This window comes from Mucilaginibacter sp., assembly GCF_039925265.1.
Classification (GTDB): domain Bacteria; phylum Bacteroidota; class Bacteroidia; order Sphingobacteriales; family Sphingobacteriaceae; genus Mucilaginibacter.
Genome location: NZ_JBDSZG010000050.1, coordinates 1 through 57,671, shown reverse-complemented (window position 1 = coordinate 57,671; position 57,671 = coordinate 1). Strand labels below are relative to the sequence as shown.

Genomic DNA, 57,671 nt, shown 5'->3' with positions numbered 1-57,671 from the left:
AGGGGTGAGTGTGCCAGGCGGTACGGGCACCCGGTTCAAAAGTAACCAATGCCATGGCCACGCGCGATGGCTCCGGCGGATTGATCAGCGGATCTATCCGTACTGTCCCGGTAAAGTATTCGGCGGGGCCTTTTGCTGAAGGCTGTGTGCCATTACGTTTTATTTCCATGTTGATCCGTTTAAATTATTCGTTTTATTGGCGGCAAATTACCTGCCAATTTACAGCAATACAAATATACCCCGGCCGTACGTACTAACAGCCATCAAACGAAAAAGTGTATAATTCAAACAGTTTAAACCGTGAAGAACGTTAATTATATTTAGCCTTATAATCTAAAGGGGATACGCCGGTTATCTTTTTAAAAACTTCCCTAAACGCTTTATCGTCCGAATATCCAACATCGTTCATCACCTCAAAGATGGTTTTCCTTCCTTTTTCTAACGTGCTTTTGGCAACCTCTACTTTTACACGCTGCAGGTATTCTACGGGGGTGTTGCCCGTGGCTCGTATAAAACGCCTGTCGAACGTTCGCCTGCTGATAGCTAGCTTTGACGCCAGCTCTTCAAACGAGATCTTCCCGCTTAAGTTTGCCTCAATAAAAGCCTGTGCCTGGCCAATCAATTCATCACCGTGGTTCTTTTGCGCCTGGAAGATAAAGAAAGGCGATTGCGAGTTCCTGTCCATATCAATCTGAAAAACTTTGGAGCAGAAGATGGCCGTTGGCCTGTCGAAATATTTTTCTACCAGGAAAAGCATCAGGTTTAAAAACGAGTAAGCCCCACCATTGGTGTAGATGCCTTGGTCGGCCGTTACTAATTTATCTGTATGGAGCTCAATATTCGGGAATAATCTTCTAAACTCACTCGCGGCATTCCAATGGGTAGAACATATTTTGCCATCTAACAAGCCGGTAGCGGCGAGTAAAAACGCACCCGTGCAAATGCTTGCAATCTCGGCACCTGTTTTATACTGCTCCTTTATCCAACTGATGAGCGCGGTGTTATGCTTAATTACATTTACATACTCGTGCGAAACAGAGGGGATGATCACCAGATCGGTTTTTGGGAGATCCTCAATATTTACGGGATGTATGGAGAAGAACCCGCCGTCCAGTTTTAGTTCGCTAATAAACCCGGCAATACGCACCTCCATTTTCGGCTTGTTTCCAAGCCCCAGCCAATAGCCGTTTGCACGGGCCAGGATCTGGAACGCGCCTGTTACACTGGCCAGGTTAGCGTATTCTTTCGGGACAATTATTACAACTTGTTTCATACCTCGGAATTTTAAACAAATATACATGCATGTTATGTCCAAATCAACCCGGTATAATGTCTGTTTCGCACCATGCTATTGTTAGATTAAGACACTAAATTTGTTTTATCAGTTCATCACAACAATTAAATAATGTATAACTATAAATTCATAAAAGGGGTGTTAATGGTGATACTCAGCGTATCCGCCATATCCTCTTTTGCTCAAAAACAACAAAACACAAATAAAATGAGTACAGCAGATTTTACAACCACCATCCTGGTAGCCCAAACTCCAAAACAAGCTTTCGACGCCATTAATAACGTACGCGGTTGGTGGTCCGAGGAAATAGAGGGCAATACAGCCAAACTCAACAGCGAGTTTAAGTATCATTACCAAAATGTGCACCGCTGCCAAATGAAAATAATAGAATCTGTGCCCGGCAAGAAGGTGGTTTGGCTGGTTATGGATAACTATTTTAATTTTATTAAGGATAACAGCGAATGGAAGGGGACGAAGGTGATCTTTGAGATCTCGGAAAAAGATGGCCAGACTGCTATCGTATTCACGCACGCGGGGCTGGTGCCTCAATATGAGTGTTACGAAGTATGCCGGGGTGCCTGGACAAACTACATCCAAAACAGTTTGCGCAACCTTATCACCACAGGTAAAGGTCAGCCCAACGGCAAGGACAAGCCGCAAACCGAAGATGAGAGAAAACTTGGGACAGTCCAATAATGCCGAGGTGAATTAATGATCTGTGAATAAAATAAAATTAAAAAACCATATGAATGATTACCAAAAAAGTATCAGCGTAAACAATTCGGCTGAAGAGGTATATAAAGCGCTAACCGAACACATACAAGATTGGTGGAGCGACGATTTTTCGGGTGCGGCCGCCCAAAACGGCGACCAGTATAATATAGCCTTCGGTGAAACAAAAAAAACCTTCGAGATAGCGGAAGCAATACCCGGCCAGCAAGTTGTGTGGGTGTGCCTGAAAGCGTATATTGATATGGAGGCCCTGAAAAAAAAGGATGAATGGGTTGGCACGAGAATAATTTGGACCATAGCAAGTGACGCAACCGGAACAACATTAACCGTACTGCACCAAGGATTGAACCAAACTATTGAGTGCTACGATGTATGTGAGCCCGGTTGGAATTATTTTATGCAGAGTTTGTACACCTTTTTAACCACCGGGACAGGAACACCTTACCGCAAGAAAGAAGGTACGCTGGAATGGGAAAACAAATAGCCTTCCTAAAACAATAAAACGCAAGTAGCCTTAATGACATCATTTAGGCTACTTACGTTTTATTGAACGGCTATTGTTTTAGCGCCGGGATAGTAATACCTAACCATTATTTTCCCCATTATCAGATTTTAACGACTTAAAGTCTTCAATTCTCGATTTATCAGTAATGGTTTTTATAGTTTCATCCAGCTCATTGGCCGAAATTAAAAGATAATCGAGTATCTCTTTCTGTTCCTCTGCAGTGTTGCTAAAATCATTCAGCATTGGTATCAGCCCCATCATTCGCGATAGTGGCGCGCGTACAATGTGAGATTGGATCCACGAAATTTCGCGTAAGCGTGTGTTTTGACTTTCAATTGCCTTGATGTAATTCTGTATTTCTGTTATGTCCGTGGCTATCGCAATGTTGGCTTTAATGCCCAAATACTTAATTGGTGCCACCTGGATTTCAACACTCATTAATTCACCGTTCTTTTTTTTATGGGTCAGGATCCTGCTGTAAATACCATCCTTATGATTGGCTCGTTCACTAACAGCACGCAGCATATCGGGGATTTCTTCAACTGGCCTGATCACATCTAAACTCATTGACAAAAACTCTTCACGCGTGTAGCCATAATGCTGTACCGCCGCATTATTAACATCCAGAAACCGGAAGTTATTAATGTCTGCAACCCATGCTGGTAAAGGGCTAAGATTAAAAAGTTCGCTATACATTTTTTTCGAGAGTTCCAGGTCGGCGTTAGAAACAGCCAGTTCCTCGGCTTGTTGTTGCAAATTCTTGTTCAACTGCTTCAACTGCTCAAGAGCATTTCTCCGTTCGGTAATATCGATGCCCGAAATACATAGCCCTATTACCTCTTTGCCATCATGAACAGGTTTTACGTTTGCGATAAAATAGTGAGAAACTCCATCTTTTGTATATGATATTTCATAATCTTCTGATTGGTTTGTTTGTATCACCCGGTCGTATCTTGCAAGCGCATTTTCTCGCCTGTCGGGTAAAAGTGAATCAGCTATATTACCTCCAGCCCGCAATTCCATACCAGCAGCATGTAAGTAAATATCTTTCATGTGTTTGTTAATAGCAATAATATTGTATTTAGTATCAAATAACATGTATGATACGTCCGTAGTTTCGAACATCGACTTTAGATTAGCTTCCGACCTTTTCAGTTCGTCATAAATAGCTTTTCGTTCGGTAATGTTTACCATTGTGCCAATAAGTGCAGGCACGCCGCGGTATAAAGTTGCTCCTCCTAATATTTCGAACCATATGGGCTGGCCATCCTTTTTAACCACCCGTGTTTCATACCTGCTGGTTGATGTGATCTCATTATCCACCCGTTGCTTAATGTTTTCTCTAACCACCCCGATATCATCCGGATAAATAAATTTTTCGAAAGCTTCGTCAATGATCTCTTCCTCGCTATACCCCATATCCTCAATAACCCTTGGATTGACGTACACGATCTTGTCGTTTTGAATGATATATACGCCGACGATAAAGTTCTCCACCAGGTTTTGAAACTTGTATTGGGACTCTATTTTCTCCGTGATGTTTTCTACCTGGGCAACAAGATATAGCGGACGCTTATCCATATCTGTTATGAGCGATACATTCAGGTTGATCCAAACAATGCTTCCATCTTTATGGATATACCTTTTTTCCAGACGATAGGTGTCTGATTTCTCTTGCAGAATACTATTCTGGGCAGCCAGGTCTTTTGCAAGATCGTCAGGATGGGTAACATCCATAAACGTGAGCGATAATAGCTCTTCCTCGGTATACCCCAGCATTTCGGATAACGACCGGTTTACTTTTATCCACCGCCCCATAGCGTTTTCTTCTATCGAAGTAATCCCCATGCCAATTGCCGAATCTTCAAAAGCCCCGCGGAACCTATTTTCCGACTCCACAAGCTCTGCCTGTTGGCTATCCTCATCAAAGTAAACCTCTATGGCTTCGGCTATGGAATTAATAAGGCTGCGCTCTTCCTTCAAGAATAGCCCTTCTGCCTCCGGTGGCATGTTCGCAGTATAAATTACTTCAATACTTCCTTTTCTGCCATCAAGTAAATTGAAATCGGCTTTCTGCTTGTTTATCGAATCCCGGTAACCTTGTGTTTTGTATTCTTTGCCATCAAACGATATTTTCGCCTCACACACTTCGGGGTATTGCCAACCCGGCGGCAATACTTCTGTTATTTGCTGTAGCAGCGCATCCGTATCAACATGTTCCTGCTGAAGTATTTGATTAACCTTGTAAATAGTGGTGAGTTCTTTTACCCGCTCCTGTAACTGGTGCTGGGAGTCCTCTTTTTCCTTGCGGATGTTGATGTTTTGGACTGCGATGGATAAGTTAGCTGCAAGGCGGTTAAGTGTCGACGCCTCATCTTCATCAAATGCGTTTGATTTGGCGGAATAAATTACTAACGCCCCGCTTTTATCGCCGCCGAGGCTAAGGTACAACGAGGCCGATGATTGGATACCAAAAAAAATTGCATCTTTTACAAACTGACCAAAATACGTCGAATGGGCCACGTCGTTATTAACGACAGTTTTACCGGTAAGTAAAGCCATTGCGGTTGGCCCGTTAGATCGCTCGGGGTCATCGAGCACTATCTTTGCATCCTTTAAATATTCGGTAGCGCCAATTGCAGCCAGCGGAACGACTGTTTGGTCTGTAGCGTTCACATCTGGTTTGTGGCAGATCCAGGCAAGTAAATACCCGCCCGATTCCACAATACAGCTACATACCCGGCTGTAAAGCTGATGAATATCTGGTTCGAAAAGGATAATATCGTTGATTTGATTAAGCAGATTCAGCTCCTTATTCATCTTATCAGCCTGGGAGGTTTTGATGTCTATTATTTCTTTAAGCTTGAAAGGTTCACGGGCTTTACGGTAAGCAAGCAAACCCGCAGCAAGCGATAGTAGGATGCCCATGCCCGATAATTCAAAGAGGAACCTATCGGCAACATAACCCTCACTGTAGCTGATGCGCAGCAGCCAGTCGCCCTCGGGTATTTCAATGTCAATATGTTCGCTTTCCCTGGCGGGTTTGGTATCAGATAAGGGGAAAGGCGCAATAACCTTGTTCTGGACCTTTAATAATTGGTATGCGAATTTTTTCTTGTCAACCCCTGCTTGCTCAAGCTCTTTTTGAATTACCGCCAGCCGCGTAAGTACCGTGGCAACAGCTTTTACTTTGTTGTTAATAATTATGGGCACCTTTCCCAATATCCCTGTATCGCCAAAGCGCAGGCGCCGTGGCCCGGCAAAGTAAATGCCCTTCCGGTCTACAGCGCGGGCTTCTTCGGCTCTTCGTACCGGATCGGCATTAACGTTGGTGCCGATGGTGCCTTTATAAACCGCATCGGGGTAAACATTTTTTACTATACCGTTTTCGGTTATCTGTAGGGCCTGCGCATAAGGGCTGTTGCTTAGTATTTGGCGGGCTATGCTGTCAAACCTGGCGGGAACCCCATATTGCTTGTATATAATTGCAAGCGTATTGGCTGCAGCCACATCACTAAACAAGATATTACGGAACCGGTCTTTTGTAGCGGTAGCCTCATGCTCTAATTCGTTCTTCTGTTTGGCTTTTGAGATTTTATACTGTTGATAAGTAAGAAACTGGGTAAGTACAACCATGCTCAAAAACACAATAGCAAAAACTAAAGATGGCAGCTTGTACATACTGGCGACAGAGGTTTATAAAGTATATGCAATGTAAACAAAAGTAATTGGCTATTTCAACGAACACGTGGAAAAAATGCTTTCAAAATATCATCAATCCCAAATTTAACTTCTTCCGCATTGCAGGAGCCTCACGCTCAAAATAGGAGAGAAGGCCATTATCGCTATTTCTCATTTCGGCTACAATTGTCCTCAATCAGGCTACAAATAGCGAATGAGGACTGCTGACCTTTGAGGTATCAATAACAAGAAAAGAAATCATGGAAAATAAGAATGAAACTTCGGGCGTTGGCTCTGCTCAAACGCCTGGTACCGATAACAAAGTTTGGTTTATCACCGGCGCTTCCAGGGGATTCGGTCACATTTGGGCCGATGCGGCGCTTAAGCGTGGAGATAAGGTTGCAGCCACTGCACGCAGATTGTCAAGCATTGCCGACCTCAACGACAAATACGGCGATAACGTCCTGACTTTAGAACTGGATGTAACCAACCCCGAGCAAGTGAAGAGCGCGGTTATCCAGGCACACGCGCATTTCGGGCGATTAGATATTGTACTTAACAATGCCGGTTATTCATTGGTAGGTACCATTGAGGAAGCAGGTGCAGACGATGTTAGAGCGATGTATGAAACCAATATTTTTGGCCCGCTTGCGGTGATCCAGGCGGCATTGCCATTGCTTAGGGCACAGGGCAGCGGCCACATACTGGGTACATCAAGCAACTTGGGGCATGTAACCTTGCCTGTAATTGGTTACTATTGCTCCTCAAAATGGGCTTTTGAGGCTATCCACGAAAGCTTAGCGGCAGAAGTAAAGGATTTCGGCATCAAAGTAACCATTATTGAACCGGGTGCTTATGCCACCGAATTTGGCAGCCAGGAATCGTTAAAATTTGTAGCAGGGCTTGATATTTACACCGACTATAAAGCACAGTTTTTTGATAGGATGAAATCTATGGAGCGCGGCGATCCCAACGCCACCCCACAAGCTCTTTTTAAAATGGTAGATTCGGAAAACCCTCCGTTGCGGTTCAATCTCGGTAGTCACAACTTAGAATGGACACGTTCTACCTACGCCGAACGGTTGGCAACATGGAAAGAGTGGGACGCTGTTTCCAGCTCGGCCCAAAGCTTATCAAAGTAATTATACTTGCTAACAGACCAATGATAACCGATATTTATAAAACTTATCGGTTATCATTTTATATAAGTGCTAAAGATGAAAAAAGAAGAAAACAGCCCTGTGCAAATTGCGTCGCTATCGCAAGCGCACCAGTTTTTTGGTTTACCTAAACCCATGCATCCATTGGTTAGCCTCATAAATGGCCGCCAGGTGCAGGCCGAAAACATGGCGCTGCCGCAACACCATGTACTGGGCTTTTATAAAATATCTTACAAGCCCAAATTGGGCGGTAAGCTACAGTATGGCCAGAGTTATTATGATTTTGATGAAGGTGGCTTGTTATTCATATCTCCCGGCCAGGTTATAGGTAACACTGATAGTGATGGCGCGGTGTGTTCGGAGTATACTTTGCTCATTCATCCCGATTTCTTTTTAGGTCATTCTTTGTCTAAAAGCATTAAGCAATATGGCTTCTTTTCTTATGCTACCAATGAAGGCTTGCATCTTTCGGAAGATGAAAAGGCAACCATTATGGAGATCTTTAAAATGATAGAAAAAGAGCTGAACAGCCGGATTGACGATTTTAGCCAGGACGTGGTCATTTCCCAGGTGGAGTTATTGCTCAATTATGCCAACCGGTTTTACAAACGTCAGTTTATAACCCGCAAAGCAGTGAGCAACGATCTGCTGGCAAAGCTGGATGACCTGTTAGCCGATTATTTTAATAACGAAAGATCGTTAACACAAGGCATCCCAACCGTTCAATTCCTTTCCGAAAACCTGAACATATCGCCAAGTTATTTAAGTGATATGCTGCGTTCGCTAACCGGTCAGAACGCACAGCAGCACATCCACAATAAACTCATAGAAAAAGCCAAGGAAAGGTTATCAACCACCAGCTTATCGGTAAGTGAGGTTGCCTACGCTTTGGGTTTTGAACACCCGCAATCGTTTAATAAGCTATTTAAAACAAAAACTAACCTTTCTCCTTTAGAATTTCGGCGATCATTTAATTAAGCGACTTCCAGATCACTGGCCATCATAAGCTCGCTGCAGGGCGGCTACGTCCGGTTTTTTCATGGTCATAAAAGCTTGCGTAATGCGTACAATTTGGTCAGGGCTGCCGTTTTTCAGTCCTTCTAACATAACCGTTGATGCAACCTGCCAGGATACGCCGTATTTATCCTTCAGCCAGCCGCATTGCCCGGGTGCACCATCAGCAGAAAGCGCTGCCCAATAGTAATCAATCTCATCTTGCGTTTCACAAGGTACCAACAGCGACACCGCGTCGTTAAAGCTAAAGCCGTGTGGATGCGCGCTGTCCATGGCAGCCATCCAGGTTTGGTCTATATAAAAATCACCAAACATCAAACTACCTGCCTTATCTGGTCCCATATCTTCCGTGCGCGGGGCCGTAGTACCGCGTTTACCGTCTTTAAACACGGAGCAGTAAAAGTCGATAGCTTCATTGGCTTTACCGGCCACCTGGCCGGTGTACATCAACGAAGGAACGATCACCGGCCTTTCTTCACCGTCGGGATTGGTAAGGATCAGTTGCCAGGACACACCGTATTTATCGCTTACCCAACCATAGCGCTCGCTGAAAGGGTAGCGGTCCAGCGGCATCATCACCGATCCGTTGTCTACCAATTTATTCCAAACTTCGTCAATACGACTTGCTGCGTCCGGGTCACGCGAGGGATCAAAATTGATCATAAAGGAAATAGCAGGGCTGATCTCTAATCCTTTCCCGGCGCTGATACCCAGGAACGACTGGCCTGCCATAGTAAATTCAACTATTTCGCATTCCCCGCCGGGCATAGGAAAATGGCTAACATAGTCTAAAGCCGAATTGGGCATTAACGACGCGTAAAATTCGGCAGCTTCTTTGGCTTTATTCTGGTCGAACCAGATGTGTGGTTTGATGGGTAACATAGGTAAATGATTTGGTGTTGATATATTAAAAATTGTACGCGCTATTTGTTTTGATAGATCATGTAACTATAACCTTTGCTGATGATCTATTTTATTTTAGCGGCTTAACTATCTCAAAATTAACTTCTTTTTAAATATTAGAAAAGGGGAAAAAGAGACATTTTAGGGGCGTATTGCGACAGCATTTAAGTTAAGATCAAACCATCAAACTAAATAAAGAACCCTTTATCTTATATTGCGTATTCATAAAGATCGCATGAAAAAACCAATGCCCTTTGACTTCTTGCTGGGCTACCTGCCCGCCGGTGTCATTGTAAAGCCGGCAATTGGGATGTTTTATATTTATTTCGATAAAAAGATAGTACTGATCTTTCGAAAGCTTAGAAAAAACTTACAGCATAACGGCATTTGGATCTCTACCCGGCGGGAAGATCACGCTAGCCTGAAGGCGGAGATCCCTGCCATCACCGATTTTGTATTAGACGAAAGCTTCGATACGGCCTGGCTGCTGCTGAGTGACAACCTGGATGATTTTGAAAGCGCGGCCATACAGCTTTGCGAACTTGTTTCGCGCAAGGATCAAAGGATAGGCAAAGTAACGGCCAAAAGCGAGGCTATGTTTAAGCACTAAACTGTTTGGTTGTAATGGCCAACTTCTTCCCAGGAAACAACCGTAAAAAGTAAGTGGGCGATCTTTTAGAAAACCTTGTGCTTGTATTTGGAGGCGATTATTAATACACCTCATCAACTTTTCGGACTGAGCCTTCATTTGCTCCAATGGGGATTTTCGAAAAGTTGCAAAAACTAAAAACGGCCTTAGCGATACCGCTAAGGTCGTTTGTGCGCCCACCTGGCTTATGTGGTTATCTCTATTTTCGGTTGATTGTCAATTACTTCGCCTAAACCGGATAAGAAAAAATAATATTTATTATGTGACTGGAATTCCCAATGAATATTTTTTATCTACCTCTCCGTGTGTCTCCGTTTTTTCTCATAATTAATGCCATCAGGTCAAACCCGATGGGGGAATTTACAAAATTTCTCTTCTATTAAATAAGCGATACCGCTTTCTAAAACCATGTAACTGTGCCGCTAATTTACCTGTAGTACGTTACTGCCACTGCTTTCTATGTTATCGGTATTCAAAGTTTTTAACTGATAAATATTTAACTGTCCGGGTTTGTAACTTAGTGTGGCAATTACATCTTTCCCTGCGGGGATGGTATCTGTAAGCACAAATGCTTTTCCGTTGTATTTATATAATCTATACTCTTTTACCGTTAAATGACCCCCGATAAGCCATTTAATAAACAATTGTTTATCAATGACAGCGGCTTTTAAATACTTAGGGCCAAAATTCTTTTCGAATGCGTTTTTGTAAGTAAATGGCAAGCTAAATACGCTTTGCGTGTCGCCATTAACGGCCTTTACTTGGTACTTATCGCCATCCTGAGGTTTGGGTAGGGCCACGTAATTTAAGGCAGCGCGCACAAGCCCATTAGGCAGGGGTTTAAATGTAGTTTCGTTTGCTTTTTTGTAGTAAACAGCATAGGCCGCCATTTCGGTCATACGAGCACTGTCAACACTCCATGCCAGGTTGTAGGTAGTATCGTTACTGATAATGCGCAGATCCTGTGGCGGTGACAGTGGAGTATGGGCCTTACTGTATAATACAGTGGCTGTATCTGTTGCTATACCTTTGTTAAATGAATTACTTTCGGGGATAACTACATACTGATACATTTGGTTATTAACCAGCGTGCTTGTACTATCTTTCCACAAATATTTACTGGTTTTAGACTTAGTGATTACCGTTGAGGCCACTACAAAGCTATCGCGATTGGCAGTGCGTTTTTTGATGTAAAAGCCACGGGTGTTTTCATCTTTGGTATCCCAGGTAACCGTAATTACGTTATCCTTTTGTGTTGCTTTTAAATTTGTTATGGCTAAAGGTAAAATAGCATAATCGGGCAATACAAATATCGATGCAGAACTCGAAATCTCGCCTGTAACCACATTAGTCATATCTAAACGGTAAAAAAAAGGCTCGTGGGCGTCGTTCACCTTATCAACATAAATGCTATCTGTATTGGTTACAGTGGTGATGGGGCTATAGTCTCTATCTTTTTTACGGCTGCGCATTAGCACCGCGCTACGCATAGCGTAATTGTTGGCAATGCTCCAACTAATAGCAATATTATTTGTGCCCTTTTTGTTAATAGCTTTAAGATCTGTAGCCAGCGGTTTGGCATCAGGTGCGAAAGCATAGCCCCAAACTTTTTTACTTTGCAGCAGTGTAGTGCGGCTGCGCACATTAACAAGGTATTGATAAACACCAGGTGCCCGGCGGGTGCTGGTATCAGCAAGTTGCGATAATTTGCCCGCCGGTATCCTGTAATTTGTTTTGATTTGCTTAGTACCGTCAGCGCCTTTACGTACGATATCAATATGCAAACTATCGCCGTTGAATACAGGCGGCACAAGGCCAATAATAATATCGCCACCCTGGTAAGTAGCCTTAAGCGAATCGTTAACCGCAACTGTTTTTTGTTGTGCTAAAAGCGTAGTGCCAAACAATAGCAGGCTTATAGTTATTAATATATTTTTCATAGCGTTAAGTGTTATTTTGTTAAGTGTACGTGGAATTTAAAATCTTCTGCTAATTCTTTTTTAAGTTCCAAATTAAGGCCAAGATCTAACTGCCCAACGCAATATATCAGGCTGGCTTTTACGCCAAAACCCACAACTCCCGCAAGGTTGGTGCCTGTATAAGTAAGATCGATATAAGCGTCGGCCCCACCGGCTAAGCCAAGCGAGCAGAGCTCAAAATTGTACAGACAACTTGCCTGTGCAAATGCTTTACCACCTATATTAACCTTTACACCATCTTTAATATTTAAAGAGGTATGCAAATCGATACCGGCCGAGAAATCGAAGTTTGGTGTAAATGCGTTTAATCCCGGTATATCCATTGGCATGCCTGGCAGTTGCGGCAAATCTTTTTTGCTTAGTGATTTCATCACGTTTACGTAAAAGCCTTTTAAACCATTATTTATCTGCGGCAGTTCGTTATATAGGGTTACACTCAGTAAATCGTTATACATGTACTGCGGCAGCGCTGCATCATAAAAGCCTAATGCTATGCCGCTTTTTATAACGCCTAAAATTGGTAATGGCGTAAGCTTGGCATTGGTAATGGCCCCGGCTATAATAAAACCTTTGCCATCAATCTGCATATTTATTAAACCATCGTTAATGGTAACCGGCCCTAAAACGATGTTAGCACCTTCAATTTTTAACGTTCCCTGTAATATCTTTTGCTCAAAATCAAGCGTAAGTGCAAGGTCGCCAAATGGTGTTGTTATGCCCTGCAGCTCTATTGCTTCACCTTTTACACTGGCAACCGCACCGTTAACCTCAAAGTCAATCAAATCGGCACCCGGCTTAAGCACGCTAACGCTTTTGCCAGTTGAATCTGCATTGTTAAAGCCTTCAGGTTTGGCGGTAAATTTCAGCAAATTCCATTTTGGGCCTTCCACCTTATTACCACCGGTGGTAATGTATAATTTTTTACTGGAGCCGCCCATGGCTATCAGTTGTCCTTCGGGGATAGCCATGCTTGTGGCGCCCGGGGTTTTGGTAATGATGCCCTGCACAGGTGGAATGGCATCGGCTATGGAGTTTTTGTAAATGAGCACCTCGCCGGTAACCTTTAAAAGATCTTTAGCCAATTCAAATTTTTGCCCGTTGTATTTTACTTTGCCCGGCATTTCAATGTCGGTTTGTAATTTATCAACAGCACATACAATGCCGGTGGCAGGGTCGGCTTTGGGATCGAAAAAGTTTTTGTAGAATCTGAATCTGCCGGTTACATTGCTATTGGCGCCAGGTATCATCAGGTCGGTATTACCTACCAGCGTAAAGTAATCCTTACCCACCTCAATACCGCTAATGGTTTGGGCAATTACGTTGTAATAGGTATGTTTTGCAGCATCTACCAGTACCTGCCTATGCTGCCCATCGCTGTAGGAGCTGAGCATATTGATGTCTATCTTATCGCCTGTGGCAAGGTTAGGCAGGTTGTTAATGCTGGCAACCGTTTTACTGGTATTGGTAAAGTTAATGCGGTAGTGCGGCTTTTGATCAAACGGTGCGGCAGCATCATAATTCAAGGTGATTTTTGTGCCCGGCGTTAAATTAAGCGGCGTTACGCCACCAAGACTTATGGCCTCCTTACCTGTTAAACTATTGGCACCAAGATCAATACTTGTTGGCATAATGATCAAATCCTTTAGCGGGACATTTGGCAGATCAGTTTGCAACGAGCCATTGGTTACCCTGAAACCGCCCTGGTTAACATCATAACGCAATCCGGTACCGTTAACTGCCCAGGTTTCCAGCGGCAGATTGATATTACCATCGTATTCCTGCCAAACAATATTATTTGGCGATACCCTGATGAAACCGGCTGGCAAGGTGCTGACGCCAACCAACGGAATCTGCAATTTGATATCAGAAGCCAGGTTAAAGCCTGCCTTCTCAAAATATGATCCACCCGGTGAAAGCGTAGCTGCAAAGTTATGAATAGAGAACCTGCTTTTCCCATAAAGCGGCGTTACACCAAACTTGGTTTTTGCCACATAACTATTGTTGGCTGCCATTATTGGTAATGGCCCCGGTACTTTGCCGGGCGTGCGTATGTAATCTTTCAGCTGGAATTTGCCTGTATAATTATAACTGAAGTTAAATGATCCCAGTTCGGATGTGAGGTAACCGTTTAACGTGCCCGAGCCATTATTGTTAGTGATTGTCAGCGGCTGGTATTGATATTGCACATCTGTACCCAATATCTCGCAAGCGTATTGGTCAAACGCTGTTACATTAAACGATGACCGCTGTAGCTGGATGGAACTTGCTACAGGTTTAATAGTTTGCTCTGTAGCAAGTAAGCCACCACCACTGTTAGCTATTTTAACTTCCAGGTCGGTAAATGGCAACCGCGCGTTTGCAATAGTGGTTTTAAAGTTCGCATTTGCCGGAAGCTTCACAAACGAGCCACTTATTTTTATGCTGCCCGCCGTTAAGTGTGGCGGTTCATTAAGCTCTACGTCAAGTCCCCATATTTTTGCGCTGGCATTTAGCGGTGCCAGGTAAAAGGTTGCCGTACCTGCGCCGTTAAGTCCCTGCACGTCCTGCATGTCGCGGATGTAGCCGGGAGCGCCACTTTTAACCGCGTAAATTTTAGATGGATATTGCAGGTAGGCATCATACATTTGCATGTAAGTGCCCGCGTTTATTACGCCTGGTAAATTGTAATGGCCGGTATTGTCGGTATAAGTTTCGTTTTGGATCTCGCCATCGCCGTTACTGCCGCTAACACTGTAAACCCGGGCGTTTGCTACCGGCTTTTTAGTAACCTTATCATAAACATAGCCGCTAAACACCTGGCCTTTCTTCATAGTAATAGGCACTACCGAAGCTGTTTTAGCTATTGGTATCTCTATGTAGTCATCGTAGCTAACAAAGCCGTTTGCCGTAATAATTACGTGAAACTCGTTATCTGGACTGGCAAGCGCCATGGCAGATGTTAAGCCCAATTGGTTGCTTGGGTAGGGCGTTTGGTTATTACTGGTTACAATGGTTGTGCTTTGCGGTACGGGTTTGCCGTACTCATCAACAATTTTAAACTGTACGCGGTGTAGCTTCTCTTTAACAATGGTTAGGCCTGTCCCGTCGCCGGCAACATTGCCAACCAGTGTGTACTCGTTGAATTTTATGTTCGCGTAAAATGCCTCTCTAAAATAATTGTCAACGGCGGGTTCTATTTGTACGTAAGCGTTGCTGCCTGCCTCGCAATTTTCAATGCTGTACCAGCCATTACTCGCCGTTTTTATGTAAGGGCCATTGCCAACACGCACGTTGCAGATTACAGGTTCACCTTTTTCGTTCACCACGTGCCCAACTATCTTGCCCGAACCTACCATTACCTGCTCAACTTGCGCGGGGTAGCGTTCGCCAAATAATATTTTTTGTTTGGTGGATACTATTTTATCAACATAACCCGGTTTGGATATTACAATGGTGCGCAGCGGGCCAGTTACTTTTACCTCGCTGCCTTGTAACTCGGTATTAACGGCCAGATCTTTCAAATGCACGTATCCATTCTCATCGGTGGGCACTGTAGTTACTTTAGCGAACAGCGATGCTATCCAACTATCATTTAAATATTCGGTAATGGTAACTTTTGCCCCAGCTATGCCTTTGCTTACACCATTTTGTACAGCCAAAGCGCGTAAGTATATTTCAGGTTTTTTAGGTGTTAGTATGATCTCTTTTTTGGACGTACCGACATAGCAGGTTGAATTTAGCTTATCGGTAGAAAAATTACCATCGTACTGGAAACCCATATCCTTCTTAACTCCTGAATCATCGTACAGTAAGGCATCCTGCAATTCGTACGCCAGGTTGCCTTCGTATTTCTGATCAAGCGCCTGTACGATTTTTTTAGCCGAACTAAGGTTGTAAAAGGTGATCTTTCCCATAGCATCGGTTTTACCAAGGTCTATTACTTTAGCAGGCTGGCCCTGTACGTCAGGCGTTAAAGCGATATAATCTTCTATTTTACCCTCGTACGGGTAACTGCTTGTTGATAATGGATAACTCCAGGACGTGGCATTTAACCGTACCGGGTAACCTGCTACAACCGTGCCTTTTTCCAGTGCCTGATCGGCTATTTTAGTTGTCGATCTTAATGTTATCTCCAGGTTATGCGACCAAACCAGGATCACCTCTTCGGGCAATACAGTTGTTTTACCGGGCTGCGGGAATAAGATTATATCCGAATTGCAAAACTCCTGCTCGGCAACGGCAATGCGCATTACCCCATAGGTAAACGTAGTAGTGCTGGTGCCGGTTGGGGTATATACCTCTTTAGCCTTACCATATTTATCATAGGATTTTGTCATTTTCTGATCCTCAACTTTGTTGGCATCCAGTAAACCCAACTTATAATCGTTAAGGAACGACATAGAAAAGTTGCCATTTTCATCAGTGGTAACGGTTTTAACCACCCTATCGGCCTTGGCCTGAAGTGTACCGAACAGTGCTGAAGTATTCGAGTAATTAAAGATCTCTTCGTCACTCATCGCGTGGAAATCCGAATATTTGGACGGCGCGCTTACGGTGGTAGTGAGCACGGTGTAAACTAATTTTAACCGGGCATTTTTTAGCGGCCTGTCCCCATTCTTCTTATTGTAAAAATTGGCGCAGATAAACTCCGGCATTAAGGCATCATAATTATACTCATTGGTGTAAGTCAACGTACTTGTATTTAATACCTTTTTACTTGTTTTTGGAAAACTGAAAGGTATGATATTAGGTTGTTCGTTACCGTCTTTATACCGGTAAGTATACTTACCCGTAATAGTGCTGTAGGTTGGCGTAGCTTCAACCACCGGTTTTGGCAGCGGAAGATATTTAAACAGGATAATTTCGCTTCGGCCTAAATTTGCAAATCTATCAAACGATCCTTTTGGGAGTTTAGCTGTAATTTGCACGGCATAAGTAGCGCCGGTATCCAGCTTTACCCTGTGCTCACCGTTTAATACGCCAAAGTTTTGTTTGCCAAAACTACTGTTTGATACCGGAGGCCCGGTTATATCATAAGTTGTCGCCGTAGTTGTATCGTTTAAAACTATCTGTACATTGTTATCTAAAAACTGTTGTGGAGGAGTAGTATCATTGGTTATTTTACCAATTTTTATACCGTATCTAACCAACCCTGCAGCCGGCGCCGCCCCATCCCATGCAAAACTGATGTTTGGCTGCGTAGGTGTAAGCAACCCTTTTAGTTGCATAAAACTGGCGTTTGCCAGTGGCGCGGTTATGTTTGGCGCAGGTAGCAATACCTCCGGCCCTTTATAAGTGAAGATGCTTGCAGGGCTTACGCCATTGTTTTTAAATACCACTTTGCCGGCTGCGTCAAATGCTTTTACACGCCAGGCGTAGCGTTTGTTCAGTTTAAGTGGTGGGTCCATGGCGCTAAGTATGTAGGTTTGGGTACTCAGTGTTTTGTTAATCAGCGGGAAAGAGGTAGCATTAAGCACCTGGTTGGGGTTGGTAGCCACATCCGGCATTTCGGCCACTTGTAAAATGTATTGCGTGGCGGGTGGGGCATATCCGGCGTTGGCCCACACAAATGGAATAACTTGCGGAGCGTTGGTAGCGTTTTGAAATATTTTATCGGGCATAGGGCCCAACAAAATAGGTGCTTCGGGGTAGGCAATGGCGATATTGGTACATCCCAGCGGCGCTGTGGATGACAGCACTTTGTTTGTTTTCATATCTACGGCCTGTATACAAAGGCTATAATTCCCTTCGGGTAAGCGTGATGTATAAACCAGGCGACTTTTATCAACGCCATAAACATTGAGCGTGTTGAGGTCGAAAATATCGGGTAAAGCCAGGCCGTTTAGTTGCTTGCTCTCATTTGGCCCAAGGTTGATAGGACTTAGCGGTACATAATTTGATTTGGTAGTTAAGCGGATACCATTGTCCCCTTCTAATTGACCAACCAATTTAATGCTAATGGGAGTGGTGGACAAGTTTTGCAGCATTAGCAATACTTTTGATGCGTTTGGCCCCGAATAATCAGAATAATAAGGTGAGTAGGGCGGCAATACGTTTAAAACAATATTAACGGTTTGGCCATATAGGCTTGCGCCGTGCAATAAAAAGAACACGACAAGTAAGATCAGTGCCCCTTTTAATTTTTTTATAGATAGATAAATACTTTTCATAACGGTAGCTATTAAAATTTAAAAGGAATGAACTAACCCCAGGTTGGTACGCACCTCGTTAAAAGAGGGTAGAGTGACATCATTCGAGTTGCTTTTTAAATAATTGAGTGTCAGGTTAGCAGCATCGCGTTTGCCAAAGCGGTAAGATGTGGTTGCGTTGGTATTGAAAATATTGCCGGCATCAATATTATTGTTGCGCTGCAACTGGTAACTTACCGAACCACTAAAGCCAAACCTCCCTTCTGTTTTATTTAACCCAAGCGTTGGGCCGTAAAATATGGTGCGGCCAAAAGCCACATCGGCAATAGTATAATTCATATTTGCGTTTATGCCAAAGGCCTTTTTTGGAAAGCTAAGCTGGTAAGAGAAATTCCCCGTTTTGCTGTTCGATTTACTGTTAGGCGCAGTAAATGAGTTAAGATCAACCAACGATTGCAGGTTACCTACCAGCACGAAGCCGTGGGTGATAGTTTCGCCGTTTACGTTATAACGTAGTATTGCACTTACATTATGGTTAGTGCGCGCAACCCTGAATTGATCTATAATTGGGTTAAGCCCCCTGTCCTGCGTAATGCCAAAGTTGCTGTACCTAAGATCAATACCATAATCAGGTTTGTTGTACGATATATTGAATGACCCTATTTTTCGGTTGGATTGATAGGCCTTATCTTTTAGTAAATTATCGTTTTGTAAACCAAAACTACCGCTTAACTGCATCTGCCCCTGTATTAACCTTAAGGCGCCCTCAACGGTATAGCTCTGCGCGTCTGTTTCAAAATAGTAAGCCCCCATACTTTTATAATCAGGATCTATCCGGCGGTATTTTAGTTTGATGTTATAGATTTTTTGGTTGTAAGCGATGCTGGTTTGTACGGCGGTCAACAGCTGAGTTGACGCATTCAGTGTGATCAGATCGCGAATAAAACCTATCCGGCCCAATTCAAGCTTACCTGCCGTGTCCGAGAGTAAGTTCCGGGTATAAATACTGCCCGAAGCATCGGCATCAAACACAAAATGCTTTAAAAAGCTAAAGCGGGTTGATATACCCAGCACCATATTTTCAGCCGGGTCAAGTATGCCTGAAATAGGTTTTACATTCAGGGAGTTGATATCATCTTTTGCTTTCAGATAAATGATATCAAAGTGGTTACGCTCGGTACCCAGGCCCAGTTTAATACTGTAGCCTGTCCGGCGGTATGATGGTTGCTGCGCCAGGGCCAGGGGCTGTAAAGGGTCTTCTTCAATAGCTTTGTTAAATTGGCCATACATAAAACCAAACCTTAGCTTGCCCGGGTTTAATTCAACGCCGCCGCCTAAAAAGTTATGCCCCGCAAGTGTAAAAGGCGAAAATTCTAAACTCCGCCAGCCGGCGTGCACCGTAGCCCATTTATAGGTGGGGCTAATGCCATATTGATTAAACGGCTGTGTGTAGCTGCGTTCCTGATCGCTCACCACAATGCTGAACGGGAAACTAACCCCATAAATAGATATAGCCGGCGCTCCATTAAAAATATACGAGAAGTTGCGCTGCCGTGCTGGAATACCCTGCACATTGTAACTACCCAACCCTAAGCCTATCGAGCCATTAATGAAAAAGGGTTTTTGAGCGGCCAAATCGCTAACATCCTGTGCAAATGCAACAGGGCACAGCAAACTTATAAGCAGCATCAACGGGATAAATAGTGATATACGTTTCATATTAATTGTTTTATAAAGTGATGGTAAAAAGCAGCAGGCGGTGCCTGCTACCAAAAATTAAGATCACTTTAATATGACGAAATCACTATCCTTTAACCGATACTGCTGCATCAGTTGCTCCATGCTTTGGCGGTTAGCTTGCCGGCCTGCGCTTAACGTTTGTAAGCTGCTTGCCGGTGCCACCACTATACGTACCTTGTCCACATTTAAAAATGCCGCCGCGCTTGGTCCGTATTGTACGTTAATACGCACTATGCCGTCGGTACCCGCTGTATTAAGTTGATAGGTGTAGTTTTGTTGCTTGTCGCCTGTGTTTGTGGTATATGCCAACTGATACCAGTTAGCTGATACGGGGTTATGTAAATACACCATTATCAGGCCGCTTTTATTTACTCCTAAAGCTGTGCCGGGTATAGTGTAAAGCGTTGTGGTATCATTAGGGGTGATGTTACGGTTCATCCGCAGGTAAGCGAACGAGGTACTTGTAAAATCATCAAACCCGCCATAAGCCCAGATAAATGTGCTTTGCGCACTGGTTTCAAATGATTTGATGTTTGCATTCCCATCTGCACCTTTTAATGATGTCGGGCTGCCCCAGTTGCTGCCTACTTTAGGGCCATATATTTCGTAGGTGTCGGTGTTAATATAGAAATCTCCCGGCTTCCCTGTTTCTTCAAACGTAGGCGGCGGTCCAAAACCACTCAATACGGTAGATCCGGACGTGCCGTTAGCACCATTGGCACCTACTAAACTTACGCCCATACCCCAACCCGTCGCTATTTTAGGCCCAAACATCATTTTAGCCATCTTGGCAAAGTAAAAATCGCCAATCTTACCTAATGCAGGTGCAGGGTCATAGTCGCCGCTATATATAACTGTGCCATCAGCACCTGCCGGGCCGGCCGGCCCCTGCGCACCATCCGCACCGCGAAGTAAAATTGGTACGCCCCATCCTGCAGCCACTTTAGGGCCGTAAAGCAGGTAGTTTTGTTTGTCTAAATAGTAATCGCCGTTGACGCCGATATTTGTTGCCGGGGCGCCGTTACCGCTAAGAGTTACGCTACCATTAGTGCCATTTATTCCGTTAGTGCCGTTTTGCCCATTTGTACCATCCTGTCCGTTAGATCCAACGGCGCCATCAGTGCCATCGGTGCCTTTCAGTACAATAGGTGTTCCCCAACCTGTATTGGTTTTGGGGCCATACAACTGGCCCGTGTTACGGTCAAGATAATAGTCGCCATTGCTGCCAATATTGGCTACAGGCGCACCGAAGCCGCTGTAAATTATACTGCCATCCTTACCGGCAGCGCCAGCCGGGCCCTGCGCACCATTAGCACCACGTAATAAGATCGGGATATCCCAACCTGTATTTGATTTGGGGCCGTACAGCATGTAGTTTGTTTTGTCGAGATAGTAATCGCCAATTATACCTATACCGGATGACGGTGCTCCACTGCCACTAAGCGTGGTGCTTCCGTTTTCACCATCGGTGCCGTCGGTTCCATTAGCGCCATTTGTTCCGTTAGTGCCATTTGTACCTATCAGGTTTATTGGATTACCCCAGCCGGCGGCAACTTTAGGGCCATACAATTGGCCGGTGCTGCGGTTTAAAAAGTAGTCGCCTGCTTTGCCGGTGGCAAGAGCAGGTGCGGTTGTTCCGCTATAAATAATACTGCCATCGGCACCGGCCGCGCCAACGGGGCCCGCGGCACCTGTTGCGCCATCGGGGCCGGCTGGCCCTTCAGGCCCAACAAGGCCGTCTTTTGAACAGGAATACATGAGGGTAATAAATGTTAATAATACAACAAGTAGGTGATGTTTTTTCATGGTAGTGGTAGGTTATGATTACTGAATGTAAATGGCTTAGTCGTGTTCCGCTTTTGTAACCGACTAACCACTGTATATAATTGTAGAAGAGAAGTTGAAAACTAAAACCCAGGATGCATGGAGTCAGGGTGATACACCACCCTGAACTTACCCGCCGTTAATTGAGATTTTTGTTGAGGATTAGTTTCGTACAGGGCGTGCAACACAGGCGAAAAAGTGCCTTCAATAATGTAGGCCTTCTTGTCTGTCTTATCTATTTTGATTATTTGCACGGTATTTCCCTGCACCGGATCATCGGCTGTGGTACTTGCCATCTCCCTGTCGGAGCTTTTGGCGGTGGGGTAATAAAATACGCCGCTTTGTATACCATTATCATTACGGGTTGATGGATAATTGCCGGGTTTTAGTCCTGTAGCAGAGTGGAAGGAGAGATCTATCCGTGAGCCGTCGTTAGCTTCAGTAAATATTAAAAGTTGCTTGCCAAGCTCGTGGTAACTTACATTATAGGTTTTGTATTCCTTATCCGGAAAAGCTTCCCATAATTTGCCGTCAATTTTGACGGAGAAATATTCGGTTGTTGAGTTTGCTGTTGCCGTACCCGTACCCGGATTGTTACCCGATGTTTGTTTTGGGGTATTACCACCGCAGGATAATAAAAAAAATAAGGCGGATAGACTCAGGCCGGGCAGTTGTGTGGTTTTTAATAAGTTTTTCATAACGGTGAGATTATGACTTAAACTTAGGTGTACCCTGTTTAACTATCGGTTAATAATCTATGAACGGATTAAAATAATCGGTGAACGGAAGAATTTACGCGAAAACGATTTGCATAATCGTGCCTTCGGCAGTACTGCTAATGTTTAAATTGGCGTTCAGCTTTTGCAATAACTCTTTCACTATCAGCAGGCCATAGCCCGAAGATTTGCTTTTGATGTTTACGGTATTAATCAGTTCTTCTATCCGTTCAATAGGGATAACATCTGCCTGGTTAGTTACCGATAGGTAAAATTTGCCATTTACGGTTTTGCCGGCGGTTAAAATTATCACAGTATTGGTGTAAGCATTATTAATTGCGTTTTGCAATAGGTTACGCAGTATAATTACCAGTAGGTTTTGGTCGCTTTTTAGCTGTAGGAAGCCAATGTCGCCTTTTTTAATTTCAAGCTGTTTATCGGCTGCCTGGCCTTTTACCATCAGCGTAGCTTCATTAAATAAGTCATTAATATCAATATTGTCTATATCCAGTTCAAAATTATCCATCTGACTTTTAGACCAGAGCAGCAAATCCTCCATCGTTTCCAATAAGTCGGATGATGATTGCATTAGTTTTTTTTGATGCAGGTCTTTTTGGTCGGGTGTAATGGCATCCGGTGTTACCTGTTGCAGCTTTAAAAAAGTAAATAACTGACTGATCGGGCTACGCAAATCGTGCGATATGATACTAAAGAGCTTGGCTTTGGTTTGGTTAGCGCCGGTAAGCTGCGCGTTTAAAGTATCTAACTCACCATTCTTTTGGTCAAGCAGCATATTGGCCTTTTGCTTGTTCCTGTAGTTAAGATAAATGGCCGTTAATGCAATTAATAGCAGCGTGGCTAAACCAACCAGCATCCATCGGGTGGTAATTTCCTGCTTCAATTGCAGGCTTTTTATATTATTCTCTTTGTTAAGCGAGCCAATCTGTTTTTGCTTCATTCCGTTTTGAAATACGGCTTCCATTTCTGCCAGGTTTAACGAGATCTTACGTTGATTCAAAGAGTCGGCAATAGTGATGTATTTTTTGAAATAACTGGCAGCATCCGCTGCCTTACCCACCTTCATTTCTGCATCGGTAAGCTTTTGTAGTAGATCGGCATATTGCTCCTTGTTGAAATGCATAGAGCCATATTCGGCCATTTTATAATATTTTTCGGCTGTAAGGATATTGTCGAGCTGCATGTAATAGTCGCCGTACAAAATACTCACTGCAGATACGATCATATCATTGTTTGTGCCCAGTTTGGCCTGCTTGTCAGCCTTATCTATAAAGGTTTTAGCCTGTTTAAAGTCTTTGTGCTTTAAGGCTAAATTAGCCATCTCCAGGTTAGATGATACCAGTTCAGACCATTTTCCGGGTGTTTTGCCTGCCGCCTCATGCAGCTTGTTATAATATTTTAGTGCATTTTTTTGATCGTTAAGTTGCGAGTAGGTCCGCACAAATTTACCGTACGCGCCTACATCGTATATAACCGAAAGGCCTAAAGTAGGGCGTGCTTCATCAAGATATTGCAAAGCTTTTTCGGGCTGTTTCAGGTATAAATATATCTCGGCCACCATAGCTAATTTTGCCCCCTGGTCCAGCTTCTTTTTGATAATGTGAGTGGTATCAGCAAAAGCTTTTGACAAGGCAATGCTCTTTAAGAAATTATTAAGCGCTATACCATAATAAAACTTTTGCTGCAGGTTATACATCCCCAGGTTATAATAAATATCGCCTTTGGTTTTAAGCGTATCTGTACTTTCGGCAATTTGCTTTAATTTTTGTGCGGCATTATCGGCTTTATCCCGCATGCCCAGGTAATGATAAATAAAGACCAGGTTACCTAACGGTTTCAGGCTTTGCTCAATAAACCCTGCCGCTACGCTTTCGCTAACGGCCAGTTCGAAGTGGTTTTTTGCTTCGTTAAAATTTTGCTTATAGTAATAACCAACACCAATAGACTGATTGAAAAAAAATCGAAACTGGTGATCACCTGGTTTTGTGAGTTTCAGGCCATCCTCGCCGGTTTTTATCAGTTCATCAAACGTTTCACTTTTACCGGTCGACGTAGCTATAATAGTTTCGCAAAGTTTCTTTTTTTGGTTCAAGGCTTCCATTCGTTTATCGGCCTGCCCAAGGCAAACAGATGTAAGCAAGATGAAAAAAGGTAATAGCAAACGTTTATGCATACGGTTTAACTTTAAAAGCGTGTTTTGCTTCCCGAAGATAAGTTTTGCCAACGGGTAGTATATCAATACCAATCCCTATGGTTTTTACATTGAAGCTATTCACTTTGTTCAATGCAATAACATAGCTACGGTGTATACGCATAAACTTACCCGTCGGTAGTGACTCCATGAAGTTAGATAGTGTGGTTAACGTTAGGTGTGATTTTTTTTCGGTTACTATTTTAGTATAATCGCCATAGGCTTCTAAATAAAGAATCTCATTAGCGTTTATGTTAACCAGGTTGTGGCCGTCTTTAAATATCACCTTTTCGTTCTCAAAAAGTACATCATAAGCCTGAGCTTTTTCTTTTAGTTGTAAAAAATCTTTTAAACGGCGTATCGTACTATCAAAGCGGCCGCTCTCTAAAGGCTTCAAAATAAAATCAAAAACTTTTAACTGAAAGCCCTGCAAAGCATATTCGGGATGCGAGGATATAATAACGTTGACAGAATTAAATTGGTTTATTGACCGTATAAAGTCGAGCCCGTTTACTTCCGGCATATCAATATCTACAAAAAGCACATCGGGCATGTGTACATCATAAAAGCTTAGGGCTTCCATACAATTATCAAAACTGCCGATCAATTTAAACCCGACATAATTCAGGATTTCTGTTTCTACAGCCAACCGATCAAGCGGGTCATCGTCGATAACGATACATGATAAGTGTTTTGTCATATTGTCGATGTATTTGACATCATAAAAATAACAAAAAACTGTGATGGATGATCTATTGGTCAAACAAATAACTAATCAGTTTAGCGTAACCATACAATCACTAAGACGTGATTTACGATATTAAACAAGAGTATCCGGTAAATGAATGGTCACGCTGGGAGAGAATTAGCAGCATTTTTAACCAGTACTTTAGCTAATGGTATTATTGATCAGTAAATATCCATTTTACTTAGACCATGTTTGAATTTTGTTCAATAACGATATTATGGCGGATATTTTACCCATATTTTTAGGTAAATCCCATCAGGAGTTCGTATTTCTGCATAGTCTTCTATCATTGTCTAACCAGGCAAATGTCTTTTGATCCCCCCATCTTTTATCGACGGATTTAAATCCGCGGCCTTCTCATCAGTTCGCATAAACACAGATAACGGTGATACGACTATTAAATCTACCGATAGGGGAAACAACTGGATTCTAGAATCAGATAGCAGAAATTATTATTAAAGACAAATGATACAAACACAGCTCCTAAATCTATTTTCTATCTTTGATAAACTCGTGTAAGTTGTTAAATGAAATTTAAAGTTGAAAATGGATCCAATCATATTTCAATTGGATTAAGTGATATAGGGAGTTATTTTAGGTTCGACTACCCTTTATCATTGGTATGGAATGATAATCGAGGTTCAGTTGGCAAATACTTCTGTCTTTTACCTTACAGTCAAGCTTATCGCGATGAGTTAAGAAATAAACTATTAGCAAATCTTAACGAAGATTTCTCTAATAATATTGAAGAATTGTACGACCTACTTGGGCCTTTGTTTTCTCTATTTAAAAACGGTGAATACAGTTTAAATTTTTCAAAAGAAAACATTTTTCAGTATCAAACTTCAAGAGATAATTATGCTGAAGTTCATTATTACCCGCTTGAATTGGCTTTTACAGATGCAATAAGCATAGATAAACTCGAAGATGTAAAACAAAAGCATCAAACTTTTTTGGAGGAAAATGCCATTACAAAGAAATTTTATGCCTCCGACATTTTAGATTATACAACTCATAATTTATACGATGCATCGCATTGTTTTTTTGCAACACAGCCTGATACTTGTATAGACCAGAACCGCGTCAACCATTTTGAACAACAAATTTCGGCGGGCGAACTTCCGTTTGTAATTATAATGCAAGCCTCTTGTTATCAATTAGATTTGCATTCATCCTATTTTATAATTGATGGACACCACAAATTACTGGCTTATCAAAAATTAGGGATATATCCATCGATGGCTTTAATAACCTATTTACCTGCATCGTCTGAAGAAATGGAGTTTGATGCTGAAAAATTAGCCACATTACTTTATCCTTGGCAAATTGCAGATCTCTTAGAAAATTGGGATGAAAAAGATACTTACGTTACTGAGAAGTTAAAAAATCCTAACAGCCCTTTGCACCAGTTCATTAAAAATGGCCTCGTCAGGGAATATTATGAAGATAGGAAGTTAAAACACGAGGCGTTTTATATAAATGATAGGATAGAGGGAAAATCGGCAGAATGGTATGAAAATGGGCAATTAAAATACGAACGTTTTTACAGCAATGGTAAAAATGCCGGCGTTTGGAGATATTACGACACTTCCGGGAACATCCACGCTTTACAACCTTATGGTGAAACTGGCCATATCGATGGCGAGTTGATATATTATCATAAAAACGGACAAAAACAATCCAGTCAGTTTTTCAGTAATGGAAAATATGTTGATGGCACCACATCATCGTCATGGTTTGAAAACGGCGATAAAGAAGGAGAAGTCCGTTATTTAAACGGGCAATTAGTTGAAAGAAAAAACTGGAACAGTCACAGGCAACTGGTAAACCATGATTTGTACGATGATGAACAAAAACAATGGGTGAAAAAACCGATAGCGGCGAATTGTCCTCCCCAAAACAAACAAAACCAACCACCCGGCATTTCGCCTAAAAACTTAAACATCATCAGGGAGCGACAATACCCCGAAACCAGCTACAAGTTTACCTGGCGAATATTCGCTGTGGTTTTGTTAATGCTTTTACAATTGATGCGGATGTGCCATTAATACTCGAAGCATTAGCGAATAGCTACCATAATTGTAGAGCCAATAAAGTTGGTAACTTATTGCAACTGGTAAATGAGACAAATAATTTTGTAACGTTCTAAAAGAATAGCCAGATACATATGTGTCTGGCTATATCTGCTCCCCTGACTGGGCTCGAACCATTAAGTTGGCAGGAATCGGGGAGAACCAATTTATAATGAATTTGAGATTGTGGGCTTTACCTATGAATCAATGGTCAATTTCAGCGGAATATCCAATGGAGGAAAGATATCATACGCTGGGATATAAGGATTACATACAGAAATGAGAAGTTAGGTGAAGGCCTGATCAGGATATCGATTAACGTCCTTTTTTAATGCTTTTATTAGTCCGGGGAGCTACGTTCGCAAGTACAGCGTTACTTGCGAACGTTTTTCTTTTTTTTTAGTGTAAAGGCTGCTTTCGATTGAAGATTCCCCAATTCCTGAACTTCTCACCAAAGCATATTTGGACCCCACAGCAAACCTACCCCGCCATTTATACCCGACCTTTGTTTCATATCAAAAACAAAGAAAATGAAAAAAGTAATATTGATAACGGGTGCCTCAGCTGGTATGGGCAAAGCATTTGCTGAAGAACTGTTAAAAGATGGTCACATTGTATACGGTGCCGCCCGCAGGGTTGATAAAATGCGTGATATTTAGCAACTTGGGGTAAAAGTTTTGGTAATGTCCTTATTAACAACGCCGGGTTTGGCTCATACGGACAATAGAAGATGTTCCGATAGCCGATGCAAGATACCAATTGGCAAAACACTGTTCCAATACGTTGGTAAAAAAATGTTTCATTGATTCGCCTATAAGGCCGTATATATCAAAGTCTTCACTAATTTCCCCGATCAGTCTATTCATACCTATCTGGTGTAGTCTTGTTACGGATACGTAAACGTTGGTCGTGCCATCTTTTGCCTTTTCTTTTTTGATGGTGAAGTGCACACCAAATGACTGCGATGTTTTCATCTTTTAACAGTTTTTAAATGAATAAATAATTTAATTACCGCCTGAAACCGTCATTTTTCAGGGCGCAAAAAGGGCGCAGGAAAGAATTTAATTACAGTCTATCTGAGTCTTTTTAATACTTTTTTAAAGATTTAATCACTGTTTAACAGTACATTAACCCCTAAAACAAAAAACAAATTTCAGGGTGCCGGATTGGTGTTCCAAAGTGTGTATTCGTAAGGATTGAAAAGGGTTGGAATAAAATAAAAAACCCTCTAAATCAGTGATTTAGAGGGTTTTCGGGGGTGGAGAATTTCCACTTGGGTGCGCCCACCTGGGCTACACTCTTATCTCTATTTCTAACTGATTTTCAATCGTTTACGAGGTTCACAAAAGGCTTGGTAGCCGCTTTGGGGTTTCACCTCTCTAACTTTAGTAAAAATACGGTTTTTGAGCTTTAAACGCAACTTTTTCAATTATGGTCCCTGGTTCGAGCCCTACTAGGCGCATTAAATTGTGTTTGACGCCAAATTAGTGGTACACCTTAAAATTATCTTATTTTAAGGTGATCAGTAAGTGGTAACATCTTTCGGTTTAGAAGTGTATTCCCCTGAACCTTCCCAGTAAATCTTTTATCCGATCAAATAATTGAACCGGCTCTAATGAGTCACCATAGATCATTTGCTCCCTCATTGTTTCATAGTCGCTTTGATATGCCGCCATCAGATCATCGGGTGGCGTAAAATCTATCGTTTGTGTCCCCAGGCTTGCGTAATCTAAGTCTTTCATCGTGTTATATTTTTCCCGATGCGATACGATGGTCAGGTACAGTTCTTTTGATTCCAGTGCCTTTTTACCGGTCGCGGTATCCATCATCCTTTCCAGATCATAGAAATGACGGGACATGCGACCAGTTCTGATCTTAGCGGGATCGGGCTTTTTAAACTCCTCATGTAAAAGAAAGGCCTTCTCTAAAAATGTTTTATGAGGTTCCACAGATTGCACCAGGAACGGTTCTTCAGCGTAGGCCTCATTAGGATATACCTCATTCAATATAGAATGAATGGCTACTTTGGAATAAGGTTCAAGTTTTGATCGGATACCCACCTCTATTTTTACCTCATCAGCGAGGTATGGATTCGGATCATACAAGGAGATGTATCTTACAAACAAAGTCTGAGGGTCTTTATCAGTCATCGTAGGCTCTACATCTTCCGGTATGATCGTCAAAGTACCTTCCGGAATACCAATTTTCTTGAATTGCTGCTCCAAAGCGTCTTTAAGCAGTGTGCTTGTAAACTTACAGCCCCGCTTTTTTAAGTTACCCAGGTAACCTCGACTTGGGTTATCAGCGTATTCCATGCCGACAACTTTGGGATCCAGCGCGATATCAATGTCTTCGGAAAAGCGCTCTATCAGCTTCCAGCACTTACTCAATGATGTACCCCCTTTGAATATAAGGGAATCGGCGTATTCCGTTGCAAATAATGCTTTTAGGGTCAGCGTTACCCACCAATCTTTTTCAATGGCCTTTGTGCCTATTCCGCTGGCCAGTGAAGCCTGGTCTATACTCGTTTTACGCTGGGCGTCCGTCAATTTTAACCAACCTATCATACACTTATATTAATTTGATCAAGTAATCATTTATTTTGCCTGTAGCTAATTTCAAATCTTCTTTGAGTATTTTAGGATCTTCCAGCAAAAGCAATTCTTTCAATCTTTTTTCCGTATTGGTGTCGATATTTTCAGCGCCTAACTCTCCAAGTGCTTGCACGATAAGGCTACTATATTTTCCCTGCATAGCCAGCTTTTTTTGAGTAGTCGCCTTGAACTTGATCGTTGTCTTCCCGATCTTGATCTCCTTGGAGGGGCCGTTGGTCAAATAAACCAACTTGGTTGGCACCTGCGTGGTTAAGCCCAGTTTATGTAAAGCATAGGCTCCGGCTGGTTTGATCTTTATTTTGTCCCTTTTTGCAATCGCATTTGCGATCTCCTCTGGCGCTGGAGAAATCTTCCCGAAAACCGGATCGGTTTTCGGAAGTAAATAAATTCCATGCCCTAAACGCTGTATAATACCTTCTTTGTTTAGCCTCGTTAATGCCATTTTTATGGCACCTTCAGTTCCGATGCCCCTAAAGTCTGTTGGAAAGATCAGATCACCTTTGCGTTTGTGTTTGATTTCCTGCTCAATTTGTAAGGATGCGCTGCTCATAGTTACCTATTTATAATATAAAGGTAACACTATTTTCTTTGATTTGTTACCTTTTTTTTAGGAAAAAGTAACAAATTATGATTGCCCTATATTGATTTTTTTAGCTAGTAAATAATTAATTAAGTAGATAAATGCCCTGTGGTTTATTATTAATATATTGATAGACAAGTAATTATGTCGGATAAAAATCAATGTTTGGTACCCTGTAGGACTACCTAAGAGTTAAAAATTTCTATTTAACTTAAAATCAATATAATATATAGACGGACACAAGCCCTACTAGGAGCATTCTCTTATTGGAAATCCTCTGTAAGTTAAAGAGCCGCATAAGCGAGAATTGAATTACCTGTCCGTCTGTAGTCAACTTTAACAAGAATTGTCTACGGTCAAATTTTCGAATCAACTTTTTCGACAATTCTTATTAATAGTTCTACTTAAATATTCCGTATACGGTCGTCAAATAGTTCTTTAAATTTACAGGACTTCTACCTATTAATTGTTTCACATCACTTTTACCAGTATCAAATTCACCGCCAGCAATAGCCCCACTGAACCGCGCAATGTACGCTGCATCATCTTTGGAAACGCCGTCCTGTATAAGCTGTTCCCGGTAAGATTGTTCGTTAGGCTGGTGATATATTAGGGCTTTTCCGGTGATGTCTGATATCATATTTGTAATCTCCGCGAACGAAAAGGCTGTTTCAGCAGCGATTGTATATTCCTTATTTTCATGACCCGGATCAATCAATACCACAGCATTCGCTTCAGCCATTTCTTTTATGGGCAAAAAAGGAGTCTTGCCGTCTTTGGCAGGAATGGAAATTCCATTATTCAAAATATCCTTTCCAATAAGAAAAGGAATCATATCTGCATACATGGTATTGTTCATTAAAGTATAGGCAATACCTGTTTGCTTCAAATAATCTCCCGTATAAGCATGATACCGTACCTCTTCACCCATGATACTTTGCCTCAGGTCAATTAAGTCAAAGCTCGTATAGATAACGTGGCCAACTCCCGCTTCCCTCGCGGCATCGATGGCATTTTTGTGCTGCTCAAAACGCTTGCTGATATCTGATGACGAAGACACCAGCAGCAATTTATCTGCACCCTTGAATGCACTTAATAAAGACTCATGATCCTGATAGTCGCCCAGTTTGATTTGCAGGCCTTTTGACCTTAATTCTGTCGACTTTGTTTCATCCCTTACCAACGCGATGATATGCTCCGGAGACACGCCCTTGGATAATAATGAATCAATTGTGGCTTTACCTAAATTTCCTGTTGCACCGGTTACTACGATCATATTTCTTGTTTTAAGATTAATTACTTTTGTGAGGTAAAGAAACATATATTGATCTTGAAAAATGATCAATCCTGTTGATAATAAAGCAAAAAGCGGTAACCTGAAAGTGACTAATGGGAATGGAATTAAATGATGACGACTGTCCGGTGACAGCAACCATAGCGCTTTTTGGAGGGCGATGGAAGCTGCCGATATTATATATACTCTCAAAAAACACCAGACGTTTTGGCGAGATCCAGGTAAGGATACCTACTATATCAAAAAAGGTATTAACTAACCAATTGAGGGAGCTTGAGGCTGATGGTCTGATCAGCAGGAAACAATATAAAGAGCTACCTCCGCGCGTAGAGTATAAACTTACTGATTTCGGAAAAACGCTTTGCCCTTTATTAATTGATATAGCTGCCTGGCAAAGAAAAAATATTGCAACCCTTAGCTAGGATAAATAGGCACACGTCCTCAACTTTGAAAGTATTTCCATTAATTACCCACTTAAAGGCTTCGACTCTCAAAAACATCAATACCTCAAACGTTAATTTAAAAAGCTTTGATAATGAATGGCCTGATTGATCATTCCCCAAATAAGGAGTTTGCCTTGCTGGTCGTAATAAACGGCCAGCGAAGTATTTGACGGATCAGAAGCTTTGGATAGTTTGACCAAAGACTTGATCGTCATTTCTAACGGCTTTTCAAATTTAATGCAGATCCATCGCTCTGCAACAATTTGCTTTGGTGGTTTTGGATCAGGGTTTTCCGGGTCGATCAGGGTAATGGTTATTTTGACCAGATCGCTTTCTTCGGTCCGCATACTGGTAAGAAAAGATATTCGAAAAGTTCTTCCAGTACGTTCAGCGGCGGCACAGACAGTGATAACTTGGTATGCTGAAGTTTCTCCAATACATGAAGTGCGATGTATTTTGGTTTAGCGTTCAACAATGCCATTGATCCAGTTTTAATATATGTTTTGGCACGTATTTGCTTCGAGATGGTTTTGAGTGCGAACAGGCTTTGCTAAATGCTTTAAATGTCGGTTACAAACTTATAGACACAGCTGCTGTATACAACAATGAGGAATCGGTGGGCAGAGCGATTAAAAAAAGTAATGTCAAAAGAGAAGAAATCTTTGTGACCACTAAATTTTTGCCAGCAGATATCGGATATGAAAAGACAAAGCTTGCCTTTGAGGGATCGTTAAAAAAATTAGGTCTTGACTATATTGATTTATACTTGATCCATCTTCCGCAGGGAGAAGTAAGTTCCTCCTGGACAGCAATGGAAGAATTATATAAAGAAGGTAAAGTAAGGGCGATAGGCGTAAGTAATTTTAATATGAATCAGATTCATAACTTACTTAAACAGCATAGTGTTATACCAGCAGTTAATCAAGTGGAAACACATCCATTTTCCCAAAAAACAGAAATGCAGAAAGCTTTGAAATCTCAAGGTATCCAGTTGGAGTCCTGGGCACCCTTTGCTCAGGGTAAAAACAATCTTTTTTTTCATTCACTTTTAAAAGTGCTTTCAAACAAATATAATAAGAGTATTGCCCAGTTGGTTCTAAGATGGTTAATTCAAAAAGAAGTCGTTGCTATTCCGAAATCAGCAAATAAGGAAAGGATCAATGAAAATTTCAATGTATTTGACTTTGAATTGTCTGTCGATGATATGGCAACTATCAAATCTTTAGACAAAGTCAGCGGACTAATTTATAGTGTTTAAGCAACGTTTGAAAATCTGACTACAACAATTACCAATCCGGCTACTTTTTATAGGACTGCAATCAAGAATTTTGTACTTGAAAAGTCACTCAGTTTAAAACAATTAAAAAGAGAATTATGCAAAAAAGAAAATTAGGAAATAGCGGATTAGAAGTTTCCGCGTTAGGCTTTGGCTGTATGGGTTTAAACTTTTTGGATGGCAAAGGTCTTGAAAAAAAAGATGCCATAACACTACTCCGTAACGCCGTTGAAATGGGTATCACATTTTTTGATACCGCGGAAGCCTACGGACCTTACACCAATGAAGAACTTGTTGGCGAAGGATTACAGCCTCATAGAAAAGAAGTTGTTATCGCAACAAAATTTGGTTGTAAAGATGCCCGGCCAATAACAGGTTTAGACAGCAGACCCGAAACGATCAGGGCAGTAACCGAAGCATCTTTAAAAAGATTAAAAACAGATTACATTGATCTGCTTTATCAGCACAGAGTTGACCCCAATATTCCAATAGAAGATGTTGCAGGAACAGTAAAAGACCTGATACAAGAGGGTAAAGTAAAATATTTCGGTTTATCGGAAGCAAGTGCAAAAACTATTCGCAAGGCACATTTGATCCAACCGGTATCGGCATTACAAAGTGAATATTCTTTGTTTTGGCGTGAACCCGAAAATGAGATCATACCAACATTAGAAGAGCTTGGAATTGGTTTTGTTCCGTTTAGTCCTTTAGGAAAAGGCTTCCTCACGGGTACAATCAATTCAAAATTAGCGGATATCGACCGCAGAAATGTCATTCCTCGTTTCAGCGAAGAAAACATCAAAGCCAATCTGGTATTAGTGGACGCACTTTCTGAAATTGCTAAAAAAAAGAATGTTACGACCGGACAATTAGCATTGGCCTGGATCTTAACTCAAAAGTCCTTTATAGCACCAATACCAGGAACTACAAAATTGCATCGTTTGGAGGAAAATATTGCCAGTACAAATGTGGTACTGACAGCCGATGAGCTTGCAAAAATTGATACAACAGTAAGTGGAATTACGCTTTTGGGTAACCGCTATCCCGAAGTTTTAGAAAAACAAATAGACAAATAAAAAACTAAACAACAATGCAAAATATTAAAGGAAAAGTAGTTGCCGTAACAGGTGCAAGTATTGGAATGGGTAAAGCCATCGCCATAGAATTAGCAAAAAACGGTGCAAAGGTTGTTTTGGGTGCAAGGCGAACAGAACAATTACAACAAATTGTTGAAGAAATTAAAAGCACAGGTGGTAAAGCCACCTGTGTTCAAATTGATGTAAAGAACAAAGCGGATTTAGTACGGCTGGTCAATACCGCGATTGAGCAATACGGAAAATTAGATGTCGTTGTCAACAACGCAGGTGTCAGTCAATTAAGCCGCGTTGACGAATTGGATATTGACGGATGGGAAGAAATGATCGACATTAACCTCAAAGGGGTTCTGTATGGGATGGCAGCGGCAATTCCGGTTTTCAAACAACAGCAATCGGGACATATCGTTAATATCATTTCAACGGCAGGAATAAAGATTGCACCCATGCAGGGCGTTTATGCAGGAACCAAAAATGCCATTCGCACGATTGCAGAAGCATTTCGTCAGGAGTCAGACGGAAACATACGCATTACGGGCATTTCGCCAGGATTTGTGAAAACAGATTTTGCAAACAACCTAAAAAATGAAGAAATGAAAACAGCTATACAAAATGGAATGGAACAAATTGCCATAGATCCTATTGCTATCGCCAATGCCGTAATTTATGCAATTAGCCAACCAAGCGATGTAGAGATTGGGGACATCGTTATTCGTCCGTCAAAACAAAATTGATTAAATTCGTAATTAAAAAAATGGAACAACAATCTAACATAAAGCATATTAAAAGCATATCGCAATTGATGCGGGAATTAGAACTTCCTGCACCTTTGCATCCATTGGTTGGGTTGGTTGATTACAATAATGCTTCGATCGAAAAGTTTCCAAAAGGACAAAAAATAAGTCTTGATTTTTATAAGATTTCCTTTAAGCCTACATTCAAGGGACAAATAAAATACGGACAAGGACATTACGATTTCGAAGAAGGCGGATTAGCATTTTTGAAGCCTAAACAAATCGTTTTTTCACCAGAAGATATAGAAAACTATGAAGGCTTTGCTTTATATTTTCATGCTGACTTTATACGAAATTATCCATTAGGACATACCATAAATCAGTATGGCTTTTTCTCTTACGATGTTTCAGAAGCTTTATTTCTCTCGGCAAAAGAAAAAGAGATTATAGCCAATTTATTTGTGACGATAGTCAATGAATTAGCCAATAATATTGACAGTTTCAGCCAAAATGTTCTGGTGTCGCAAATTGAATTGTTATTGAATTACAGCGATCGTTTTTACAATAGGCAATTTATTACGAGAAAAGCCATCAATCACGACATCATCACTTCTTTGGATAAACTTTTAAACAGCTATTTTGAAGATGAAAACAGTCTGAAAAGCGGTTTGCCGTCCGTAAAATATATCAGCACAGAATTACAGCTATCGCAACGCTATCTGAGTGACATGTTGCGTTCATTGACAGGGCTAAATACACAACAATACATTCAGAACGCAATCATAGAAAAAGCCAAAGAAAAATTATCAACTACAAATTTATCCGTTTCAGAAATTGCTTATGAGTTGGGCTTTGAACATTCACAGTCCTTCAACAAACTTTTCAAGACAAAGACCAATGTTTCGCCTTTGGAGTTCAGACACTCGTTTAATTAAAGATGGGGCAGATAGCGAATGAATAAAAACAACTTGCCACTAACATTGGTCTGACAATATGATCGCGGAATTGCTTCTGTAACCCCTCCTAAAAGTCGGACTGCTTAAAGGACGAAAAGTCTTAACTTTAACAGTCAAACGATGAAGAACTCAATTATTACCGAAGCACAGATTGTCAAGGCCATCAAAGAATACGAAGGAGGCCGTGAGCTTAATGATGTATGCCGTGAACTGGGCGTTCACAAATCCACTTTTTATAACTGGCGTAAAAAGTATGCCGGCATGGACAGCCAGGAGCTGAAACGGCTGAAAGAACTGGAGGAAGAGAACCGCAAACTAAAGCATATGTACGCGGAACTGGCCTTAGATCACAGTCTTTTAAAAGACGTGCTCTCAAAAAAGTTCTAAAGCCCTGCCAGCGCAAAGACATGGTTACTTATCTTTTGGAGTTCCACCAGGTAAGTATCAGCAGGGCTTGCCGGGTAGTAAAACTGCCCAAATCCATGTATTACTATAAGAATGTGCGGGATGATTCAGAGACGATCGACAAGTTACTTGAGTTATCTGAACGCCATCCCACCGAGGGCCAGGATCTGTATTATAGCAGAATTCGGCAACAGGGCTTGCGATGGAACTATAAGCGTGTAAGGCGAGTTTACCTGTTATTGGGCATGAATCGCCGCAGAAAGGTCCGCAGACGCGTGCCTGCACGCGTTAAAGTGCCATTAGTCGTACCTGAAAAGGCTGGAGATACCTGGTCTATGGACTTCATGTGTGATGTGCTGATGAACAAAAGAAGATTCAGAACACTGAATATCATTGATGATTTTAACCGGGAAGCTATTGTTGTAGAAGCATCTTATACGATGCCTGCCATGCGGGTAACGCAGATTCTGGAGCGAACCATTCATGAACAAGGTAGGCCAAGCTGCATAAGGGTAGATAATGGCCCTGAGTTTATCAGTAAGGAGTTCAAGGATTGGTGTGAAAGCAAGGGTATAAAAGTTCAGTACACACAGCCGGGCAAGCCTATGCAAAACGGCTATATCGAACGGTTCAATAGAACCTTCCGGGAAAACATACTGGATGCTTACTTATTTGAAGACATCAATCAGGTACAGGTTTTAGCCGATGAATGGATGGAAGATTACAATTATAGCAGGCCGCATGAAGCATTGGGAGGTATAACGCCAGACCTGTATAAGCGGCTAAACTGTGGAGATACCAGAAACTCTGCCGAGTTTCCAACATCTCCACAGTTACAACAACAATAATTATACTTTTGAATTAAATAAGTCTATAAAATACCAGTCCGAACTTAGGGAGGGTTACACTTCTATGAAACATTTGTTCAAGATTTAGCATTTTAAAAAGGAGTTTTGGTAGCATTCTAAATGTAAGTTACTAATCCATTTTTTTTGACAAACCGGCGATTAAAGCTAAATCAGATAGGAAATGGTTCGAGAAACGCCCAGTTAGGTCCATAAAATCGCGTTTAATGCCAAATTCAGGTTGCACCTTAAAATTATCTTATTTTAAGGTGATCTATAAGTGGCAACATGTTTCAGATTAAATGTGGGTTCCCCTGAACCGTTCCAGTAATTCTTTTATTCGATCAAATAATTGAACGGGATCTAATGAGTCACCGTAGATCATTTGCTCCCTCATGGTTGCATAGTCGCTTTGATATGCCGCCATTAGATCATCGGGTGGCATAAAATCTATCAACAATGTAGATTGCCGTTCGTTTGGTAAAATTACCGCTAACGGTTTCGGGCTCGTCTAAGTGGGGGAAATAGTATACCCAATTACATTTTAAAATAAATTCGGAATGCGCATCCGTTGCCCGCGTCACATTCCACTTCGATCTTACCACCCGACGCATTGACGATTTTCCGGATGAGGTACAGGCCAATGCCGGTTCCTTCCATAGCTTCATTGACCCGTTTATATTTTTTAAAGATATGGTTGACCTCTTCTTTTGTAATACCGATTCCGTTATCCCTTATCTTCAGTACGATAAACCCATCCTTTTTTTCGGTTTTGATGCTGATCTCTGGTATGCGGTCGGGAGAACTAAACTTAAGTGCATTCGTGACGAGGTTAAGTATCACACTTCTCAGATTTTTTTTTGCGAACCGAACCTCTTTTTCTTTGAACGTGGTATGAAAAATGGCTTTTGAAGTCTTTATCTTTTCAGACAGTATTTCTTGGATCTCTTCAAAAATCGCCGGAAAGTTTTCCATCTTGTCGTCTGTTTCTTCCGATTCGATATGTCCGACTCTGGCCAGATCACTGATGATGGCTTTAAAATTGGTTACCGCTTTATTCATCATGCCGGACAATTCCATAACCTCTGGATCTTTGGTATCCAGCTTGGCATTAAGGATCTCCAACAGCATTTCGATATTCACGATCGGCGCGTTTAGGTCATGTGATGCGCCGAAAACAAAGTTATTCAGGTCGGCATTGATTCTCAACAGGCTTTTATTGCTGCTATCCAAACTGACGTTACTGATGTCCAATCTTTTATTGCTGATATCCAGTTCCCCGAGCAGCGTTTTCAGTTCAGTAATGTCATAAAAACTAATGATCGCTCCATCAGCCTTTTTACTGTTTTTCTTAAGGTAAGGCATTGTCATCACCTGGTAGATCTTACCATCGGTGGCTTCCGCTTCCCGAGTAATGGAAATTTCTTCATGAATGACTTTTTGAATATCATTGATCAGGGTTTCAAACTTGATATTCGTCGTGATGTTGCTGAGTGGGCGGCCAATATCGCCCTCGCGGATATTGATATGTTTGACCGCTCCGGGCGAATATCTTTTCAGCAGCAGGCTCCGGTCAACAAACAATTGGCCGTTGGTATTGCTTCGGAAATAATTGTTCAGATCGTCGTTCAGGTCCGTTAACTCGTCAATAGTCTGCTGGTGATCCTTATTAACTGTTTGTAATTCCTCATTCACCGATTGCAACTCTTCGTTCGTACTTTGCATCTCTTCGTTAGCTGACTGCATTTCTTCGTTGGCTGACTGCAGCTCTTCATTAAAGGATGACATGTTTTCATTGGAAGAAGCAATACGTTCATAAGCCACACCCAACGTTTGTTTTAGCTCGGCAACCTCTTGTTCCAGGCTGATCACATGATCCCTGGTCACCTCATTAATATCTTCCACATGGATCACATTTTTATCCGTAATTTTTGTCTGCTTTTCGGTAAACAAAACCAGCAGCAATCTTTCTTCTGTTTCGTTTAAGTAAAAGGGACTGAGTACAATATTGACCAAGCCGTTCTTCACTTTACCTGAAGCTTCCAGATCAAGCCCATCGAGTACGACTCTTTCGTTCAGCTTCAGAGCCTTGTGCGCGGCGGCTTTAAATGCGGTAGAAATACGTTCCGGTAACAGATCGTTCAGGTTATGGTTAAAGTTGATATTTTTTAAATAAGCGCTTGTATTACCAAATGATTGAACCACCAATAAGTTTTCATCGGTACAAACTCCGTTAAAGTCCGATTCCCTTAATAGCGCCGAATTGATCTGGCCGGCAAGCTCGGATTTTGATACTGGTACGTGATGTTTTTTGCTTACTTCCACCGTTGTGGTCTTCATGTCACCGATAACATGGGACGAAAACGTGTCGAACCGGATGGCTTTGCCTGTTTTGTTGCTTTTCAGGATATTCCATTTACCGCTGATCTCGTTAAAACCATCTTTGATGACCGAGGCACTTTCACTCGGTCCCAAAAAAAGATAACCACCTTCTTTTAATCCGAAATGCAGCAAGGCAAACACCTTTTGCTGCAAAGCGGTATTGAGATAGATTAGCAGATTACGGCAGCTAATAAGGTCTATATTACAATAAGGTGGGTTTTTCGTCAGGTCATGTTGGGCGAAGATCAGCATTTTTCGAATCTCGTGCTTGATTTTATAGGCTGTGCCTTCCTTTGTAAAAAACTGTTGTAATCTTTCCTTTGACACCGTCTTGGTAATACTATCCGTATAGACTCCCTTAGAAGCGGTATCCAGCGCCGCTTTGCTAATATCGGAAGCGAAGATCTTAATTTCGATGTCTTTTGGATGCTTACTTAAATACTCTTTGATCAGAATCGCCATGGAATAAGCTTCCTCTCCAGTAGCGCAACCAGCGACCCATATTTTCAAAACTTCCGTTTTGTTCTTTTTGATAATATCTGGAATAACGGTCTCTTCGATGATCTTAAATGCTTCCGGGTCGCGGAAAAAGGAGGTCACACTGATCAGGAAATCATTAGCCAGGAATGTGATCTCAGTAGGATTGCCCTTTAAAAACTGATAGTACTTGTCCACCTTGTTCAAGTTGTGGTTCACCATCCTTCTTTTTATCCGCCGGATAATTGTCGGACGCTTATAGTCGGTAAAGTCCAACGGAAGCTGGACTTTGATCAGGTCAAATATCTTTTCAAGTTCCTCTTCGCTGATCTGGTCCGAAGGCTGATCGGTTAACAATTCCAGAATCCCATCCTTAACATAATCCTCAATGATCTGGGGCATCGCCTCGGGCGAAAGTACCCTATCGGCACACTCCGTCGCTATTGCGGCCAATGGCATACCGCTAAAACTCGCGGTGTCAGGATCTTGTACCAAAACGATCCCACCCGCATGTTTGATCGCCTCGATCCCTTTAGAACCATCATCGCCGGTACCGGATAAAATGACTCCAATGGCCTTGTTGCCTCGTTCCTTAGCAAGCGACGTGAAAAAATAGTCGATGGTCATGTGCGGGCGCGGCTGATCTTTTTTGTCCGAAAGGATCAATCTGTCTTTTTTAACGACCATGAATTTAGAACTGGGGATCAGGTAAACGGTATTGGCTTTGATATCCACATTTTCGACGGCCTCAACCACCTGCAGTTTACTATGTTGAGCCAGGATCTGCACCATCTGACTTTTGAAATCAGCAGAAAGATGTTGGATCAGGATATAAGATACGGAGTCGAGCGGTGTGTAATCAAAAAAGGCGGAGATTGCTTCCAAACCACCGGCAGATGCGCCGATAGCTATAATGTATTGTTGATCGACAATTTTAGCCATGGCTGATGAGGTTTATGGTGATACAACTCGAAGCTGTTGCCCGTAAATGTATTAATATTATTTCGCCTTAATTTATTTATTTTCAGGTATTTAAATACCCAGGGCTGGATGCTATTTTAAATATCGGTAACCTGCATCAGGTGATTCAACCCGTGAAACTGGTTTTACCGGGAACGTCATTGTGAATGTGGTACCTTCATTTACCCGGCTTTTAAACTTAATTTTACCATTCATTAGGGCGGTATACCGGGAAACTATGTTTAAACCCAATCCTGTTCCCGGAATATTTCCAGTATTGTGCGCACGGAAGAAAGCTTCAAATAAATGCTGCTGATCGTCTTCCGGTATACCAATGCCATTATCCCTGATAATGATGGTTAAATAACTTTTGGTGATTTTAGTAAAAAATTCAATAAGGGATGAGGGGCCTGAATATTTGATCGCATTGCTGATCAAATTGATGATGCTATTTTTGAGTAAAGAGGGATTGAGCATTGCCACCCGGCCCCGGCCGGTATGACGATATACGATCTGCTGCTCTTTTTTTGCCAGGGACTGCATATCTTCGTTTATATCTTTAGCAAATTTAACCACATCAAGCGCGCTCAGGATAGGGTCAATCTTTCCGGTTTCCAATAGTTCCAGCGATAAAAAATCGTTTAGTATATTAGTCAGGTTCTTGGACGCATTTTTGATGGTTTCCGTATACTTTTTAATGATAGGATGATCCAGATCCTGCGCTACCCTCCCGATCAACTCGACTGACAATTGAATAGATGTGAGTGGCGTTTTAAATTCATGCGAAGCCATAGACACAAAGCGGCTTTTCAACATATTCAGGTGCTTTTCCTTTTCGAGGGACTTGCTTATTATTTCACTGCTCAATTCAATAGCGGTAACAGAGTCGGTCAGGGTTTTATTGTTGATATTAAGCGCAGCCAGTAATTTATTCAGTTCGGTAATGTCATAAAAGCTGATGATGGCGCCGTCTGTTTTGCCGTTGTTTTGCCGGATGTATGGCATGGTCATGACCTGGTATGTTTTCCCTTCAGAAGATTCAGCCTCTCTGGTAATGATTTGATCGTTTAACATAACCTGCCGGATGTCAGCAACCAGTGTTTCAAATTTGATGTTTGTTGTGATATCTTCCAACGGCCGGCCAATGTCGCTCTCCCTGAGATTGATGTGTTTGACCGCACTAGGTGAGTACCGTTTTAGCAGCAGGTCACGATCGACAAACAACTGCCCATTGGTATTACTCCGGAAATAATTATTCAGGTCATCGTTTGATTCAGTGAGGTCCGCATTAGTTTCCTGTTGTTCCTTATTAATAGTCTGTAACTCTTCATTAACGGATTGCAGTTCCTCATTAGCGCTTTGCATTTCCTCGTTAGCTGACTGCAATTCCTCATGAAAGGACTGAATATTTTCGTTGGAAGAGTTAATGAGTTCATGCGCTGCTTCCAAGTTACTTTTCGCTTCAGCCAGTTCCTGCTCTAAACTACCAAGGTGCGCCAGTTTTAATAGGCTGAGGTCTATGGGGGCGATCAGCGACTTGTCCCTGGGTTTTCTCTTATTAGTGGTAAAAAGGATCAGCAATTGCTGGCCTCCAAACCCGTTGGTTAAGAAAGGGGCGATGGAGACATTTACGGAATATTTACCATCAAAATCAAGATCGTCGAGGATAACCCGCCGCTGTAATTTCAGGGCTTGGTGAGCCGCTGCTTTAACGTTCATAGCGACTTCATCAGGCAGTAGTTCGCTAAGCTGAAAATTGAAATTTTCATTTTTGAGGTAGACAGACGTATCACCAAAGGCTTTAATTACAGTGAGGTGCTCATCTGCACAGACGCCAGTCAGCCCAGCAGCTTCAAGGACGGCTATTTGTTCGTCATGCGCCGTTAAAATCCGGGATACTATTATAGCTGATCTTTTACCGTGATGCACGCTGTTAGGTTTATGGCGATTACCGCCGGATTAAGTGTAGTCTAATTTAGAATGATAAAAAGAAGTAAATCAAATATAACAAATTACAATCCTTGTAATGCAAAGAATTGATTATTGCAAATTATACCTGCCGTGTGAGGAACAAAATTCATCACTATTGGAGCAGCGGGCAATGATCATAAACATCTTATAAAATGACTTAGATCATTTGCTACGATGTTATAAAGAGGGAGCTTTGCTATGGCATGATTTATTGATCGTGCGGGGAAATAAGAGTTATGAGGAGAAACCTTCAGGACCAATTTTGATTAAGGCCATCGGTTAACCGAACAGATGCGCGCGAAGAAATTTTCCTTTACAGATTGCTTTTATAGTTTGATAGTAATCAAACAACTACATCACTACAACGTTAGTTAATTGACCAATCAAATTCACGCGGTATAATTAACCGGCCATCTTTAATTCCGCCTTGTATTGAATGCCTTTTCAGGTTACCTGAATCTTAATTGAACATAGATATATGAAATCGAGCAGCGCGGGAGAATTGAAAAGAGTAAGCAAAAAACTGCTAGTTGAAATAAAAAAGAAGGATAGCCAATTAGCAGAGCTGACTAAATTAAGGCGCCTTTACGCTTTCATCAGCCAGGTCAATCAGAAAATTGTCCGGGTAAAGGACCAGCAGACGCTTTTTAAAAACGCCTGTGCGATCGCTGTCCGGTTCGGTAAATTTAAGATCGCCTGGATCGGCCTGTTTGTTAATGACGATCAGCTACTCAATTGTGTCAGGCAGATCGGTATTCCGGCCGAAGATTTAAAATACTTCAAAGATTTTTCAATAGCTGAAACTGGTCCGCAAAAAAAAGTTTTGAACACTGGCGACTGTTATATCCGTAATGATATTTTCATTGAGCCGGAATTTAAAAACTGGGTAGCTTTCGTGGACAAACATAAAATTTGCTCTTTTATCATCCTACCTATTAAAAAAGCCGGTATAGTTATAGGCACCTTTAATCTATATAGTGTTGAACCCGGTTTCTTTAAAAAGGAAGAAGTAGCGTTGTTGCTAGAAGTAACAGGGGATATCTCCTTCGCGCTCGATATGTTTGAACGTGCTAACAAGCAAAAACTGGCCGAAGAACAAGTCAATATTGTTGAAAAACGGTACAAATTCCTGATAGAAAAAAGCTTTGATATTAAAACCCTGTCTAATGCTGATGGAGAAATCATTTATTGCAGTCCATCTGTAAACACCCAATTGGGCTATACCGTAGACGAATTTATTCACCGATCCATGTTTGATCTATTGCATCCGGACGATATCCTGAAGTTTAAAAAGGATCGTGATACAGTTCTTACTACGCCAGGCACAACAGTTTATTATCAGCGGCGGATGCTGCATAAGAATGGCAGCTGGATATGGTGCGAGGGATCTACGACCAATATGCTCGCCGAGCCGGGAATCCACGGCCTTTTATCCAACTACCGAAATATCACGGATAAGAAGATTAGGGAGCAGGAACGTGAATTTGACCAGAACAATCTGACCGCGCTGATCAATAATACCAATGACCTGATGTGGAGTATTGACACGGATTTCAATTTAATTACTGCTAACAAGCCTTTTAATGAGATGACTAAAAGAATGCTGGGAAAGCAGATCGAAAAGGGACGAAGCTTACTCGATTCGGGATTTTCAGATCATCAAAAACTTGAATTAAAAAAAAATGCTGACCGCGTTTTTTCCGGTGAGGCTTTTAGGGTCACCGAACACAATAAGTATCCCACAGAAAGCTGGTCAGATATTGCTTATTCGCCAATTATTAAAGGGACTGAAATTGTGGGCGCTACTTGTCATACGCGCGATATCACCGGATTGAAAATCGCTGAGCAGAAAAATTTGCAAAGTGAAGCCAGATTGATGGAAGCGCAGGCTATCACGCACACCGGTAACTATGATATCGACACGATCAACCATGTCGAGGTCTGGTCGGACGAAATGTACCGGATATATGGAATCAATAAAATGGAGCATGAACCATCCCCGGAATTATTTTTTTCCTTCATTCACCCGGATGACGTGGACTACGTGAGGGCAAGAATAGACCGGACTTTTAAGGATCTGGAAAGCGCAAGTACCGAATTTCGATTTATCCGCCATGATGGCGCATTAAGATATGGCTGTAGTGAAACGAAACTGGAACGGAATCAAAATCACAAAATAAGCCGATTTTATGGCACTATGCAGGATATTACCCAACGCAAATTGGCCGAGCTGGAGTATACTAAAATGATCAATGACCTTTCCATCCGCAATAAAGACCTGGAGCAGTTCGGCTATATCATATCCCATAACTTACGCGCCCCGGTGGCTAACATTATTGGCGCCTCCGTTGCCTTAAAGGATCCTGAACTAAGCTCCCAGGATATCGTAATATTGAACGACGGCATTAATTCCTCTGCAATGAAACTGGATCAGGTGATACAGGATCTCAACCAGATCCTGCAGGTGACCGGGACCATTGATAAGATCGACGAAAAAATTATTTTGTCGGAGCTGGTTGAAGATATCAAAGGGAGTGTTCAACTATTGATTGACAAATATCATATCACACTGAGTTATGACTTTTCTGAGGCTAATCATTTGTTTATTTTCAAACCGTACCTGTACAGTATCTTTTACAACTTAATCCTAAACAGCGTCAAATACCGGAGAATGGATATATCATGTATTATCCACATTAAGAGCCATCAACTGAAAAACAAAGTTGAACTCATTTTTCAGGACAACGGCACCGGCATAGACCTTCAAAAACATGGTAACAGTGTATTTGGATTATACAAAAGGTTCCATGAGCATATTGAAGGCAAGGGAATGGGTTTATTCATGGTAAAAACACAAGTGGACGCGCTAGGTGGAAAGATCAGCATTCAAAGTGCGCCCAACCGGGGAACTGAATTCACCATTGAACTGACCGTTCCTGAAACAAGAACCAATTAAAGCACATACCGTGGATACTTTACCGATACCCCATAATGAAAATGAAAGATTAAAGGCGCTTCACAGTTATGAGCTACTTAATTCCCTGCGCGAAGAAGAATTTGACCGGATCACAGAACTGGCATCCCTGATCTGTGACGTTCCGATAGCCCTTGTGTCATTGGTTGACGAAAACAGGCAATGGTTTAAGTCCAAAGTCGGCCTTGATATCGACGAAACGCCACGGGAACTGGCATTTTGCCAATATACGATTATGGGCGAGAGCTTATTTGAAGTGGAAGATGCTGCTAAAGACGAGCGGTTCGAAGAAAATGAACTGGTTACGGCCGGGCCTAAGCTTCAGTTTTATGCAGGGTATCCGCTGATTGATCCCGATGGCTTTGCATTGGGTACGCTTTGCGTGATCGACCGCAAACCCAATAAATTAACAGCTAAACAAAGAAGATCGTTACAACTTCTGGCGGAGGAAGTAATGATGCTGATCATCGAAAGGCGGCGAAAGGAAGAGTTGCGGAACTTTGAAAAATTATTCCTGTTCTCAGACGATCTGATCTGTATCACCGGAGCGGACGGTAACTTGAAAAAAGTAAATCCCGCTTTTACTAAAATTTTGGGTTGGGACCGGCAGTTTTTACTTGAAACATCTTTTTTTGAATTCATTCATCCGGATGATTTGGAATTAACCAGGGCCGAGCTCCTTAAGCTCACTACCGGAATAAGCACGATCAATTTTCTCCTTCGTATCCAGAGCAAAGATAACGGTTACCGGTTACTGGCATGGACGGTGACTCCGGAACGGAGTAAGGACAATCTATTTGCGATCGGGCGGGATATAACCGATGAAAAGGCGAGAGAAAAGGAATTGGCGATCAGCGAAGAAAAGCTACGGGCTTTTTTTGAGAATTCCCAGGGACTGATGTGTACACACGACCTGCGAGGCAATTTCCTGACCGTTAATCTTTCCGGCGCAGCTATGCTCGGTTATACAACGTCAGAAATTATGCAGATGAGCCTATTCGATATTATTCCAAAAGAGCGGCATCATCTTTTAGAAGGTTATCTTCTGGCTATTCAAGCTAAAGGTCACCTGGAAGCGCAAATGATTACACGTCATAAAGACGGCGCGCTGCATACCTGGATGTTCAATAATGTTTTAGAAAACAACCCCGGACGGGACCCTTATGTGATCGGCAATGCCATAGACATTACCGAAAGGCAAAAGATCGAAAACGAATTGCTGACCGAAAAATCCAGGTTGGCTGCTTTCGTAAAGCATGCTCCCGCTGCGGTGGCCATGCTGGATAACGACATGCGGTTCGTCGCGGTCAGTAATTGTTGGCTGGAAGATTATAAACTTCAGGATCGCGATATTATAGGCATGTCTTATTATGAAGCGTTCCCTAATCTGGGCCCTGAATCCAGGCAAAGGCATCAAAGAATCCTGAACGGCGCGATTGAAAAAAAAGAAGGAGAATTCTTTACGACTGCCGGAACAGATCAAAACCAGTACATTACCTGGGAAATGCGACCCTGGTACAAGGCTGGCGGCGCTATAGGTGGTGCGATGGTGTATACGCAAAACATCACCAAGATGGTCGAGCAGCAGGAAGAACTTAAGAACGCAAAAATATTAGCAGAAGAAGCCAGCGTGGCTAAATCGGAGTTCCTGGCAAACATGAGCCATGAGATCCGGACACCGCTGAATGGCGTGATTGGTTTTACCGACCTGGTGCTAAAAACGCAGTTGAACGAGATCCAGCAACAGTATCTTACCATTGTAAACCAATCAGCCAATGCTTTATTAAGCATCATTAATGATATCCTCGATTTTTCAAAGATCGAAGCCGGTAAGCTGGAACTGGAAATTGAAAAGTGTGATCTGTATGAACTTGGCGCTCAGGCAACCGATATCATCACCTATCAGATCCAGACCAAGGGCCTGGAGATGTTGTTGAATATTCCACCTGATCTGCCGCGGTTCATCTGGACAGATATTGTGCGGCTCAAGCAAATTTTGATCAACTTATTAAGCAATGCCTCTAAATTTACAGAACACGGCGAGATCGAATTAAAAATAGCCGCACTCTCTATGGAGACCGATCAGGTTACCATGCGATTTGCCGTACGCGATACCGGGATCGGGATTAAACCGGATAAGCAACTGAAGATATTTGATGCCTTCTCTCAGGAAGATGGTTCTACGACCAAGAAATATGGCGGTACCGGTCTGGGCTTGACGATCTCCAACAAACTTTTGGGCCTAATGGGCAGTAGGCTGCAACTGGAAAGTACGCCAGGAAAAGGCAGTATATTTTATTTTGATATTAACCTTAAAGCAGAGCAAGGCGAGCCGGAACATTGGGAAAACCTGGAACTCATCAAAAACGTGCTCATCGTGGATGACAATGCCAATAACCGGCTGATCCTCCAGGAAATGCTTTTATTAAAAGGCATTGAAAGCACCGCAGCGAAAAACGGGCTGGAAGCCTTACAGATGATCGCAGCAGGCGGACATTATGATGTGATCTTAATGGATTACCATATGCCTTATATGGACGGACTGGAAACGATCAGAAAAATCAGGGAGAATTTTTATGCTACTGCTGATGAACAGCCGATCATGCTGTTATATAGCTCTTCAGACGACGAGAAAGTGATCAGGGCATGTGAAGAATTTCAGGTCAGCCACCGGATGGTAAAACCAATCAAAATGCAGGACTTGTACAGTACCCTATCCCGCCTGTATAAAAAAGCAGGGGCTCTCTCCGAAACAGAACCTGACCAACCAAAAATGGAGACAACCAAAAACCGCATCACCATTTTGGTGGCAGAGGATAATGCGGTCAATATGCTGCTGGCCCGTACAATTATCAGAAGGATCGCACCTAACGCTGTTTTGCTGGAGGCCCATAATGGGATAGAAGCATTGAACTTTTGTAAAAAACAGTTGCCCGACCTGATCCTGATGGATGTACAGATGCCGGAAATGAATGGTTACGAGGCTACGGAAAAGATCAGGCTGATGGAACGCGGCACGCACGTGCCCATTATTGCGCTTACTGCAGGCAATGTTAAAAGTGAAAAGGAAAAATGTTTTGCCGCAGGTATGGATGATTTCGTTGTAAAGCCGGTGGTGGAAGAAATGATCGCAACGGTCATGAATAAATGGCTGAACTTTGGACAAAACAAATTATCACTGGAACGGGCTGACGGATCAGTTAAAGAAGAAGTTCATTTCGACCGGGAACAGATCCGGAAATATATAGGAGACGACCAGGCAATTATGAAAGAGGTCATTGATTTGACTAGAGTGGAACTGGCTCAATCGCTGGAGATTCTGGAAAAGCAGATCAGCATAAAAGACCTGAAAGGTATTAAAAGTATGGGTCATAAATTATATGGAACCGCCGTATCTGCAGGACTCCATATACTTGCAGGTATCGCTATGAATTTGGAACAATTGGAAGAATTTGATAGCGAGCAGATGTATTCGGTTTTTTCAGCCTGTCAACAGGAAATTTCGATCATCTTAAATCTAATGGCATGACACGATAGGCTTGCACGGCGAAGAAACAGCAATTATTTACAATATAGGGAAAAGAGGGCTCAATGTTATGATATATAATAAGATTTTATATTCGGCAAGCTAAAGTTTCATCTAAAGACTGGATACGAACTAATTACCTAAAACGCCAACTTACGTAAATCTTAAAAAAAACAGTTCGAGAATCGTCCAATGTGGGCTACGTTCCATCGCGTATTATTTAAGCATGTTTCGTTTTGCCTGTGGAGAGATCCGGTCTTATAATTTATTCAAAAAACTTTTGAGACGGACGAATAACTCGTCATACATTACAGAAAATCACCTGAACGGTTTATGACGAGCAGTATCTCAGGGCATACGGCAGGCAACATAGTAAGCGAGGCGTACTGGTTGTGGCTGCCGAAGATCTTTAATGGATCGTTCTGGGAGAGGACTAGCCGCCGGCCGGCACCCACCGCGGGCTATCAGAATTGGCGGATGTGCTTTAGAAGGCATCCGAAAAGGTGAGAATGACATACCCCCAGATGTACTAAGATCGAACCAATTTATTATGACCTTATAGTATTATGATGTAAGCATCTTATCTAATTCATAGTCTGTACCCGCTATAATTCCTTTAATATAAGTGGCGAGTTTACTGACGGAGTATTAGTCATATCTCGTTCCTTTTAAACTTTAAAAAGCATTGACCATGGGCACAGATTTTCGCTGAATTTTCAAATAATATTTTGTTTAATCTGTTGTTAGTTTGGTCCTGGGAAAAATAAAATAAATGGAAATTATGGTATAAACTCCGATTGCAAGCCAGTTATTGACCCAACTTAATCCCGCGCCTATTAAATAAATGACAGGAGCGTAAAATCCACGCAGCCTCGCGACCTTTACTACGATATTGTGGTTCGGAATTCCCTTAAGCAACTGCACATGCCTGATCAAATAAACACCCATTAACGAGAAAATAACAGTAGGTAGAAACATGCATAACCCATAAAAGAACGTAGCTGCGTTATTCCCTGGATATTCCCCTAACAATTTAGTGGGGAATGGCAGTAGCGAAGTGAAAAGCAGCAAAAGATTATTCATCCAAAACAACCCAAAATCAAAGCTTTTAACCTGCTGCATAAACCGGTGATGATTCATCCATATCACGCAGACTACCAAGAAACTGTTGATCCAAGATAATAATTTAGGCAAGGTTGCTACAATGGCAGCCCATACGTTTTCATTTGTTGGGTTATTGATGTGCGGAAAGTGCAGATCAAAAACGAGCAAAGTAACTACAATAGCGAAAACCCCATCACTGAATGTTTCTATCCTGTTCACAGTAAAATCTATCGATGCTTTCATGTTAATATTTATGCTTAGTGCAGTTGGTTAAGTTAATTCGCGACATTTAAAACAGTGGCTGGTCATCAATTTATGATATGTGCTGGTTTTAGATTTGATCCGGAGTATACGGTCAATTTCTTCGAAATCAATACGCTCGTTGTCTATTGGATATTCTTGATTAACACATCCTCCGAGAATTTTTAAAGCGTGTTTCTATAATACTTTTGAACATTAACATTTACACTACCTGTCCCTTTAGCGCGCTATTTTCATTTCCTTGTTCTCTATTAATGGGCTACCTTTCAGTGCCCTGACTAAAGTGAAAACCGCCAGGCATCCGTACAACAAACCTGCAATGGTAATAGCGAGTGTGTTTTTTAACACATACCACGATAACAACGGCAGCACTTGTAAGGCATGCATGCCAATAAAATGCGCGATACGAAGATCGCCATACTTTGTACTCCAGTTTAAAACAGGTAAGGCCGGGCCGCCTTCTGCACCACCGATTGTATGGGTTGATCTTGCACCCATCGATGCCCCCTGGAAAGCAAAAAAGACAAACAGTACAATGCCCATGCGAATACTTAAGAGATAGTGGTACGGTAAAGTCTTAAAATCGGCCTCGAAAAAGAGGAGGCCGATATATCCGGTCCAAAGGGTAGCTATTGCCGCGGCTATGCCCATCATGGCTGTTAAAAATGCATACAATGAGGAACTGAAATTATAATGGGACAATTGCCCTCGGCCAGCCTGTAGCGCAATATATACAACTTCAAACCCTAAGAGGATAATTATTACCCAATTATATATAGTAACTGTTCCGGTTGCAAGTAACTCGTAAGTATACCAGCCCATTGTCAATGAGAAAATCGCTATAGATAGCGCAAACTTAAAAGGTTTGAACCAGGCGTTTGCGCCCCTTATTCTGGTACTTGAAAGCCGTGTGAGTGATAGAAACACTAAAGCTGCAATCAGATTACAACACCCAAAAATAAATAGTGGGTAATTTTTATTATACAAGAGTTCGATGAAGTGCATTATTGCTTTAATTAAGATTTAAAATACCGCCCATGTTCAAGATCCTCTAGCAGGGATTTCTGTTGTGGTTGCCATCCTAACGATTCTTTAGTAAGTACGGCTGATGTCTTATTGTCAGCGGCAACCAGTCCGCCTAAAAACCCAAAGTGCTTTTCGGGTCGGCTTTCAATTGGTAAGTCCAATTTATGTCCTATAATACTTGCGATTTCCTTAAAAGGGATGCCATCATCAGCAACCCCATGATACCTTGCACCTGCTTTGCCTTTTTCCAGGGCGATCCTAAAAAGGCGGGCGGCATCCAGGCGGTGTACTGACGGCCAATGATTTACCCCTTCATTAGCATATCCTGAAACTCCCTTTTTGCGGGCTATATCAATTAGGTTGGGGACAAATCCATGATCGCCATCTCCGTGAACGGAAGGTGGTAGCCGCACTATCGAAGTCCGGACGCCATGGGAAGCCAGTTCAATAGTTACCTTTTCAGAAGGAGTTCTGTAACCGGCAGGTGATGCAGGGTCCGGTTCGTCATTTTCGTTGCCGATATGGCCCGGAGTTAAGATCATCGTACCTGATGTAGTTACCATGGGGCGGTCAGAACCTTTGAGTACAGATCCCATTGCAGTTATCGCATCGCTATCCATCTTAGCAATAGTTGTCATGAAACGCAAAGCTATGCCGGCCGGAAGCCCGCCAAGCAATACCCGGAGACGGGCACCAATACTGATCTTTGAAAAAGAATGGATAAAGGCAGTATGAATTACGCCGTCCGCTTTTGCGGCACCTGCTTTCAAACTATCGAGATCATCTAACGAACCAAAATGTGCTTCCCCTCCTAAGTCGATAAGCGACTTCGCCGAAGCATCCGACCTGACAAGGCCGATAACCTGGTGGCCGGCCGCTGTTAACTCCGAAATAAGAGCCGATCCTATAAAACCTGAAGCTCCTGTTAGAAATATACGCATGAATTTAAATTTTTTAGAAATTGTTAATTAAAAGATTTTCGAAATTCGAGTGCTGGCTGTTTGTGTCGGTTTCTTAACAGATCAAACAATTGCATCCTGATCAGTTGAATTTTGCCCTGAATGTTAAAGGTGAAATGTTGGTTTTGGCTTTGAATAACTTGCTGAAAGATTGAGAATGTTCGAACCCTAACTGGTACGCGATCTCACTTACCGATAAGTTTGTTGTTGATAGCTGCTGTTTGGCTTTTTCAATAATTTTCTCATGGATATGTTGCTGCGTGGTCAGGCCGGTCAGTGTCTTCAGCAGACCACTCAAATAATCAGGAGATACATGAAGATACTCTGCCAAATAACTTACGGTTGGAGGGCCATCCTGCATCGCTTTCAAATCATTAAAACAGTCTACAAGCTTTTTGTTAAGACGATCCAATAGCTCATGACTGGCTTTTCTTCTGGTCATAAACTGACGCTGATAAAAGCGATCGGAATAATTGAGCAATGATTCCAGTTGCGTGATAATGATATCATGGCTGAATTTATCCATGTTATTATGATACTCTTGCCTGATATTCCCCAGGATCTGCATAAGTGTCTCTTCTTCTTTATCCGAAAGAAACAAAGCCTCATTAACCGCATAATCGAAAAAGCCGTATTGCCCGATCTTCTTTGCAAGCGTGGTATTCCATAGAAAGTCGGGATGGAAAAGCAGCAGCCAACCTGATTGCTCAGGGCTTGCGTATTTCTGCGGATCGAATCCGGCGACCTGACCAGGCGACATAAAACTGAGTACGCCTTCATCAAAATCATAGGCTTGCTGGCCGTATTTGAATTTTACAGGTGATCTGAATCCCCTTTTTAATGAAATATTGTAAAACCCATTGACCACGTTCCCCGGTATGCCCGCAGGTATGTGCTCAAAGGGTTTAATATCAATAATACTGATCAACGGATGCTCAGGTGCCGGTGCACCCAGTATCTTGTGAAAATCACTGATCGTTTTGATCTGGTAAGGCTGGTTTTTTTCCATCATGCAAATTGACTATTTATTTTGATAAGCCTTCGAGGGCCTTTGATACTGCTTGTTTATAAGAAAGCGGTTTGCGCGGCAATAGTTTTCTGATAGCCGAGGGGTCGCCGATCAGGTCTGCGCCCAATCCACCCAGTGCCCCTTTGATCGCTCCTTTCGGTGATCTGGCAATACGCTCGATCAGTGGCGCAGAAAAGCGTAAAAGGCCTAATGGAATATGGATCTTCTTGGGATGAGCATGACCAACAACGTCCGCCGCTTCATCGATCAACTGATCACCCGTTAATATATCATCGCTGCCCACTTCATAGCACTGTCCATAAGCTTTCCGTTCCTGCAATACACCTATCAGGTTATAAACCAGGTCGTCAATGGCAATGCTGCGAAATTTGTTAAGGCCGTTGCCTATGACAAAAGCCGTGCTTTTTTGCGCATTTGCCAGCACCATGTTAAATCCCTGCCCGCCAATGCCTACGATCATGCCCGGCTGGATCACGGTCACATCCAAACCGCTGTTTAAAAGATATTGTTGTGTTTTCCACCGACCACCTGTCCAGGCGTCTTTAGCATCAGCAGAAACGCCAAGTGAAGTGACGTAGATCAGGCGTCGCACGCCGTGCATCCTGCAGCCTTCCACAATATTTTCCAGGGCGTTCATTTCAATGTCCATAAATCCGAGTTTCGACGTGTCTTTGTGCTGAGGCGCAAGTGTATGGATAGAAATATAAACCGCATCTATAGACTTCAACGCATGCTGTACAGACGCAGGGTCTGTAAGATCACCTTTGACGATCTCACAGCCGAGTTTAGCTAATTCTTCTAATTTGTCCGGGCTGCGGGCGAGGCAGCGTACCGTATAACCTTCAGATAATAACTGGTTAGTTAAATAACCACCAATAAATCCTGATGCACCAATGACTAATATCCTTTTCATAATTAATTTATTTGATGATGTAAAGGTCCTGACAAAGCCGCCAATGAATGTGACCATATCCGGTTTAGTTGTAGCCAAAACTGGTATGCGGACTAAAAATGCTGTCTTTTCCGGACGCGACTGAAAGTTTCCGGGGTAGGAATACACAAATAATCCAGTTATGCAACACCTTTTAGGGTCGTCAAAAATATGCACATAAATTAGTATTTTGGTATTCGATACAAACGTAGAACTATAAGTATTTATGAAAGATTTTATAAATCAATTTCAGGAGTTTTCGCAACTCGACGATGCGGCGAAGCTTGATATGATTACGGTTTCAAGGTTACAGCATTTTAAAAAAGGTGAAGTTATTCTCCCTGTCGGCAATGTCTGCCGCCATCTTTATTTCGTAAATCAAGGTCTGGTTAAAATATTTTCCGTCAAAAGCGGTAAAGAGTTTATCATGCGTTTTTTTTCCGAATCACAAATCTTCGCGGTTTTCGATAGCTTCTTAACGAAAACACCTGCTAACTTTACCATCATTGCCCTGGAAGATTCATTAGTGACCATGATCAGTCATACCGAAATGGAAGCCCTCAGCAGAAAACACCACACGGTAGAATTCTTTTTTAGAAAACTCATCTCAGATACTTCTGTTCGTAAGACTAAAAGAATTCATGAAATTCTCGGAGAAGATTCAACCTGGCGCTACCAGAATTTCATGAAAGAAAATAAACACATTGTCCATCGTATCTCTCTTGGCGATGTATCGAAATTCCTGGGCATCACCCAGCAGTCGCTGAGCAGAATAAGGTCTCAAAAATAATTGATTTTGCTTTTTACCATAGGTTAAAAATTATGCCAGACTGTTAGTTTAGTTTTGATTGGTTATCTAATAGATATAGCTAAGCCTATCCTTTTAGACCAACATTAATTAAAGTTTAACTAATTAAAACAGCTATGAAACAGTCAATTGATCAAGATCTAACATCCGCATACTGGATGTTAGATATCCTATGGGTAATAAAAGCTTATGCTGCAGATACCGACAATGCTTTTAGCATGATAGAGCAAACGATGCCCTATGGATCAGGCCCACCGCCCCATTATCATCAAGACATGGATGAAATGTTCTATATCCTGGAGGGCGAACTCACTCTATGGCTGGATGGACAAATTATTAAAATGGGAAAGGGCTCTTATGCAAGAGTTCCGAAAGGAATCACACATTACTTCAAGATCACCAGCGAACAGCCTTGCAAAGCTTTGAATATGTATACTCCGGGAGGGTTTGAGGAAGGTGTTATCCGTAACGCTACTAAGGCAGAAGCTTTGACCTTGCCGCCGAAAGGTTTAGCCTATCACGGGAGTATGGACAAAAATGATATGCACACAGCTGTCGATATTCAGCCTGTCAACTTATTAGAAGATCTTGAATAATTTAGTGGTCAACTTCATCTATTGACATAATTAATAAATTAATTCGGCAGATTTGTACTGTATCAATTCACAGGTTGGTACAGATGCGCTGATTTCCAGGGATAAGATTCTATATATCGAATCCTGTAATCAGTGACGATTTTGTATTTTACAATTATGCTGCTACCAAAAACCATAAGAAATATTAAGCGCGTTATTCCTTTTGGCGTATTATGGTTTATTTTCAGTCTCATCTATGTGATGCTGGAGAAAGGGATTATCGGAAACCTGGACCATTATCCCTCTACGGGCGTTGATTACAATTTTGGAAGAAACATTTTTTTACTCCCATTATCAGCCTTGATGATGGGACTTTTGACAGGGATTCTGGAGATCGGTTATTTCAGTAAGTGGTTTATTAAAAACAGGTTCATTAAAAAAATCATCTTCAAATCCCTTATTTATTTGGTCATTGTAATTGTGTTCCTTGTCATTATTACTTTCATCAATACCCTATATACGAAGAACGTACATTCTATTAAGAGCCTGGTATCTCCAGCCTGGGCGTTTTTCACCGATTACGCCGTGATCGGTATTATGGTATATATTGCCTCAATAATTGTGATTACACAGTTATACGCTGAATTTAGCCAGAGCATTGGGGTGGGTACATTGAGTAATTTTTTCTTAGGTAAGTACCATCATCCGGTAGAAGAAGAAAGGATATTTATGTTCCTGGACATGAAGTCGTCTACTACAATTGCGGAAAATTTGGGTCATGTCAGGTATTTTCAAATGTTAAAGGAATATTTTTTCGATCTCTCGGTCGCTGTCATTGACTATGCAGGTAAAATCTATCAATACGCGGGTGATGAGATGATCATCAGCTGGAAACTAAAAGACGGATTAAAAAACAATAACAGTATTGAGTGTTTTTTCGCTATGAAACGCGCACTGCAAATACAGTCTGAAAAGTATAACAACGAGTTTGGTTTTTTACCGGCGTTTAAAGCGGGTTTGCATTATGGCATGGTAACTGCCGGTGAGATTGGATCGCTGAAAAAAGAAATCATCTTCACAGGGGATGTCCT

General features: G+C 42.0%; 40 protein-coding genes and 1 pseudogene (1 of these 41 running past the window's edge). 18 read left to right on the top strand and 23 right to left on the bottom strand.

The window, feature by feature from the left end:
* Both ABIX36_RS23075 and ABIX36_RS23070 read right to left on the bottom strand, forming a co-directional pair.
* A protein-coding gene (locus ABIX36_RS23075) for a cupin domain-containing protein (protein WP_348084526.1) crosses the window boundary here: on the bottom strand, positions 1-169 show its beginning. The gene continues 230 nt to the left of window position 1, outside the view; the window shows 169 of its 399 coding nt (coding positions 1-169); the start codon lies at positions 167-169; its stop codon lies beyond the left edge, outside the window.
* 141 nt (positions 170-310) lie between these two features.
* Positions 311-1,273 carry a helix-turn-helix domain-containing protein gene (locus tag ABIX36_RS23070; RefSeq protein WP_348084525.1) on the bottom strand — a complete coding sequence of 321 codons (963 nt, stop codon included), beginning with the start codon at positions 1,271-1,273 and terminating at the stop codon, positions 311-313.
* 228 nt (positions 1,274-1,501) lie between these two features.
* Between ABIX36_RS23070 and ABIX36_RS23065 the strand changes: the two genes are divergently transcribed.
* Positions 1,502-1,990 carry an SRPBCC domain-containing protein gene (locus tag ABIX36_RS23065; RefSeq protein WP_348084524.1) on the top strand — a complete coding sequence of 163 codons (489 nt, stop codon included), beginning with the start codon at positions 1,502-1,504 and terminating at the stop codon, positions 1,988-1,990.
* A gap of 49 nt (positions 1,991-2,039) precedes the next feature.
* Positions 2,040-2,510 carry an SRPBCC domain-containing protein gene (locus ABIX36_RS23060; protein WP_348084523.1) on the top strand — a complete coding sequence of 157 codons (471 nt, stop codon included), beginning with the start codon at positions 2,040-2,042 and terminating at the stop codon, positions 2,508-2,510.
* A 99-nt stretch (positions 2,511-2,609) separates the two neighbouring features.
* Here ABIX36_RS23060 and ABIX36_RS23055 read toward each other — a convergent pair whose 3' ends face one another.
* On the bottom strand, positions 2,610-6,212 hold the full coding sequence (locus ABIX36_RS23055; protein WP_348084522.1) for a PAS domain S-box protein: 3,603 nt from the start codon (positions 6,210-6,212) through the stop codon (positions 2,610-2,612).
* Positions 6,213-6,472: 260 nt separating this feature from the next.
* Here ABIX36_RS23055 and ABIX36_RS23050 point away from each other — a divergent pair, with 260 nt between their 5' ends.
* Complete coding sequence (locus ABIX36_RS23050; protein ID WP_348084521.1) at positions 6,473-7,354, top strand: SDR family NAD(P)-dependent oxidoreductase; 882 nt, start codon at positions 6,473-6,475, stop codon at positions 7,352-7,354.
* Between the two features lie 75 nt (positions 7,355-7,429).
* Entirely contained in the window at positions 7,430-8,350 is a 921-nt protein-coding gene (locus ABIX36_RS23045; protein WP_348084520.1) for a helix-turn-helix transcriptional regulator, read from the top strand.
* A 12-nt stretch (positions 8,351-8,362) separates the two neighbouring features.
* Here the strand turns inward: ABIX36_RS23045 and ABIX36_RS23040 are convergent, their stop codons facing one another.
* Positions 8,363-9,268, bottom strand: a complete 906-nt coding sequence (locus ABIX36_RS23040) for a VOC family protein (RefSeq protein ID WP_348084519.1) — start codon at positions 9,266-9,268, stop codon at positions 8,363-8,365.
* A gap of 268 nt (positions 9,269-9,536) precedes the next feature.
* Here ABIX36_RS23040 and ABIX36_RS23035 point away from each other — a divergent pair, with 268 nt between their 5' ends.
* The gene (locus ABIX36_RS23035) at positions 9,537-9,899 is read left to right on the top strand and encodes a hypothetical protein (RefSeq protein ID WP_348084518.1); all 363 of its coding nucleotides are present in this window, start codon (positions 9,537-9,539) and stop codon (positions 9,897-9,899) included.
* A 461-nt stretch (positions 9,900-10,360) separates the two neighbouring features.
* Here ABIX36_RS23035 and ABIX36_RS23030 read toward each other — a convergent pair whose 3' ends face one another.
* The 7 genes from ABIX36_RS23030 to ABIX36_RS23000 form a co-directional block, all read right to left on the bottom strand.
* Entirely contained in the window at positions 10,361-11,878 is a 1,518-nt protein-coding gene (locus ABIX36_RS23030; RefSeq protein ID WP_348084517.1) for a hypothetical protein, read from the bottom strand.
* A gap of 11 nt (positions 11,879-11,889) precedes the next feature.
* The gene (locus tag ABIX36_RS23025) at positions 11,890-18,066 is read right to left on the bottom strand and encodes a hypothetical protein (protein WP_348084516.1); all 6,177 of its coding nucleotides are present in this window, start codon (positions 18,064-18,066) and stop codon (positions 11,890-11,892) included.
* Positions 18,067-18,084: 18 nt separating this feature from the next.
* On the bottom strand, positions 18,085-19,764 hold the full coding sequence (locus ABIX36_RS23020) for a hypothetical protein (RefSeq protein ID WP_348084515.1): 1,680 nt from the start codon (positions 19,762-19,764) through the stop codon (positions 18,085-18,087).
* A 63-nt stretch (positions 19,765-19,827) separates the two neighbouring features.
* Complete coding sequence (locus tag ABIX36_RS23015) at positions 19,828-21,591, bottom strand: hypothetical protein (protein WP_348084514.1); 1,764 nt, start codon at positions 21,589-21,591, stop codon at positions 19,828-19,830.
* Between the two features lie 101 nt (positions 21,592-21,692).
* Positions 21,693-22,307, bottom strand: coding sequence for a hypothetical protein (locus ABIX36_RS23010; RefSeq protein ID WP_348084513.1), 615 nt, complete (start codon positions 22,305-22,307; stop codon positions 21,693-21,695).
* A 94-nt stretch (positions 22,308-22,401) separates the two neighbouring features.
* Complete coding sequence (locus ABIX36_RS23005) at positions 22,402-24,516, bottom strand: ATP-binding protein (protein ID WP_348084512.1); 2,115 nt, start codon at positions 24,514-24,516, stop codon at positions 22,402-22,404.
* On the bottom strand, positions 24,509-25,234 hold the full coding sequence (locus tag ABIX36_RS23000; protein ID WP_348084511.1) for a LytTR family DNA-binding domain-containing protein: 726 nt from the start codon (positions 25,232-25,234) through the stop codon (positions 24,509-24,511). Before ABIX36_RS23000 ends, ABIX36_RS23005 begins: the two co-directional genes overlap by 8 nt.
* A gap of 575 nt (positions 25,235-25,809) precedes the next feature.
* Here ABIX36_RS23000 and ABIX36_RS22995 point away from each other — a divergent pair.
* Together ABIX36_RS22995 and ABIX36_RS22990 are read left to right on the top strand one after the other, a co-directional pair.
* Positions 25,810-27,330 carry a hypothetical protein gene (locus ABIX36_RS22995; RefSeq protein WP_348084510.1) on the top strand — a complete coding sequence of 507 codons (1,521 nt, stop codon included), beginning with the start codon at positions 25,810-25,812 and terminating at the stop codon, positions 27,328-27,330.
* A 554-nt stretch (positions 27,331-27,884) separates the two neighbouring features.
* Positions 27,885-28,013 carry an SDR family NAD(P)-dependent oxidoreductase gene (locus ABIX36_RS22990; protein ID WP_348084509.1) on the top strand — a complete coding sequence of 43 codons (129 nt, stop codon included), beginning with the start codon at positions 27,885-27,887 and terminating at the stop codon, positions 28,011-28,013.
* Between the two features lie 33 nt (positions 28,014-28,046).
* On the opposite strand, the gene ABIX36_RS22985 is transcribed toward ABIX36_RS22990, so the two are convergent.
* From ABIX36_RS22985 to ABIX36_RS22970, 4 genes are all read right to left on the bottom strand, one after another.
* A complete protein-coding gene (locus ABIX36_RS22985; RefSeq protein WP_348084508.1) occupies positions 28,047-28,328 on the bottom strand; it encodes a hypothetical protein in 282 nt (93 codons plus the stop codon).
* Between the two features lie 573 nt (positions 28,329-28,901).
* Positions 28,902-29,921: a nucleotidyl transferase AbiEii/AbiGii toxin family protein gene (locus ABIX36_RS22980; RefSeq protein ID WP_348084507.1), complete on the bottom strand. Its 1,020-nt coding sequence runs from the start codon at positions 29,919-29,921 to the stop codon at positions 28,902-28,904.
* 4 nt (positions 29,922-29,925) lie between these two features.
* A complete protein-coding gene (locus tag ABIX36_RS22975; protein ID WP_348084506.1) occupies positions 29,926-30,519 on the bottom strand; it encodes a DUF6088 family protein in 594 nt (197 codons plus the stop codon).
* Between the two features lie 430 nt (positions 30,520-30,949).
* Complete coding sequence (locus ABIX36_RS22970; RefSeq protein ID WP_348084505.1) at positions 30,950-31,825, bottom strand: SDR family oxidoreductase; 876 nt, start codon at positions 31,823-31,825, stop codon at positions 30,950-30,952.
* Positions 31,826-31,938: 113 nt separating this feature from the next.
* Here ABIX36_RS22970 and ABIX36_RS22965 point away from each other — a divergent pair, with 113 nt between their 5' ends.
* Positions 31,939-32,265, top strand: coding sequence for a helix-turn-helix domain-containing protein (locus ABIX36_RS22965; protein ID WP_348084504.1), 327 nt, complete (start codon positions 31,939-31,941; stop codon positions 32,263-32,265).
* A gap of 92 nt (positions 32,266-32,357) precedes the next feature.
* On the opposite strand, the gene ABIX36_RS22960 is transcribed toward ABIX36_RS22965, so the two are convergent.
* The gene (locus ABIX36_RS22960; RefSeq protein ID WP_348084503.1) at positions 32,358-32,633 is read right to left on the bottom strand and encodes a putative sensor domain DACNV-containing protein; all 276 of its coding nucleotides are present in this window, start codon (positions 32,631-32,633) and stop codon (positions 32,358-32,360) included.
* 149 nt (positions 32,634-32,782) lie between these two features.
* On the opposite strand from ABIX36_RS22960, the gene ABIX36_RS22955 reads away from it, so the two are divergent.
* The 5 genes and pseudogenes from ABIX36_RS22955 (at position 32,783) to ABIX36_RS22935 (ending at position 37,599) form a co-directional block, all read left to right on the top strand.
* Positions 32,783-33,544 carry an aldo/keto reductase gene (locus ABIX36_RS22955; RefSeq protein WP_348084579.1) on the top strand — a complete coding sequence of 254 codons (762 nt, stop codon included), beginning with the start codon at positions 32,783-32,785 and terminating at the stop codon, positions 33,542-33,544.
* Between the two features lie 116 nt (positions 33,545-33,660).
* A complete protein-coding gene (locus ABIX36_RS22950) occupies positions 33,661-34,638 on the top strand; it encodes an aldo/keto reductase (protein WP_348084502.1) in 978 nt (325 codons plus the stop codon).
* A 14-nt stretch (positions 34,639-34,652) separates the two neighbouring features.
* Entirely contained in the window at positions 34,653-35,390 is a 738-nt protein-coding gene (locus ABIX36_RS22945) for an SDR family oxidoreductase (protein WP_348084501.1), read from the top strand.
* A gap of 20 nt (positions 35,391-35,410) precedes the next feature.
* The gene (locus ABIX36_RS22940; RefSeq protein WP_348084500.1) at positions 35,411-36,325 is read left to right on the top strand and encodes an AraC family transcriptional regulator; all 915 of its coding nucleotides are present in this window, start codon (positions 35,411-35,413) and stop codon (positions 36,323-36,325) included.
* Between the two features lie 141 nt (positions 36,326-36,466).
* Positions 36,467-37,599 (top strand): annotated as a pseudogene (locus ABIX36_RS22935) (IS3 family transposase).
* A gap of 534 nt (positions 37,600-38,133) precedes the next feature.
* On the opposite strand, the gene ABIX36_RS22930 reads toward ABIX36_RS22935, so the two are convergent.
* Both ABIX36_RS22930 and ABIX36_RS22925 read right to left on the bottom strand, forming a co-directional pair.
* On the bottom strand, positions 38,134-41,397 hold the full coding sequence (locus ABIX36_RS22930) for a chemotaxis protein CheB (RefSeq protein ID WP_348084499.1): 3,264 nt from the start codon (positions 41,395-41,397) through the stop codon (positions 38,134-38,136).
* 111 nt (positions 41,398-41,508) lie between these two features.
* On the bottom strand, positions 41,509-43,344 hold the full coding sequence (locus ABIX36_RS22925) for an ATP-binding protein (protein ID WP_348084498.1): 1,836 nt from the start codon (positions 43,342-43,344) through the stop codon (positions 41,509-41,511).
* A gap of 520 nt (positions 43,345-43,864) precedes the next feature.
* Here ABIX36_RS22925 and ABIX36_RS22920 point away from each other — a divergent pair.
* Both ABIX36_RS22920 and ABIX36_RS22915 read left to right on the top strand, forming a co-directional pair.
* Complete coding sequence (locus ABIX36_RS22920) at positions 43,865-46,342, top strand: PAS domain S-box protein (protein WP_348084497.1); 2,478 nt, start codon at positions 43,865-43,867, stop codon at positions 46,340-46,342.
* 10 nt (positions 46,343-46,352) lie between these two features.
* Positions 46,353-49,889 carry a response regulator gene (locus tag ABIX36_RS22915; protein WP_348084496.1) on the top strand — a complete coding sequence of 1,179 codons (3,537 nt, stop codon included), beginning with the start codon at positions 46,353-46,355 and terminating at the stop codon, positions 49,887-49,889.
* Between the two features lie 729 nt (positions 49,890-50,618).
* Here the strand turns inward: ABIX36_RS22915 and ABIX36_RS22910 are convergent.
* The 5 genes from ABIX36_RS22910 to ABIX36_RS22890 all read right to left on the bottom strand — a co-directional run bounded on the left by ABIX36_RS22910 (position 50,619) and on the right by ABIX36_RS22890 (position 55,236).
* Positions 50,619-51,233: a TMEM175 family protein gene (locus ABIX36_RS22910; RefSeq protein ID WP_348084495.1), complete on the bottom strand. Its 615-nt coding sequence runs from the start codon at positions 51,231-51,233 to the stop codon at positions 50,619-50,621.
* Between the two features lie 237 nt (positions 51,234-51,470).
* Positions 51,471-52,256: a hypothetical protein gene (locus ABIX36_RS22905; protein WP_348084494.1), complete on the bottom strand. Its 786-nt coding sequence runs from the start codon at positions 52,254-52,256 to the stop codon at positions 51,471-51,473.
* A gap of 11 nt (positions 52,257-52,267) precedes the next feature.
* Complete coding sequence (locus ABIX36_RS22900) at positions 52,268-53,218, bottom strand: SDR family oxidoreductase (RefSeq protein WP_348084493.1); 951 nt, start codon at positions 53,216-53,218, stop codon at positions 52,268-52,270.
* Between the two features lie 100 nt (positions 53,219-53,318).
* The gene (locus ABIX36_RS22895; RefSeq protein WP_348084492.1) at positions 53,319-54,248 is read right to left on the bottom strand and encodes a helix-turn-helix transcriptional regulator; all 930 of its coding nucleotides are present in this window, start codon (positions 54,246-54,248) and stop codon (positions 53,319-53,321) included.
* Between the two features lie 13 nt (positions 54,249-54,261).
* A complete protein-coding gene (locus ABIX36_RS22890) occupies positions 54,262-55,236 on the bottom strand; it encodes an SDR family NAD(P)-dependent oxidoreductase (protein ID WP_348084491.1) in 975 nt (324 codons plus the stop codon).
* A 187-nt stretch (positions 55,237-55,423) separates the two neighbouring features.
* Here ABIX36_RS22890 and ABIX36_RS22885 point away from each other — a divergent pair, with 187 nt between their 5' ends.
* From ABIX36_RS22885 to ABIX36_RS22875, 3 genes are all read left to right on the top strand, one after another.
* The gene (locus tag ABIX36_RS22885) at positions 55,424-55,987 is read left to right on the top strand and encodes a Crp/Fnr family transcriptional regulator (protein WP_348084490.1); all 564 of its coding nucleotides are present in this window, start codon (positions 55,424-55,426) and stop codon (positions 55,985-55,987) included.
* A gap of 134 nt (positions 55,988-56,121) precedes the next feature.
* The gene (locus ABIX36_RS22880; protein WP_348084489.1) at positions 56,122-56,601 is read left to right on the top strand and encodes a cupin domain-containing protein; all 480 of its coding nucleotides are present in this window, start codon (positions 56,122-56,124) and stop codon (positions 56,599-56,601) included.
* A 156-nt stretch (positions 56,602-56,757) separates the two neighbouring features.
* Positions 56,758-57,671 (top strand): adenylate/guanylate cyclase domain-containing protein (locus ABIX36_RS22875; RefSeq protein ID WP_348084488.1); only part of this gene is annotated, 914 nt, incomplete at its 3' end.

Excerpts from the sequence above, each read along its gene's own strand:
- ABIX36_RS23070 (WP_348084525.1), bottom strand. The coding sequence starts at position 1,273 with ATGAAACAAGTTGTAATAATTGTCCCGAAAGAATACGCTAACCTGGCC.
- ABIX36_RS23065 (WP_348084524.1), top strand. The coding sequence starts at position 1,502 with ATGAGTACAGCAGATTTTACAACCACCATCCTGGTAGCCCAAACTCCA.
- ABIX36_RS23060 (WP_348084523.1), top strand. The coding sequence starts at position 2,040 with ATGAATGATTACCAAAAAAGTATCAGCGTAAACAATTCGGCTGAAGAG.
- ABIX36_RS23055 (WP_348084522.1), bottom strand. The coding sequence starts at position 6,212 with ATGTACAAGCTGCCATCTTTAGTTTTTGCTATTGTGTTTTTGAGCATG.
- ABIX36_RS23050 (WP_348084521.1), top strand. The coding sequence starts at position 6,473 with ATGGAAAATAAGAATGAAACTTCGGGCGTTGGCTCTGCTCAAACGCCT.
- ABIX36_RS23045 (WP_348084520.1), top strand. The coding sequence starts at position 7,430 with ATGAAAAAAGAAGAAAACAGCCCTGTGCAAATTGCGTCGCTATCGCAA.
- ABIX36_RS23040 (WP_348084519.1), bottom strand. The coding sequence starts at position 9,268 with ATGTTACCCATCAAACCACACATCTGGTTCGACCAGAATAAAGCCAAA.
- ABIX36_RS23035 (WP_348084518.1), top strand. The coding sequence starts at position 9,537 with ATGCCCTTTGACTTCTTGCTGGGCTACCTGCCCGCCGGTGTCATTGTA.
- ABIX36_RS23030 (WP_348084517.1), bottom strand. The coding sequence starts at position 11,878 with ATGAAAAATATATTAATAACTATAAGCCTGCTATTGTTTGGCACTACG.
- ABIX36_RS23025 (WP_348084516.1), bottom strand. The coding sequence starts at position 18,066 with ATGAAAAGTATTTATCTATCTATAAAAAAATTAAAAGGGGCACTGATC.
- ABIX36_RS23020 (WP_348084515.1), bottom strand. The coding sequence starts at position 19,764 with ATGAAACGTATATCACTATTTATCCCGTTGATGCTGCTTATAAGTTTG.
- ABIX36_RS23015 (WP_348084514.1), bottom strand. The coding sequence starts at position 21,591 with ATGAAAAAACATCACCTACTTGTTGTATTATTAACATTTATTACCCTC.
- ABIX36_RS23010 (WP_348084513.1), bottom strand. The coding sequence starts at position 22,307 with ATGAAAAACTTATTAAAAACCACACAACTGCCCGGCCTGAGTCTATCC.
- ABIX36_RS23005 (WP_348084512.1), bottom strand. The coding sequence starts at position 24,516 with ATGCATAAACGTTTGCTATTACCTTTTTTCATCTTGCTTACATCTGTT.
- ABIX36_RS23000 (WP_348084511.1), bottom strand. The coding sequence starts at position 25,234 with ATGACAAAACACTTATCATGTATCGTTATCGACGATGACCCGCTTGAT.
- ABIX36_RS22995 (WP_348084510.1), top strand. The coding sequence starts at position 25,810 with ATGAAATTTAAAGTTGAAAATGGATCCAATCATATTTCAATTGGATTA.
- ABIX36_RS22990 (WP_348084509.1), top strand. The coding sequence starts at position 27,885 with ATGAAAAAAGTAATATTGATAACGGGTGCCTCAGCTGGTATGGGCAAA.
- ABIX36_RS22985 (WP_348084508.1), bottom strand. The coding sequence starts at position 28,328 with ATGAAAACATCGCAGTCATTTGGTGTGCACTTCACCATCAAAAAAGAA.
- ABIX36_RS22980 (WP_348084507.1), bottom strand. The coding sequence starts at position 29,921 with ATGATAGGTTGGTTAAAATTGACGGACGCCCAGCGTAAAACGAGTATA.
- ABIX36_RS22975 (WP_348084506.1), bottom strand. The coding sequence starts at position 30,519 with ATGAGCAGCGCATCCTTACAAATTGAGCAGGAAATCAAACACAAACGC.
- ABIX36_RS22970 (WP_348084505.1), bottom strand. The coding sequence starts at position 31,825 with ATGATCGTAGTAACCGGTGCAACAGGAAATTTAGGTAAAGCCACAATT.
- ABIX36_RS22965 (WP_348084504.1), top strand. The coding sequence starts at position 31,939 with ATGGGAATGGAATTAAATGATGACGACTGTCCGGTGACAGCAACCATA.
- ABIX36_RS22960 (WP_348084503.1), bottom strand. The coding sequence starts at position 32,633 with ATGCGGACCGAAGAAAGCGATCTGGTCAAAATAACCATTACCCTGATC.
- ABIX36_RS22950 (WP_348084502.1), top strand. The coding sequence starts at position 33,661 with ATGCAAAAAAGAAAATTAGGAAATAGCGGATTAGAAGTTTCCGCGTTA.
- ABIX36_RS22945 (WP_348084501.1), top strand. The coding sequence starts at position 34,653 with ATGCAAAATATTAAAGGAAAAGTAGTTGCCGTAACAGGTGCAAGTATT.
- ABIX36_RS22940 (WP_348084500.1), top strand. The coding sequence starts at position 35,411 with ATGGAACAACAATCTAACATAAAGCATATTAAAAGCATATCGCAATTG.
- ABIX36_RS22930 (WP_348084499.1), bottom strand. The coding sequence starts at position 41,397 with ATGGCTAAAATTGTCGATCAACAATACATTATAGCTATCGGCGCATCT.
- ABIX36_RS22920 (WP_348084497.1), top strand. The coding sequence starts at position 43,865 with ATGAAATCGAGCAGCGCGGGAGAATTGAAAAGAGTAAGCAAAAAACTG.
- ABIX36_RS22910 (WP_348084495.1), bottom strand. The coding sequence starts at position 51,233 with ATGAAAGCATCGATAGATTTTACTGTGAACAGGATAGAAACATTCAGT.
- ABIX36_RS22905 (WP_348084494.1), bottom strand. The coding sequence starts at position 52,256 with ATGCACTTCATCGAACTCTTGTATAATAAAAATTACCCACTATTTATT.
- ABIX36_RS22900 (WP_348084493.1), bottom strand. The coding sequence starts at position 53,218 with ATGCGTATATTTCTAACAGGAGCTTCAGGTTTTATAGGATCGGCTCTT.
- ABIX36_RS22895 (WP_348084492.1), bottom strand. The coding sequence starts at position 54,248 with ATGATGGAAAAAAACCAGCCTTACCAGATCAAAACGATCAGTGATTTT.
- ABIX36_RS22890 (WP_348084491.1), bottom strand. The coding sequence starts at position 55,236 with ATGGTCACATTCATTGGCGGCTTTGTCAGGACCTTTACATCATCAAAT.
- ABIX36_RS22885 (WP_348084490.1), top strand. The coding sequence starts at position 55,424 with ATGAAAGATTTTATAAATCAATTTCAGGAGTTTTCGCAACTCGACGAT.
- ABIX36_RS22880 (WP_348084489.1), top strand. The coding sequence starts at position 56,122 with ATGAAACAGTCAATTGATCAAGATCTAACATCCGCATACTGGATGTTA.